Consider the following 57,671-nt stretch of genomic DNA (forward strand, 5'->3'; position numbering starts at 1 on the left):
CCGCCGCCGCTGCAACGTCATCTTCGCGATGCTCCGCGACGGCACGTACTACCAGTCACCCACACCAGTCCCGACCCCCGAGCCACCCACTCTCGCGGCTTGACTCGAAACATAGGGACACCCCCCCCGGCAAGAAGGGGAGTAGATCGTCAAATCGAGTCAGTAAGGCGCCCGCCACGGTGATGCGGTGGCGGTCAGGAGCAGTTGTCGCATTGCCCGGACATAGGGAGCACCGTCCCACACTCCGGGCACGTCGCCTTAGGTACTGGTGTCCACTTTGACGCGCTGCGCTCATCCCGATACAGAAGCGCGGCATACTCCCGTGTGGGTGTCGGTCGCGCCTCTGGCGGGACGTCGGCTCCGAAGTGCCGATAGCACTTGAGCCGTTCTTGGGCTGCGACCCATTCCAGGACTTTGGGCTCTTGTGTGGCGGGAAGGCCGATCCTGGGGAGCCAGGCGCTGAAGCCGGGGCCGACCATCCCGGTCTTCTTCTGCACGACCAGCGTTGGTAGCGCCGGCAGTCTCTTGGTGTCGCAGTAGTCCAGGACCATGCCCAGGACGTGCCTGATCCAGTAGTCCAACCGCTGATCTGTGCGAACGTTGGTCTGCTCGAAGAGATACTCCGCGAGCTCTCCGTAGGAGATGTAGTCGCCGCAGCGAGAGGCGACGTCCTCGAGCTTCGGCACCGTCGCCTCGGCCCAGGTACCCAGCTTCCACCGGTGCGGGGTGTGACCGCGCGGAAAGCGATACACCGACGACGTGCTGCCCATGTCCGGTTCCTCCTGTGCGTGCGAGGCGTCAAGGGCAACCTAACCAATCAAGAGGAATCATTTCTGCATCGGCACACCGGTGCAGTCCCAGAGTCAGTGCTGTGATCGGATGAGGATGTGCTGGAGCTTGTTGGACAGCTCCAGCAGCACGCGCTCCTCCACGGAGCTGTACGGCACCTCTCGTTGGAGTGCGTCGACGCGAACGACCCCGAGCAATTCGTGGCCCTCCTGTCCCCACCGCTTCTCTTGAACTCCGGGGTCCGGTCGGACGCCTCCCTCCCCCTCGAAAGCCGTAGATCCAGCGACAACCCCCGAGCTCGATGCATTGTCGGAGCGCAGTTGCCCTGCAACGATGCGCCGCGCCAGCACAGCGTTGACGTCGGCGAGCAACTGGGCATCGCCGAACCAGAACTCATGTTGCCTCGCCAGGTGCACGAGGATGAGCATCTTGGCCTGCAACACGTGGCATTCCTGGGCATCGAGGGCCTGATCGATCGCTCTGGCCAGTGCCCCCCACTGCTTTGAGCGCATCTCGCTGCGCCTCCTCAACATGTGAGTGCGCCAGAAAAAGCAGGTGGCTACTAACAGCGCGAGAGGGGTCCCAACCCACGCCAGAACATTGAGATAGTCCAGCCACCACTGCAGCTCAACGACGGCGGCCTCCATCCGAGGGCTCATACGATCAACCCCTTCCGCAGCGTTCACAGGCCGGGGCCCTCGAGGGCCGAAACCCTTCCGGATCGTGGAGATCGTCGAGCACGGACGCCAACCATGCCCGCTCATCCTTCGGCAGGCCCTTGGCCGTGGCGAGGTGGTGCAGCGATCGCCTGCCCAGTTCCTGCCTGACCACCGACGGGTTCATGACTGCCTCCATTGCGGACGAGACGCGCTTATCCCAGTGGTACAGCCGGTAGAAGCGGTAGACGAAGAAGGCGGCGACAGCCCAGGACAGGGCGGTGAGGAAGGACCAGATCCGCGGGTGTTCAGCCAAGCGGTCCACCCCTTCCCAGAACCCGTCCAATGCGACGACCACCCCCGGTACGCCGGCCATGTACAGCAAGGTCGGGAAAACGATCAGTCCGAGCGGCACAAGCAACCCCCTGTTGGACAAGAAGGAACGGGGCTTAGCGGGTGTGGTCATCGGTGGGTGCTCCATTCGGTCTAAGATCCGCTGCAGCGGCCGGTCGAAAAATACATCCGGTTCGTGCCGACGGTCGTATTCACTGTTCCATGTGTGCGGACACGGCCCGGAGAGGCCCCGCGCGCGCTTGATGAAGTACTACGAGCCCATCGCAAGACGCTTGTCCCAGCCTTGCCGCCCACGTTCGAACCCTCTTGCAGTGGTTCCAACGCGTTCCTCGGGAGAGCAGATCGAGCAGCCGCCGGAACGGACCCGATTGCGGACCGTTGTGCATTGGGTATGACCGTCCTTGCAGGTCCACCAGCGTTTCTTAGTGCCGGGTACGAGTTGGGTCGGATCGACGTCATTGCGTTCGTCGTCCCAGTCGGAGATGAGGTCGGGGTGCTTCGCGGAAAGGTCGTTGACTCCGGTCAGTAGGAGGCGGCCGGTGTCGACAGGGCATTGTTGCTGTGCTTGCTTGGTGCGGTAGTCGATTTTCTGCTGGAACTCGTGGCCGTCTGGACACACCCACCACACGCGCTTTTCGGAACCTGCCTTAACATCAGATGGTTTCAAGGGGCCGTTTTGGGATGGGTGCCACCAGGAAGCGACGTGAGGGTGCGTTGTGGCGAGGTCATTCAATCCTGCGGCAACAGTCCGTCCGTCGCAGACTGGGCAGAACGGACGCGACACCAGCTTGGCAGGGGTACGGATGAAGCGGTGCCCCGCTGGGCAGCGCAGTTGAATCTTTACCGTCGCATTGCCGGCGGAGACTTCGTGGGGTTGCTTCTGCTCCACGTCTGGGTCCCAGAACGCTGAGAGTCGCGGGTGCGTCGTTGCCAAGTCGTTGAAGCCCGACAGCACACCTTTCGCGCTGCAGTACGGGCATCTGGAGCCCCGCAGTGCACGATTTGCGACGGTGGCCTGCCAGGGATGGCCTTCTGCGCAACGCCACGAAACCATCGCGTTCGACCCCCGGAGCACCATGCCAGCAGTCAGGTCGCCATTGCGCTCCAGGTCCCACTGCTCGGCCAGCGCTGGGTCGGTGTCCGTCAGCGATGTGATGCCCTCGATGGGACGGGAACCTGCGCAGACGGTGCAGTGGAATTCCTTCTCCGGGTAGCGTCGAACCCTGGACGGGCTGTCGTGAAGACAGTGGCCTGCAGGACACAGCAGCATCCATCTGCTGCTGCCGATGGCAGCCCGGCCACTGCGCACCATGAAGCGGTCGTTCCACCAGGCGTCGTCGGCACGGGCGGTCTTCAGGTGCGTGAGCCACTCCCCCGGCACTACGTTCAGCGCCGTGCCGACCAGGTTGGCAGGTACTAGGACAACGGGGTCGATGGCGTCGACTGCGACATCTTGTCCTGAGGCCACCCGAGCCAAGACGGCCGTTGGGCGTATCAACAGCCAAGCCTGGTCTGTGAGCTCCACCAGTTGCGGCTCGATGACAGAGGGCAACTGCTTGGAAGAAGCCTCGGCAACTCGGATGCGGAGACGTTCGTATGCAACCGAGGTGTCGATGGCCCTGGCCAGTTCCTCCAGGGTGACAGGGTTCGACGCGGCCTCGAGCAGCACGGCGGCGGCGGGCAGATCCTCGGGCTCAGCGTCTTGGCGTTGGCCGCAGGAGCGCATTGATACAGCGCGACGGAGGCACTCCCCCACGAGCTTCGGACGCGTCCTGCTTCCCTCCTCCAGGATGGCCGCTGCGGTCACGACCGTCGAACCCACCGGGACTCCATGCAAAGGACCCGGAGAGGCGGGCTCCAAACGATCGTGCGGTTCCACGGTGACTGCCCCGGTCCACACTCCATGCTTGTCGCAGACCCAGTGCGCCCGGCGCGGGTCGAGCTCGACGAGGGGCCCGCACTGAGGACACGAGCACCAGGCGCGTGTCATGTCCCACAGCCCAGCCTCGAAGTGGTCGTCGGTCAAGCCGCAACGTTCCCGGAGGAGGTCGGCAAGCTGGTCATACTGTTGCGCCACCGTAGGATCCGTGACCCCGAGTCGGCGCAGCTCGGAGGAGGCCTTGCCGAAGTAGGTGCCGGGGCGGGCACCTAAGCGGGCCTCCAGCCGACGGGCGAAGCTTGCCAGGGTCTCCCCCGGCACCGGTTCAGGTACCAGGAGCGGGGCTAGGAGCGGCCTAGGCTCAGGCACTTTCTTTCCTCTTTCTGCTGTGGCGGGTCGCGCGTTTGATGCTTTTCTTCGCAGGAGATACTGAGGCTGAAGCCACCCGGGCCTGGTGTCGTTCGGCCTGCAAAGTCAGCGCGACGTGGTCAAGGTCGTCGGCGGTGATCCATTCGTTGTCGAGGTCGCCTGTCAAAATCTTGCGGCGGGCAATCTGGGTCAGCGCGGAGTTGAGCATCCCGACTGAGCCGTGGGTGAGGTCGAACAGCGGGTCTGCGAGCTTCACGGCTGACTTGGGGTCGGTCGCGTACAGGGGCAGGGCCGCGGCCATGCCGCCGACCAGATTCAGCCAGGACTTTCTCCAGTTGTCCTGCTTCTTGTCGGCATAGTTGTAGACCACCGCGCGGCGGTATCGGTTGGCGATCTGAGCGCCGCGGTGGCCCGTGGTGATCGAGGTGCGTTCCAGGTCGATACCGGCCAAGATTATGGTTGCGTCCACGTCGTCTCCCAGACGCCTAAGCGCGTCCGCGACAGAACCTGCGTTGGCCGCGTTGTCGAGATTCTGGACCTCGTCGATGGCCAGCAGCTCCATGCGAGACAGATTGATTCCGTTGCGGACCATGGTCGACAGTTCTGCCTCAGTAACACCAATCGTGTAATCGATACCGAGGTAGTCGGCCAGCACCTGGTAGATGGAGCGCGGAGTGCCCAGTGCGGGGATGCAGACGTACCCGATAGGCACCTCGCCCCGTTCGAGGATGTCGGGGTCGTCTTCTTGGAAGTCGGCCAGCACCGCACCTAGCACTCGATGGAGGGCCGTGGTCTTGCCGGCTCCGGATGGGGCCGAGAGGAAGACCCCGTGGCCACCGCCACGTTTGGCGTGGTTGGCATCCATCTGTTCTTCAACTGTGGCGTCGAGATCGTGCACGGTCCTTGTTGCGACGATCATGCCGCGGGACAGGTAGGTTTGACGGGCCTCGTCGTAAGCCTGCCGTTCCGGGCGTGTCATGGCGGCAACGGTTTCGATCGAGGGCATACGGACGGCTTCGCGCTGAGACTGGGCCCAGTCGAGGTAGCCGAGATAGTGGGAGAGCTCACCTCCGGCGCGCAGACGCTTGCGGTATTTCGCCACGATCAGTTCTCCTTCTCGATGCCGAAGGCCTCGTCCGGTTCCCAGTCGTCAAGGTCCCAGTCATTGCCATCTTCGGCAGTCGGATCCGCGCCCGGGCCATCCGATGACGGGGATTCGACGGCGCGCAGCGAAGCGCGGCCTTCGCGGGTAGTGCGGCCCTGTACCTCGTCAAGGTGCTCGGCCAGCTCAGCGCGTTCGTCCCTCGCCGCCTCCTTCTTCCACTGCTTGTGAGCGCGCTCGATCAGCGACATGGTTTCGATCAGCCCCTGATCGGGGTCCAGGGGTCGGAAGGTGTTGCGCACTTGGTCAGCTAGGTCCCACATGCGGCGTGAGTGTGGTGTGTCGACGCGCCGGTCGCGCCAGTCACAGGCGATGTATTCGTCGATCTGATCGATGTAGACCCAGATCCGGCTGGGATCGGTGGGCTGGTAGTGGATTTCGTACTTCTTCTGCCCCGGTGACTTTGAGGATCTGAGGCGGTACGGTGCCAGGGCCGGGGAGTCGTAGGTACGTCGGCCGAACTCCACCCCGTCCTTCTGGATCGTGCGGTGATCGATGGGCATGAGAGCGATGTAGTCCCGCTCACTCAGGGGCATCGGTACGTAGGCGACGAACGGGAACATCGCCGCGTACGCTGCATTGGGGCTCAACGGTGGCGCCATCGGGTGCCGAGGGTCCCGCAGGCCCTCCATCGGGCTGTTCTGCCAGACCTGGGCGACCCAGGCGTCGAAGAGCCAGATCAGCTCCTCGACGTCGAGCAGATCCTCCTGTTCAGGATGAGCACCTCGTGCCTCGACGGTTCCTCCCGTTTGGCCGGGCAGGAGCATCACGAACCTGGTTTTGATCGTGTGGAACGCCCGCTCGACGATGGCCTTGTCAGTCGGGGTGCGCACCGCCGAGCGGGTCAGGATGATACCGAGTTGCGCACATGCGGCTTCTACGACCGCAGAGCGGTAGTCCTTGCCGTTGTCAGTCACGAGCCTGTTGATCGCGATTGCAGGCCGGGCCGTATCAAGCTCGGCCTTCTGCTCATGGGTGAGATTCTTCGCCCACGGCAGCTCCATCCGACGCAGGCGCCACGTGTCGATGGCCGGTACGCCCGTCGGACGCAGCGGATGAGGCGTCATGGCGTCGGCAAGCATCGCGGCGACGTCGGTGCCGGTGTTTTTTGTCTTCACGCTGATGGCGATGATCGACCTGGTGGCCTTGTCGATCATGATGGTCAGCTCGACCTTTCCGGGCCTCCCGTTGGGCATCCGCACAATCACATCGAAGGGGCTTGAGTCGACCTGGACCTCGCCTCCGGGTAGGAGTGCCGGACGCTGGCTGAACACCCGCTTCGGCGAGTTCGCGGCGGTCTGTCTGTTCTTGGCGGAGCCTGTCGGGTCGAGGTCGGTGGAGAGCTCTTGGAGCACCTGGATGACCTTCTTTTTCCCCGGTAGCAGAGCGAGCTTGTCGGGCCACTGGTCCAGGAAGCGTTTGCGGACTTCTGCGGCGAGGTTGGTCCACGTCGTCGATGAGCTGCGGACACGTTCACGGACCAGTTGATCGCAGATTGCAATGACCTCATCGGCCACACCGTCCAGGGGAAGGTATGTCCGCGTAGACCGAGCATCGATCAGCGCGGCAGGCCCGATCTTCCGGTACGCAGCGATGTACCGGCGCAGCGTGCTATTGCCGACCAGGATCCCGAGGTGTTTGAGTTCGTCGAGTTTCCGGGCATTACGTTTGCCCTGAGGCAGGCTGAGGTCGTATTCGGGACGAGGCTCGAGCCCACCCGGTGCTGTACCGTCGACCAGCTCACGTACGTGTTCGGCCAGCAACAGGACTGCCTCATCGGCATGATGCAGCGCGCTCAGTGCGGACATGGAGGAATGGAGCAGGTCAGTCCGACCGATGGCGTGCACCAGTTCCGTCAAGGTGGTCGACAATGCCTCCCCCGACAGAACCTCCCGAAGACCGAAAACCGTGCCAGCGATCGTGGCGATCGTCCACTCTTGATCGTGGAACAGCACGATGTCGCCCAGCCGGAATCCGTTGATGTTGCTCACGCCGCCACCTCCGCGGCCATGATCAGCATGTCCTCGTACAACGGACCGTCCGAGACTGTGACCACCTCACGTGTCCACATCAGGTGGTAGAGAGCGGCTTTGCCCGCTTCCGGCGCTCGAAAGTCGATCAACCTGGCGGCATCATCGAAAGGCCGGGGGTTGGTGATGTATGGCATAAGGCGCTCGAGCACTGGGTCAGCGAGAGCGAATCGCGGGTGCCGGAACGCCGACAGCCACTCGAGATCCATGGCGGCCCAACTGGTCAACCCATGCATGACCTCGTACGCCCAACCGACCTCGCGACACAGGGCAGCGGTCAACTCGTACCGTGCACGCGTGCCCTCATCGATCCGGTCGGCGGCCCGGACGTCAACCACCACACCCGCACCGTCAAAACCACGACGGTAGAAGAAGTCCGGGTAGTGCCGGAAGCGGTCCGGACCGACCAAGCAGAACGGCTGGGTCGAGATCCCGGCGAGGTCCCCGGCATGCTCGAGTTGCATCAAGCACTGCAACTCAAGCATCGACTCGTACCAGACCACCTGTCCGGTCGAGATCACCGGGTACATGCCCTCGTAATGCCGACGATGCTGGTAACTGTGGCCCGCCCGCACCGGCTGGGTGTCCTCGAATTCCATGATCGACAGGCCAGGGCCCATCTGTTTCTGCTTGGTCACCTCCTCCTCTTGCCACAGCAAAAGGTAGCGATCCGTCGACACCACGTGCCGGTACGGGTCCGCCAGGTCAATCTTCATTGCGTTCCTTCCGCCCGTGACAGTCGCACGAGTCGATCTAGACATGACTTGGAGCGAAACGGCCTAGAACCGCAATCTAGTCATCCAGTATCCTATAGTATCTAGTGAGTAACTACAGCCTGGCTAGGAATGAGGTCACTAAGCGAGTCAATCCAGGTCAGCCGCCATGTGCGGCCGTAGGTTCGGGGTCATGAAAGACCCATCGAGCTCACCGCGACCCAAGGACTGGCTCGAGAACCCCCAGCTCTTCGGGCGGTCGACACGAGCCACTGTCCGCGACACCGAAGACGACGACGTCTCCTTGGTCCGGACTGCCTTGTTGCAGCATCATTACTGCCTGCGCATCCGCCGTCGCCTGGACGACGACGGCATGACCCTCAAGCAACTGTCGGACCAGGCAGGCATTGAGTATCAGTACTTGACCAAGCTTCTGCGAGGCGATCTCACGCTCCAGCTTCACCATCTCGCCGCGATAGAAAATGCCCTCCCCGGAGTGGTTTTCAGCCAGACTTCCTGAGCTGCATGGCCGCCGGCGCGTAGTTCCAGGCATTGAGGCACTCAGGCTGGAGCACTACGGAGGCTCAGCTGATCCCGTTAGGAGACACCACCGGTCTCACCGGCCGCAGCTGGGCAGGACCGTCAGCCCTAGCGGCTAGGCTGACGGCCGTGATTACTGGTGAACTGAAGTCCCAAGTCGACAGCGTCTGGAACGCCTTCTGGTCCGGAGGTATCTCCAACCCGCTGGAGGTGATCGAACAGATCACGTACCTTCTTTTTCTCAAACGACTGGACGACGCCCAGATCGCCGCCGAACGCAAAGCCGCCCGCACGGGCAAACGCGTTGAGCGCCCAATCTTCCCCGAGGGCAAGGACGAGTTCGGCCGCTCCTACCAGGACCTGCGCTGGTCGAAGTTCAAGAACTTCGGCAAGACCGAAATGTTCATGGTCTTCAACCAGAGCATCTTCCCCTTCCTGCGCGAGGAACTCACCCGCCAGTCCGATGGCAGCGACTCCTCCTACAGCCACCACATGAAGGATGCACGCTTCACCATCACCAAGGACCACCTGCTGCAGAAAGCGGTGGACCTGATCGATCGCCTCCCGATGGAGGACCGCGACACCAAGGGTGACCTCTACGAGTACATGCTCTCCAAGATCGCCACCGCCGGCACCAACGGCCAGTTCCGCACCCCGCGCCACATCATCAAACTCCTCGTGGAGATGCGCGACCCGAAGCCGATGGAGGCGATCTGCGACCCGGCCTCCGGGACCTGCGGCTTCCTCATGGCCGCCGGCGAACACCTCCGCGAACACAACCCGGACCTAATGTTCGACCCGACCCACAGCGCGTTCTTCAACAACGAGCAGTTCCACGGCTTCGACTTCGACTCCACCATGCTGCGCATCGGCGCCATGAACCTTCTGCTGCACGGCATCGAGAACCCGGTCATCGAAAACCGCGACTCCCTCGCCGACCTGCACTCAGCAGATGAGGAAAAATACGACGTCGTCCTGGCCAACCCACCCTTCGCCGGTAGCCTCGACTACGAGAACACGTCCAAGGAACTGCTCAAGGTCGTCAAAACCAAGAAAACCGAGCTGTTGTTCCTGGCCCTGTTCCTGCGCCTGCTCAAGCCCGGTGGCCGCGCCGCAGTCATTGTGCCCGACGGTGTGCTCTTCGGCTCCTCCAACGCGCACAAGCAGCTGCGCAAAGAACTCGTCGAGAACCAGCTGCTAGAAGCCGTGATCAAACTGCCGTCCGGGGTATTCAAGCCCTACGCGGGCGTGTCCACCGCGGTGCTGTTCTTCACCCGCACAAACTCAGGCGGCACCGAGAACGTCTGGTTTTACGACGTGGTTTCCGACGGCTTCAGCCTCGACGACAAGCGCACCCCACTGGACACCAGCGACCTGCCCGACGTGCTCGAGCGGTGGCGCGCCCTCCGCGGCGAGCTCGGTGAAGAGCGCGCCAGGTCGGAGCTCACCCGCGCACGTATCGACAGGTCTTTCGTGGTGCCGAAGGCGGAAATCGCGCAGAACGGGTACGACCTGTCGATTAACCGGTATAAGGAGATCGAATACGACGAGGTCGCGCACCGCCCCCCCGCGGACGTCATCGCCGACGTTGAAGAGCTCGATGAAGACATCGCCAGGTGTCTCGCAGAGCTGAAGGGCCTTCTCAAGTGAAGGAGGTGGCACTCGGCGAAATTCTCGAGCTGCGCTACGGAAAAGCTTTGAGCGCAAAGAACCGGTCCGGGAAAGGAAACCCGGTGTACGCCTCCGGGGGGCGTGTCGGCTACCACGACGATGCCGTGACGAATGGCGCAGCTGTAGTGATTGGACGCAAGGGGTCGATCGGTTCGGCCTACTTTTCGGAAACGAAATGCTGGCCCATTGATACCACCTACTATGTGGACGCCACATGCACCAACCAAAATCTCCGGTGGCTATTTCGATTACTGAGCAGCCTCCCGCTGCACACAATGAATAAGTCGGCGGCCGTGCCCGGACTCAACAGGGATGATGTCTACCGACTCCGAGTTAATTTGCCAAACAAGAACGAGCAACGCCGCATCGCTTGCATTCTCGACAAGGCCGAAACCCTGCGCACCAAGCGCCGCGCAGCCATCGCCCACCTCGACACCCTCAGCCAGGCCATCTTCCACGAGATGTTCGGGGATCCGCTCGAGGTAAACGCCGAAGAGGCCGTTCCATTTTCTAAAATGACTACGCGCATAACTTATGGTTTTACTTCTCCAATGAAGCACTTAAACGAAGGAATCCCGATCCTAACCGGTAAGAACGTTCAGCGAGGCGTTCTGGATGTCGAGAACGTCCACTACGCAGACCCAAAGGAGTTCGAGGCGCTCACAGATAAGTCGAAGCCTAAGATCGGGGATGTCTTGATTACTAAGGACGGCACAATTGGCCGATCGGCGGTGGTCGAGATCGAACCCATCTGCATAAATCAGTCGGTCGCTCTAATCCAGCTCGAGAAAAGTAGGGTCACTCCTAGATACGTTCAGGGTCTTATTTCCCACTCATCAGTACAGCGGAAATTTCAAGGCATGAAGAAAGGGAACTCAATCCCGCACCTTCAAATCACCGAGTTGGCAGCGATGCCCGTTCGCATGGCTCCCGTTCAGTTGCAGAACGAATTCACGAGCCGCGTTTCCTCCGTCGAACGTTTGAAGGTGACGCACCGCGCTCAGCTGACCGAACTGGATAACCTGTTCCGATCCCTGCAGGACAGCGCGTTCAAGGGTGAACTGTGATGGCCGGAGTTAACGCCGAGCCGTTGGAGTCTGAGGTGCCGATCTGGCCTGTCTTCGTGCGGCACGTGTTGGCGGTGTTGTCGGACGGGAGCACGCTGCATCGGCGCGACATCGTGGGTCGTGCCATCGACGCGGCTGACCTTTCGGAAGCGGCCCGGGCCGAGACGCTCAACTCCGGCGGGCTACGTTCGGAACAGCGGATCGGCTGGGCCATTAGCAACCTTTTCAAGGCCGGCTGGATCGAACGCCCCGTCCGGGCTAATTACCGAATCACCGAGGCGGGTCGGGCTTGGCTCGCTGAGCATCCCGAGGGCATCGGTAGCTTTTCCGAGGCGAACCGAATCTTCGCGCCCTACTGGCCGCATGTGCAGAAGGATGCCGCCGTCGTGCCGGAGGAGTCCCTGCCAGACTCGGCCGACCCAATTGAGCAGATCGAAGCCGGTATCAACCGCATCACGACTGACGTCGGTGACTCCCTACTGGGAAGGCTGAGAGACAGCCACCCGGATTTCTTCGAGGAGGCGGTCGTCCGGTTACTGCTGGCCATGGGTTATGGCGGTGCCGAGCAGCGCGGACGGCGCATCGGCGGCTCCGGCGATGGAGGCGTTGATGGAGTGATCGACCAGGACGCACTGGGCCTCGAACAGGTCTATGTACAGGCCAAGCGCTACGCCGAGGGCAACAGCATCGGCCGCGAGACGATCCAGGCGTTCATCGGCGCGCTGCACGGATTTGGAGCTGGTCGCGGCGTGTTCATCACCACCAGCACCTTCACCCAGAACGCCCGCGATTATGCGAAGAGCATTCAAACCAGGGTGATCCTCATCGATGGCAAGCGCCTGGTCACGTTGATGATTAAGTACCGCGTCGGCGTCCAGGTGAAGCAGAGCTACGACGTGGTGGACATCGACGAGGACTTCTTCGAGTAGACCAGTGCCAGCCTCGGCCGACTGTCATTTGTTCCTCGCGTGTGCTTACGCCCAGGGAAACCACCACCTGCAATGATTGAAGAGCGGGAGATCGGGTTGTTTAGCGCGGCTGAGGGGTAGGGAATGGAGCAGGACGCAAGCGGTGGTGGACGCGTATCCAATTATGGGTTCCTGTCCACTCAGTGGCCCGGCGTGTTCAGCGACGCTCGAGCCGCCGAAACCTACGCGTTGCGGGATCCACGGAGTTCACTGCTCTACGCTCGGCGGGCGCTGGAATCCATGGTCGATTGGCTATACACGGCCGACCCGACCTTGCGCGTGCCGCTGAAAGACGACCTGAACAATCGTCTGACCGAGCAACGGTTCCAAGCCTTGGTCCCGGCCATGGTCCGCGACAAGATGCACGCGATTCGCAGGGTCGGCAACAAAGGCATCCACGGAAACCAGCCGGTCAGCACGCAGATCTCCGGCCGCATCGTTTCCGAGCTGTTCCACGTGACCGTTTGGTTAGCCACACGTTACGCCACGGACCCTGCCGCCCGGCCCCTCTCGGGCGCCACCTTCGATCCCGCGTTGCTCGCGCCGAAGCCGGCCTCCGGCGTCGTGCAGCTGACGAGGGCCGAAGCGGAGGCCCTTGCCAGCAAGCTCGACGCGAAGGACGTCGCGCTGAAGGACGCGGCCCGCAAAGAGGCCGGCTACGAGGTCCGGATCAAGGCGCTACAGGCTGAAATCGAGGCCGCGAAAAAGGCCAACGAGAAGATCCCGGACGAGCACGACTACACCGAGGCCGGGACCCGCGAATACATCGACCTCTATCTGGCCGAGGCCGGCTGGGACGTCGCGGCGCCGAATGTGCGCGAGTTCCCGGTCCACACCATGCCGACGGCAGCCGGAACCCTGGACGGGCACGGCGCTGTGGATTACGTGCTGTGGGGTGCGAACGGGAAGCCGCTGGCCGTGCTGGAAGCCAAGCGGTCCTCCAAGGACTCCCACGCCGGCCAGCAGCAGGCCAAGTACTACGCCGACTGCCTCGAGCGCGCCTACGGGCAGCGCCCGGTGATCTACTACTCCAACGGGTACCGGCACTGGCTCTGGGAGGATACCGTCTACCCCGAGCGGGAGGTCCTGGGCTTCCACACCCGGGACGAGCTCCAGCTCATGGTCGACCGCAGATCTTCGCGTAAGCCTCTGGCCGAAGCACCCATTCCCGCCGACATCGCCGATCGCCCCTATCAGCAGGAAGCCATTCGCGCCGTGGCGGAGGTCTTCGACACCGACAAGCGCCGCAGAGCACTGCTGGTCATGGCCACCGGCACGGGAAAGACCCGCACCGTGGTGGCACTGGCCCAGCTGCTGAGCGAGAACCGGTGGGTCAAACGGGTACTGTTCCTCGCCGACCGGAACGCCTTGGTCACGCAGGCCTCCCGCGCCTTCAGAAACCTCATTCCCGGTTCCTCGCCAGCGATCCTGGGCACCGACGAGGGGTCGGGGAGCCGGATCCACCTCTCCACGTATCCGACGATGATGAACCTGATCAACGCCTCAACCGAGGGAAAGGTGACTGGTCCGGAGTGGCGAGGGGTCGGCTACTACGACCTTGTGGTCGTAGACGAAGCCCACCGCTCCGTCTATCAGAAGTACCGCCAAATCTTCGCCTACTTCGACGCGCTGGTGATCGGGCTGACCGCCACCCCGCACAGCGAGGTCGACCGCAACACATACGCCCTGTTCGAAATTGAGAACAACAATCCCACCAGCGCGTACGAGCTCAACGAGGCCGTCACCGAGGGCTACCTCGTGTCGCCCCGGGTGATCGACGTGCCAGTCGGTTTCATGCGCCAAGGCATCCGCTACGACGACCTCTCCCCCGAAGAGCAGGCGGAGTGGGACGAGAAAGAATGGGACGAGGACGGACTGGTTCCCGACGAGATCGCCGCCCCGGAACTGAACAGGTGGCTGTTCAACACCGACACCGTGGACAAGGTGCTCGAAGTCCTGATGGAACGCGGACACAAGGTCGCCGGCGGCGACAAGCTCGGCAAGACGATCGTGTTCGCCCGCAACCAGGACCACGCCAAGTTCATCGTCGAGCGCTTCGACGCCAACTATCCTGCCCAAGCAGGGAACCTGGCCCGGGTCATCACCCACAGCGTGAACTACGCCCAACGGCTCATCGACGACTTCTCCGACTCCGCCAAGAACCCGCAGGTCGCTGTCAGCGTCGACATGCTCGACACCGGCATCGACGTGCCCGACGTGGTGAACCTGGTCTTCTTCAAGCCCGTACGGTCCAAGGCAAAGTTCTGGCAAATGGTCGGCCGCGGAACCCGGCTTCAGCCGGACCTCTACGGCCCCGGCCAGCCCAAAACAGACTTCCTCATCCTCGATGTGTGCGGCAACGCCGAGTTCTTCAACGCCGGGCTCTCCGCACCTGACGCCGTGCTGGGACGATCGCTAGCCACACGGACCTTTGCAACCCGGGTCCAGCTGCTCCGGGCGGCCGCGGAGACCGGATACGACAGTGGCTTCCGCACGGATCTCGTGTCGCACTTAGGCTCGACCATGCGCGGACTACCCCGCCACAACTTTCTGGTCAGGCCCCATGTGGCGGCCGTGGAGCGCTTCGCCCAGGACTCGACATGGGAGAACCTGACCGACACCGACGCAGCCATCGCTGACCAGGAGATCGCCCCCTTGGCCGCCGTGGTGCCCGGCGAAGGCGAGGAAGAGTCCAGACGCTTCGATCTCCTCGTCCTGCAGACCGAGCTTGCGGCGTTGAACGGCGACACAGCCGGCCTGGCACGGCTCGGGGCGCAGCTGGTGAAGATCGCTTCGGCGCTCCAGGACCAGGGAAATATCCCAAGAATCGCGGCGCAGCTACACGTGATCGACGCCGTCGTGGAGATGAGTTCCGATGACGGTACGTGGACCGCCGTGGATCCTCTCTGGCTCGAAACGGTCAGGCGCAAGCTACGAGACCTCGTGCCCCTGATTGAGAGGCGCAAGCGCAACCTCGTCTACACCAATTTCGAGGACGTCCGCGGTGAACTCACCGAAATCGATCTGCAGGGCGTGAAGCAGACAACTTTCGACGTGTCCTACTACCGAGAGCGTGTGGCGCTCCATCTGCAAGGACACCTCGACCACATCGCCATGCAAAGACTGCGCCACGGACGAGCGCTGACGGCCCTCGACCTGGCAGCACTCGAGAAGATGCTCATGGAAAGCGGCGCAGGATCCCGCGAGGACCTGGAACGCGCCACCGCGGGCGACCTCGCTGGATTCATCCGCTCGCTGGTCGGCCTGGACCCGCAAGCTGTCCAGGAGGCGTTCGCCGAGTTTATCTCCGACAGCACATTGAACACGCGTCAGCTGAAACTGCTGCACATGCTCATCGCCCAGCTCACCCGCGGCGGCCGCATGGACGCCGCGACGCTCTACGAGCCTCCGTACACGGAGATCGCACCCCACGGGCCCGAGGACCTATTCGCCGAGGACACAGTCAACCGCATCTTCGCGGTCGTCGATCGATTCGGGGGCTCGGATTTCCCAGCACCCGGGGACGATATCGGAGAAACCGCGTAACTCAGATAATCAGTCACCCACCTGTCAGACACGCCTCCAAAGGCGAGCGTCAGTTAGAACATTCTAGTCCTGGGTCGCACTTCATATCTCTAGATTTATTTAGGTTTTTGTGCGGCTTCCCGAGTTAATCCTCATCTGAAAATTTGCACAGGAAATACCATTCGTGCATTGCGCGCAGATTAAGTTACTTTTAAAAATTGTCTAGACTCCACCAGCATCCCGGCTCGGCCCCTTAACTACCCGATCCCGGCGATCGGGTCACCAAATCGCCGGGATCGGGTAAGGCTAGGAGGTCAGTTGGACCGTGATATCACGACATCTGAGCAATGCTCAGATCGGGAGGCCGATCTGCTCACATAGGGCCGGATTGCTCAGATAGGTCGGGATCTCACAAACTATTAGAAGTCCCAGTCCTCGTCTTCCGTGTTCACGGCCTTGCCGATCACGTAGGAGGAACCGGAGCCGGAGAAGAAGTCGTGGTTCTCGTCCGCGTTCGGGGACAGAGACGACAGGATCGCCGGGGACACGTCGGTCATTTCCCGCGGGAACAACGCCTCGTAACCCAGGTTGTTCAGCGCCTTGTTGGCGTTGTAGTGCAAGAACTTCTTGACGTCCTCGGTCCACCCCACCGTGTCGTAGAGGGACTCGGTGTAGGCGATCTCGTTTTCGTAGAGCTCGTCCAGCAGGTCGTAGGTGTACGCCTTGAGCTCTTCCTGACGCTCAGGGGTCTCCTCGACCAGACCGCGCTGATACTTGTAACCGATGTAGTAACCGTGCACCGCCTCGTCGCGGATGATCAGACGAATCAGGTCCGCGGTGTTGGTCAGCTTGGCGTGCGAAGAGAAGTACATGGGCAGGTAAAAGCCCGAGTAGAACAGGAATGACTCCAACAGCGTGGAGGCAACCTTCTTCTTGAGGGGGTCATCACCCTTGTAGTACTTGATGATGATCTCGGCCTTGCGCTGCAGGTACGGGTTCTCGCGTGACCAGCGGAACGCTTCATCGATCTGCTTCATGGACGACAGCGTGGAGAAGATCGAGGAGTATGACTTGGCGTGCACCGACTCCATGAACGCGATGTTGGTGTACACCGCTTCCTCGTGCAGGGTCTTGGCGTCCGGGATCAGCGACACAGCGCCCACGGTGCCCTGAATGGTGTCCAGCAGGGTCAGACCGGTGAAGACCTTCATGGTCAGGTCCTGTTCCTGCTCGGTCAGGGTCTTCCAGGACTGGACGTCGTTGGACAGCGGCACCTTCTCGGGGAGCCAGAAGTTGGAGGTCAGGCGATCCCAGACTTCTAGGTCCTTGTCGTCCTGAATGCGGTTCCAGTTGATGGCTTCCGCCGGGTGGCGGAGCAGTTCAACCTTTTCAGGTGTCATGGCGCGCGCTGGCTCCTTCGCTTGGTATGAAAATCGGTCGAGTCCAAGGGGCTTCATCACAAATCTGTGAGAGGGAGTCGACCGAGCTTCAAGAGTAGCCCACCGAGCGGCTTAAACCACGGTGCAGATATCTAGGTCCTCGAATCCTACGCATCGATGGAGCGGCACAAGTGGGCAGGGTGACCGAGGGTCACTTTCTCACGAGTAACCCCGTCTGTCATTGGTTGTTTCCTCTCCGCGAAGTCGTCGCAGAAAGTGTTCCCAACTCTCTGGCTCACCAGTCATGATGATCACATCAGCGCCCCGAGCGGGGCGGCTCGATCTACCGAAAGGAGACCGTAATGGTGGACATCGGAGGACTTGGAGACAAGGCAAAGCAGTTCGCTGAGGACAACCCGGACAAGGTTGACCAGGGCATCGACAAGGCCGGAGACACCGTGGACGACCGCACCGGCGGTCAGCACGCGGAACACGTCGACAAGGGCCAGGATGCGCTGCGTGACAAGCTCGGCGGCGGCAACGAGCAGTAACAGCTGATAGAACGGCGCCCCTCGGAAGAAATTCCGAGGGGCGCCGTTTGCTATGCACACGTGCTTGAAGAGAGTCGTTGCGGAACCTAGGCCGCTTCCCCGCCTTCACGAGCGAGCGCGGTCAGACGGGACACGGCACGGTAGTACTTCTTCTGGTAGCCGCCGGCCATCATTTCTTCGGTGAAGACCTGGTCGAAGGGCACACCGGTCGACAGAATCGGCAGATCCTTGTCGTACAGTCGGTCTGCCAACACCACGAATCGCAGTGCCACGGCCTGCTGGTCGATGGTGCGCACCCCGCGCCACACAATGGCGTCCAGGCCGTCGATCAACGCACGGTAGCGGGAGGGGTGCACGCGGGACAGGTGAACGACCAGCGCGTCGAAATCGTCGATCGCAACGGTCCTACCCGAGAAGGCTTGCTCTGCAGCCGCTTCCAGAGCGGCGTCGTCGGCGAGGGGTTGAGGCGCCTCGGGAAGGCCGCGATGGCGGTAGTCCTCGCCGTCGATCCGCACGACGTCGAACTGGGAGGACAGCACCTGGATCTCGCGCTGGAAGTCCTGGGCCGCGAACCGGCCCTCGCCCAGCGAACCGGGCAGCGTGTTGGAGGTCGCCGCGAGCTTGACGCCCGCGTCCGCCAGTTCGCGCATGAGGCGGGACATCAGCACGGTGTCCCCGGGATCGTCGAGTTCGAACTCGTCGATGCACACGAGCTTGTAGTCCTTGAGCGCCTCCACGGTGTGGCGGAAGGTCAGCGCACCCACCAGGTTGGTGTACTCCACGAACGTGCCGAACGCCTTGGGCCCCGGAACCGCGTGCCACAGCGATGCCAGGAGGTGGGTCTTGCCCACACCAAAGCCACCGTCCAGGTAAATGCCCTGCGCGGGCGAACCCTTCTGGCCGCCGCCCCCACCGAACAGCTTGGAGAAGAACCCGTTGCCGGAGGCCTGGCCGCCACCCACGCCTGCAGCGAAGGCCTTGAGCTTCTCGACCGCCTCGGCCTGCGAGGGCTGGGAAGGATCGGGCCGGTACGTGTCGAAGGAGACCTCTCCGAAGCGCTCGGACGGACGGAAACCGTCCAGCAACTCGTGGCCGGATACGCGCGGATTACGCTCCACGAGGTGTTCAATGTGCATGTTCACGTAAAGGGCCTCCCTGCCCGCTGCGCCACTCCCCCGCGAATTCACGGGCACCGGGCACCGGACGGCATTGATCGGTACGAATTCTGAGCAGCCTAACTGCTCCTGCCCCGATGCTACCGGTCAGCCCGTGGTGAACACGCGCGCTGCAGCGCCCGGTTGCGGCTTTCTCGCATGCATTCGCCACCGCTGGCGCACTACGCTGGAAAACAAGTCCCGCGCGCCGTGACGCGCACGTCTAGACACGAGGAGTACTCCACATGCCCGTGGAAGCAGAGAACAACCAGGATTTCTCCCAGTACGCCCATCCCGAGCGGCTGGTCTCCACCCAGTGGGTGGCCGATAACGTGGGCAAGCCCGGTGTGGTGGTTGTCGAATCGGACGAGGACGTTCTGCTGTACGAAACCGGTCACATCCCCGGTTCCGTGAAGGTTGATTGGCACACGGATCTCAATGAGCCGGACACCCGTGACTACGTGGACGGCAAGCAGTTCGCGGAGCTCATGTCCCGCAAGGGCATTTCCCGCGACGACACCATCGTGGTCTACGGCGACAAGTCCAACTGGTGGGCCGCCTACGCTCTGTGGGTCTTCACCCTCTTCGGTCACCAGGACGTCCGATTGATGAACGGCGGTCGCGACAAGTGGGTAGCCGAGGGCCGCGAACTCACCACCGATGCCACCGAGGTCACTCCGACCGACTACCCCGTGGTCGAGCGCGATGACTCCGTGATCCGCGCCTACCGCGAGGACGTCCTGGAGAACCTGGGCACCACGCCGTTGATCGACGTGCGTTCCCCGCAGGAGTACACCGGCGAGCGCACCCACATGCCCGATTACCCCCAGGAGGGCACGCTGCGCGGCGGTCACATCCCCACCGCAGCGTCCGTTCCCTGGGCCCGTGCCGCCGCGGAGGACTCCACTTTCAAGTCCCGTGACGAGCTGGACGCGATCTACCGTGAAGAAGTTGGCCTGTCCGACGGTGACGACATCGTCGCCTACTGCCGCATCGGCGAGCGTTCCTCCCACACGTGGTTCGTGCTCACCCACTTGCTGGGCTTCGACAAGGTCCGCAACTACGACGGTTCCTGGACCGAGTGGGGCAACGCCGTGCGCGTGCCCGTGGCCCAGGGCGAGGCCCGCGGCGAAGCTCCGGAGGGTGTCCGGTGACCACTGACGCATTACCGAATCAGATTCAAGAGCTGATCGAGGATTTCGACGCCGTTCCGGAACCTGACAAGCTCCAGCTCCTTCTCGAGTTCTCCCGTTCGCTTCCCGAGCTTCCCGCCCGGTACGGCGAGCACCCGGAGGACCTCGAGCAGGTGGTCGAGTGCCAGTCCCCGCTGTTCCTGGCCGTTGAGCTCGAAGAGGGTACCCAGGATCCCGGCGTGAACATCTTCTTCTCCGCGCCGGCGGAGGCTCCGACCACCCGTGGATTCGCGTCCATTCTGTACGAAGGACTGGACGGTCTGCCCGCGTCCACCGTGCTGGACATCCCCGATGATCTGCCCGAGCGCTTCGGGCTGACCAAGCTGGTGTCCCCGCTGCGCATGCGCGGCATGTCCGCGATGCTGGGCCGGATCAAACGACAGGTTCGGGACCAGCAAGCGGCTCGCTCCGCCGGCTGATCGTGGCTCGTAACCGCCCCGGGGCTCGGGCATCACACGCTGCTACGGCGGCGCTTGCGATGCTCGACGCCGCCGGGGTTGCCTATACGGCGCTGCCCTACCAGCACGATCCACGCGCCGAATCGTTCGGGCTGGAAGCAGCTCATGCTCTGGGCAAGGATCCGGCGTGCGTGTTCAAAACCATCATGGTCGTCCACGACAAGAACTGGGCCACGGTCATGGTCCCGGTCAGCTCCACGGTGGATCTGAAGGCAGCCGCACGAGAACTGGGCTGGAAGAAGGCGAGTCTCGCGGCACCGTCGGCGGCTCAGACCCGGACCGGCTACGTGGTGGGCGGCATCTCGCCACTGGGCCAGAAGACTCCGTCACCCACGCTGCTGGATGAATCCGCGCGGAACCGGCCGACCGTTCTGGTCTCCGGTGGGCGGCGCGGACTGGACGTCGAGTTGTCCCCCGAGGACCTGCTCAGGCTGACGGACGGGCGGTACGCACCGCTGGCCGCTTGAGCTTGGTGGGTAGCCACTCGCGCACGGCACGCTCCCAGCGCTTGCGGTCGATGTTCCACTCCTTGGTGTGCCGGGCGCCGGCGAAACCCACGAAGTCCACGAACGGGCTGAGCTCGGCCAGGTGCACGGAGCCCTCGACCGGAACCACCTCGTCGTCGGTGGAGTGCAGGATGAGCGTGGGGGTGGTGATGTCCTCCCAGCGGGACAGCCAATCCAACGCATGCAGGTCGAGGGGTGCCGCGAGACCGGTGATCTTGGGACCGAGCCGATGCGAGATCAGGTCCGTGGCCATGCGACCGATCCGGCGCGGAATCCGGTGGATCTTGGCCTGGTGCGCCACCAGCTCGAACCAGTCCACGACCGGACCGTCCAACACCACCGCGCGAACCTTGTTGCGATACTGCGTGAGTTCCAGGGTGCGGAGCACGATCGCACCACCCATGGACCAACCGAACAGCACGATGTCCGTGGCACCTCGGGACAAGGCGTACTCAATGCCCGCCTCGACGTCTTCCCATTCGGTGAAACCCAGGCCGTAACGGTTGTCCTCGGTGGCGGGGGCCTCCCGATCGTTGCGGTAGGAGACGATCAGACTGTGCAGCCCGAGTTCCTGGGCCACACGGGCACCACGAATGCATTCCATGCGCTGTGCCCCGCGGCCGTGCACCATGACCGCCCACACTCCGTCGTGCAATGTCCGGTCAGTGTTTCCGTCCGCGGGGATGACCCATGCCGGAGCCGGACCGAGGTCCGTATCCACGTCCACCTTTTCGAACGCGAATCCGGCGTCGCCCGGGCGCGCGTAGACCGTCCCGGTCCACCAACCCTTCTTGCCCTCTTCCAACTCACCCCGGTAGACCCGCTCGACCAACCGGGTGACCGTGCTGTTGTTCTGCCGCACCACGAAACCGATGCGCGCCATGCTCTGGCCCTCGTCGAAGCGCAGGGCGTAGGTTCCGGCGGCGCGGGTGTCCGTGTTGGCGGGCAGAGTAATGAGCGGCTGACCGGAGTTTGGGTCGTTCTCGAGCTTCAGCACGGTGAGTTTTCCACCGACCTTGGGAGGCACCACCACTTGGCGTGCGATCAGTGCCGCCAGACCACTGGAGAGGGCGAACGTCGCGGACGCCGCACCGATGCTCGCCGTGGCACCCACGATGGCACCGTGTCGCCACGAACGGGCGGGGGCGTCTCCGGCGGGAGTCAGAAGCGAAGCCATGTCGTCATTCTGACATGTTCACCCTGGACGGCACCGGCGGGCATATTGGAGGACGGTGAAGTGTTGTACCCAGAGGCCTGCTCCATCACGGCCATCACGATCAAAGAACTCGAACTACGATACGGAGAAGCCATGTCTGAGAACTCCACCAACGAATCGGTCTCCGCACGGTCCGCCGCCCGCACCGACGCACAGTGGCGCGAGATGCTGTCGCCCACCGAGTACCAGGTTCTGCGCCAGGGCGGTACGGAACGCCCCTTCACCGGCGAATACGTGGACACCGAAACCACCGGTGTCTACGAATGTCGCGCCTGCGGGGCGGAATTGTTCCGTTCGACCACCAAGTTCCACTCGAACTGCGGCTGGCCCTCGTTCTTCGAACCGCTGGCCGAGGACCGGGTGCGCTACATCGAAGACACGACCATGGGCATGAAGCGCGTGGAGGTCCGTTGCGCGGCCTGCGACTCCCACATGGGGCACGTTTTCGAGGGCGAAGGCTTCGACACACCCACCGACCTGCGGTACTGCATCAATTCGGTTTCCATGCGGTTGGTGCCGGAGTCGCAGGGCGGCTAGCGGTCAACTAAGCTACCGCGCAGTCACCCTTGGCTCGGAGAAGTCGTAAGAGTCGCACACGGCGTGGCTCCCCTCACCCTCACCGACTCACTGGCTAATGTGAGCGTTGTGAGCGCGGTAAGCGAGCTGAACGGCACCCCGGAGGAATTTCGCACGGCAGTGCGATCTCTCGGTCGTGCACGCACCCGCCCTGAGGTTTCCCTGGCCCGCATCGCGCCGCCGAACGGACTGGCACCGCACGCAATCTCCATTGCCGCGGAAGTGGGCCGAATTCAACGGAGAACCCTCCGCGCAATGCGAAGTCCGGAGCAAACCCAGGCGCCCACCACCGGGCGATTCGTCATGTTGTACGACCCCACCCGGCCCGAGCCGTGGGGCGGGCCCTTCCGAATCGTCAGCTGGTTCCGGGCTCACATGGACCTGGATATCGGACGTGACGAATTACTGACCGATGTCAGCTGGTCCTGGCTCACCGACGCCCTGGACGGCAGCGGCGCCCGCTACATGGCCGAGGGCGGCACGGCCTCGCGCACCATGGAGAAGGGTTTCGGCTCTCTGCGCGAAAACACCGACAGCGTGGAAATCGAGGTCCGCGCGTCCTGGACTCCGCTCACCGAGTACGAACCGCAGAACTGGGCCGCCGCCCATGTGGAAGCCTGGTCAGAATTACTGTGCACCGCCACGGGACTTCCCCCGTACAGCGAAGGCGTGACGTATTTGTAGTGGATCACACCTACTGACGGGTTCAGTGGCAGTACGGTAGGTACAACAGTTATCGATCCATTTGTCAGGAATTCTCATAAACACCGTGAGTGATCAATCTGCCAGGCCGCCGCGCGAGCCCCAATCCACCGAAGTGGTGGTCGAGGGGTTCGAGGATTTCCATGTCCCCACAACGGTTCACCTGAACGGGCCCGCCGAGGGTATCCCCCGCGTGGTGGATACGGCACGCGGTCTTGCTCGCGCAGCAGAACAACTGGCAGAAGCCACCGGCCCCGTGGCGATCGACACGGAACGGGCATCCGGGTTCCGCTTCGGACAACGAGCGTTCCTGGTTCAGATCCGCCGTGAGGGCGCGGGCACCATTCTGATCGACCCCGAGGCCGTGGGATCACTGGCCAGCGTGAACGAGGCCCTGAGCGGCGTCGAATGGGTCCTCCACGCCGCCACGCAGGATATGCCCTGCCTGCGAGATCTGGACATGACTCCCGACATCTTGTTCGACACCGAATTGGGCGGTCGGTTGCTGGGACTACGCAAAGTGGGCCTGGCCTCGATGACCGAGGAGCTGCTCGGATTCACGCTGTCCAAGGAACACTCGGCCGTGGACTGGTCCAAGCGGCCACTCCCCCAGGATTGGCTCAATTACGCTGCTCTCGACGTCGAGGTCCTGGTTCAGCTGCGCTGGGCCACCGAGGAGCGGCTCGTCGAAGCCGGCAAACTCGACTGGGCCCGGCAAGAATTCGAGGCGGTGCGCACCGCGCCCACTCCCCCGCCGCGGAAGGATCCGTGGCGCCGCACTCACGGAATCGGAAACGTCCGTGGCCGTCGCAAGCTCACCGCCGTGCGCAACCTGTGGACCGCTCGCGAGAACCTGGCCAAGCACAAGGACCTCTCCCCCAGCAGGCTACTGCCCGACTCGGCCATCATTGCCGCCGCGAACGCCATGCCGCGCACGGTGCCGCAATTGCTCGCGACCCCCGGGTTCCACGGCCGCTCCGCTTCCCGTGAGGCCCCCCGCTGGTTGACGGCGGTCCAGGAGGCGCGGCTGACGGAAGATCCCGTACCCCACAACGTTCCCTCGGACGCACTTCCGCCGGTCAAGGGCTGGGACACCAAGCGACCGGAGGCCGCCGCGAGGCTCAAGGCCATCAAACCCGCCGTGGCGGAACACGCGGAAACCGTGGGCATGCCCACCGAAAACTTGGTCACGCCCGAGTTGCTCCGTCGGTTCTGCTGGCAGCCGCCCCGCTCCACCTCGGACGACGCCGTGGCGCAGCGCCTCACAGAGCTAGGCGTCCGGCAATGGCAGGTCGAGCAGGTCACTCCGGTCATCGGCCGCACGTGGCGTGAACTGCGAGCCCAGCGTCGCGCGGAGAAACACGCGGACGACTCCCCTTCGGGTACAGAGCCCGACACGAGTGCCGGCACATCCGAGCAGCAATAGACACCGCTGCGTTCGGGCCGAAACGGGTCGCGAACAAGGTCTGCACACCAGATCACCCGCAGATGACAGTGGCCGCACATCCCGGGGGATGCGCGGCCACTCGTCTGTGACGGACAGACATCAGTTCTTCATGTCGTCCTTGGTGGGAGCCGGCTCTGCGGCGTCCATGTCCACGTCCTTCTCGGTGGTCACGGGCTTGGGGAGATCAGCATCGGAAGAGTTGGAACCGACCTTGGCCTTCACCGATGCGGCACCACCCTGAGCCTTGTCCTTGACGGCCGAAGCGCCTTCCTGAGCCTTGGAGGACACAGTGCCGGCTGCCTTCTGCGCGGTCTCGGCGAGCTTACCGCCCACCACGGGAACCTCGGCCTTGACCCAGTCGGTACCTTCAGCGACCTTGTCCTGGACCTTGGGGTCGTTCCAGGTGTTGATGGCGCTCTCGCGCAGGGACTCGTAGCTCTTACGGCCCGAGGCGGAACCCACGACAAAACCAACACCGAAACCGGCGACAAAAGCGAGACGCTTGATCATCTTGATTCCTTTCATTCCTTCGAGGCAGCCATCATGGCGCCCCTTGACTAATACACATCCTACTGATCTTTGCCGTGGCCCTCAGGGTTGACGCACGGGCTCTCGGCCAGTCGCACCAAATTGCCAGGGTCGAAATCCTAGACTGATGGCAACCACACCGTAGAGAGGGTCCCCTTGAGCACCGAACGTCATCAACCGTCCGACACCGCAGATACCTCCGGCTTGCCCACGCGACGCCGCGTGATGGGTGCTGCGGGACTCGCTTCAGTTGCCGCGGTCGGACTGAGCGCTTGCGGTGGCTCCGATCAGGAATCCAGCGACCCGGCCACGCCCCAGGCACCCACCAGCCCCGTGGACGTAGCTGCGACCTCGGACGTTCCGGTAGGCCAGGGTCTCAAGGTTGAAAAAGACGGCCTGCAGGCCGTTGTGGGCCAGCCCACCGAGGGCACCTTCAAGGCCTTCTCCCCCGTGTGCCCCCATGAGGGTTGCGTGGTGAATCCCGCCAACAAGAGTTACGTGTGCCCGTGCCACAGCTCCACGTTCGACATGGCCACCGGTGATGTGCAGGGCGGTCCCGCGACCAGTGGACTCGTCGAATACCCGGTCACGGTTCAGGGCGACCGCATCATCGTGGGGTGACCGGTTCCAACGGCCCGGGCTTGACGCCCCCGGGCCGGAAGGCCCAGGCCCGCCTGCTTACGCGCCGTCCACCCGCCGCATCTGGCTCGTCTGGGTGGCGCGTACTTTTTCCTCGTCGGCGGGTCGAGCATAGGGAACCCGGGTGCCGAGCACGGAGGACAGTGTGTTCTGGGCGATGCGCTGCGCGGTGAGTCCGGTCCGCTCCAGGATCTGTTCACGGCTCGCGTGGGCCAGGAACTCAGTGGGCAGGCCCACCTCGTTGAGAGCGGTATCCACTCCGGCCGACCGCATTTCCTGACGGATAAGTGAGCCGATACCACCGGCCCGCACACCGTCCTCGATGACCACGACAATGCGGTGCTGCGCCGCAAGCTCGACCACGGACGTGGCCACCGGAAGCACCCAACGCGGGTCCACGACCGTGGAGGACACACCGTGGGCAGCCAGTCGCTCGGACACGTCCTGGCTGATGTCGCACATGGCACCCACGCTCACAATCAGCACGTCCCGGCGATCGGTGCCGGGCTCGGTCGGGTCGCCATTGCGCACCAGCACGTCCACGCCGTCCGGTAAGCGCTCCAACGCCGGCGACGGCGCTCCCACCGTTCCCTTGGGATAGCGCACCACGGTGGGTGCGTCCTCGACGGCCACGGCTTCGCGCAGTTCCTCCACCATGGTGGCCTCGTCGCGGGGCGCGGCCAAGTGCAGTCCGGGAATGATCTGCAACAGCGCGAGGTCCCACATGCCGTGGTGGCTGGGCCCGTCCGGACCGGTGACGCCGGCGCGGTCCAGCACCACGGTCACACCGGCCTTGTGCAACGCCACGTCCATGAGCAGTTGGTCAAAACCACGGTTCAGGAAGGTGGCGTAGAGCCCCACCACGGGATGCAGTCCGCCGAAGGCCATTCCCGCGGCCATGGTCAGGGCATGTTGCTCGGCAATTCCGACGTCCACCACGCGATCCGGGTGGGCCAACTGCATCTTCTGCAGTCCCATCGGAATGAGCATGGCGCCCGTAATACCCACGATGTCTTCGCGTTCGTCCGCGATGGCCGCAATCTCGTCACGGAACACGTGGGTCCAGGTCCGGGAGGACGACGTCGCGGTCGGTTTGCCCGTGGACGGATCAATGACCGGCACGGAGTGAAACTGGTCGTTCTCGTCGAGTCGGGCGGGCAGGTACCCGTGGCCCTTCTCGGTGATCGCGTGCACGATGACCGGGCCACCGAAGTTCTTGGCGTTACTCAGCGCCTGTTCCATGGCGTCCAGATCGTGGCCGTCGATCGGGCCCACGTACTTCATGCCGAGGTCCTCGAAGATCCCCTGCTGGACCACCACGTCCTTGATGCCCTGCTTCATCCCGTGCAGACCCCGGTACACGGCCGATCCCAAGTGACCGGATTCCTGGAGCAAACCCTTGACCTTGTCCATGGTCTGCTCGTAGCGGCGGTCGGTACGCACGGCGTCCACGCCCTGCTGCACGCTCGCCTGAAGTTCCTGCAGCCGGTTGGCGAAACCACCCACGGTGGGCGCGTAGGAACGGCCGTTGTCGTTGACGACGATCACGACCTTGCGGTTCTTGTCCGAGGCAATGTTGTTGACGGCTTCCCAGGCCATACCGCCGGTCAGGGCGCCGTCGCCGATCACGGCCACGGTGTGGCGATCGTGCTGGCCGGTCATCTGGTAACCGCGCGAGATACCGTCCGCCCATGACATAGACGACGACGCGTGTGAGGACTCCACGATGTCGTGTTCGGATTCGCCGCGGTCCGGGTAGCCTGCCAGGCCGCCCTGTTGGCGCAGCGTAGAGAAGTCTTGGCGCCCCGTCACGAGCTTGTGAACGTAGGACTGGTGACCGGTGTCGAACACGATGGAGTCACGCGGTGAATCGAAGACCCGATGCAGGGCAAGTGTCAGTTCGACCACACCCAGGTTGGGTCCCAGATGACCACCGGTCGCGGCCACGTGCGTGATCAGGAACGAGCGAATGTCCGCAGCCAGTTGCTCGAGAGCCGCGGCGTCCAGTCCTTTGAGGTCTGCCGGGCTCTTGATGGTCTCCAGAAGCGTCATTGCGTGCTCTCCGTGCCTTGAAAATTCGGGATCGGTCAGTGCGGTGTCGGTCGACAGCAGACTGTCGGTCTGCCCCGACGTACCGTTCGATCTTACTCGTCATCACCGACAGCACTGCACAGGCACCTGATGAAACAACCCGGCCGACGATCCTCGAGAGGACCGTCGGCCGGGTTGTCAGGCCGCGAATGCCTTACTTGGCAATCTGACGCAGCACGAACTGCAGGATGCCACCGTTGCGGTAGTAATCGGCTTCACCCGGGGTGTCGATGCGCAGATCGGCGTCGAACTCCACGGTGGAACCGTCTTCCTTGGTGGCGGTGACCTTCAGGGTCTTGGGGGTCTCGCCCTCGTTCAGAGCGGTCACACCCTCGATGTCGAAAGTCTCGGTGCCGTCCAGGCCCAACGAGTCAGCGGACTCGCCCTGGGGGAACTGCAGCGGCAGCACACCCATACCGATCAGGTTGGAACGGTGAATACGCTCGTAGGACTCGGTGATGACCGCGCGCACGCCCAACAGCGAGGTGCCCTTGGCGGCCCAGTCACGCGAGGAGCCGGAACCGTATTCCTTACCGCCCAGCACGACCAGCGGAACGCCGGCTTCCTGGTAGTTCACGGAAGCGTCGTACACCGTGGACTGCGGGCCGTCTGCCTGCGTGAAGTCGCGGGTGAAGCCACCCTCCACGCCGTCCAGCAACTGGTTCTTGATGCGGATGTTCGCGAACGTGCCGCGGATCATCACCTCGTGGTTACCACGACGGGAACCGTACGAGTTGAAGTCCTTGCGCTCCACACCGTTCTCGATCAGGTACTTACCGGCCGGGGTGTCCGACTTGAAGGAACCTGCCGGGGAGATGTGGTCGGTGGTGACCGAGTCGCCCAGCTTCAGGAGCACGCGAGCGCCCTTGATGTCCTCGACCGGGGTTGTCTCCATGGACATGCCGTCGAAGTACGGTGGCTTGCGCACGTAGGTGGAGTTGGGATCCCACTCGAACACGTCGCCGGTCGGGGTCTCAAGGTTCTGCCACCGCTCGTCACCGTCGAAGATGGTGCCGTATTCGGTGGTGAACATCTCGGTGTCGATCGAACGATCGATGATCTCCTGGACCTCGGTCGGGTTCGGCCAGATGTCCTTGAGGTAGATGTCGTTACCTTCGGAGTCCTGACCCAGGGCTTCGTTCTCGAAGTCGAAGTCCATGGTGCCGGCCAGGGCGTACGCGATGACCAGCGGCGGGGAGGCCAGGTAGTTCATCTTGACGTCCGGGTTGATGCGACCCTCGAAGTTACGGTTACCCGACAGCACCGAGGTGACCGCGAGATCGTTGTCCTGGATGGTCTGGGAGATCTCGGGCTCCAGCGGACCGGAGTTACCGATGCAGGTGGTGCAGCCGTAACCCACGATGTAGAAGCCGAGCTCCTGCAGATCCGGGACCAGGCCGGACTTCTCGTAGTAATCGGTGACGACCTTGGAACCCGGAGCAATGGAGGTCTTGACCCACGGCTTGGCCTTGAGACCCTTGGCCACGGCGTTGCGTGCCAGCACGGCAGCAGCCATCATGACCGACGGGTTGGAGGTGTTGGTGCACGAGGTGATCGAGGCGATCGAGACTGCACCGTGGTCCAACTCGAACTCGCGGCCGTCCTCCATGTTGACCTTGATCGGGTTGGACGCTCGGCCTTCGACATCCTGTACGTCGTGGTCGCGGGGGCGCTCGGAAGCGTCCTGCTCCTCGGTGGCGTCGTGGGACGGGGAGTCCGACGCGGGGAACGAGGTGCCGTTCTCGCTGCGGTCCTTGACGATTTCCTGGCCCTCAACGTAGTTGACCAGATCGTCACGGAACTGCGGCTTGGAACGGGTGAGCTCGATGCGGTCCTGCGGGCGCTTGGGGCCGGCGATCGAGGGAACCACGGTGGACAGGTCCAGCTCGAGGTACTCGGAGAACGCGATCTCCTCCGAGGGGTCGTGCCACATGCCCTGTTCCTTGGTGTACGCCTCGACCAGAGCGACCTGCTCCTCGGAGCGGCCGGTCAGACGCAGGTAGTCCATGGTGACCTCGTCGATCGGGAAGATCGCGGCGGTCGAACCGAACTCGGGCGACATGTTGCCGATGGTGGCGCGGTTGGCCAGGGGCACAGCTGCCACGCCCTCGCCGTAGAACTCCACGAACTTGCCCACCACACCGTGCTCACGCAGCATCTCGGTGATGGTCAACACCACGTCGGTCGCGGTAGCGCCGGAGGGGATCTCGCCGGTGAGCTTGAAGCCCACCACGCGCGGGATCAGCATGGAGATGGGCTGGCCCAGCATTGCGGCCTCTGCCTCGATACCGCCAACGCCCCAACCCAGCACGCCGATGCCGTTTTCCATGGTGGTGTGGGAGTCGGTACCCACGCAGGTGTCCGGGTAGGCACGAACGGTGCCATCGACCTCGCGGGTCATGACCACGCGGGCGAGGTTCTCGATGTTGACCTGGTGCACGATACCCATGCCCGGGGGAACGACCTTGAAGTCGTCGAATGCGGTCTGGCCCCAGCGCAGGAACTGGTACCGCTCACCGTTGCGCTGGTACTCGATGTCCATGTTGCGCTCAATGGCGTCCGTGGAACCGAAGGCATCGATCTGCACGGAGTGGTCAATGACCAGCTCGGCAGGAGCCAGGGGGTTCACGCGGGATGCATCGCCGCCGAGTTCCGCAACGGCCTCGCGCATCGTGGCAAGGTCCACGATGCAGGGAACGCCGGTGAAGTCCTGCATGATGACACGGGCAGGGGTGAACTGAATCTCCGTGTTGGGCTGGGCCTCGGGATCCCAGTTGGCCAGGGCTTCGATGTGCTTCTCGGTCACGTTGGCACCGTCTTCGGTGCGCAGCAGGTTCTCGAGCAGAACTTTCAAGCTGTAAGGGAGTTTCTTGGCCCCCTCGAGTGCATTGAGTCGGAAAATTTCATAGTCGGTGCCGCCGACGTTGAGTACGCCTTTGGCTCCAAAGCTGTCCACAGTCATGGTGTGGAACTCCTCTCGCCACCGTTTGAATGCGTTCGCAGCTGTCAACGGAGCGCGAGAAGCACCCCGGGCGCGCACGAACGGTCACCCCACAGTGTAGCCTGTGCCACTTCCCCTGACCGGGAGATTCGGCTCGGGATCATTCATTGCGCCGCAGCACCGCCACGGCCTCAACGTGATGGGTGTTGGGATACAGATCGAAGGCCCTGATGTTGACCACTTTCCACCCGCGCCGGGACAACCGGCCGAGATCGCGACCGAGCGCTGCGGGATCACACGCGACGTACACGATCGTGCGGGGTTCGGCGGCGTCGATGGCCGCGAGCACTTCCTTGGCCGCACCCGAGCGCGGTGGGTCCAGGATCACGATGTCCGGCTGCGGGGCGCGCACCGCGGGACGTTTGTGACCCCGGGAGGTCCCGTGGCGGCGTCGTGCGGGGATGCGGCCCGTGAGAATCCGAGCCACATCGCCGCGAGTGACCCGCACATGATCCAGCTCCGAGAGGTTCACGCGGGCATCCGCGGAGGTGACCGGGGAACCCTCCACCGCGAAGACCTGACCGTCCGGACCCACCGCGGGCGCCGCAGCGGCGGTGAACAGGCCAGCGCCGCTGTAGAGATCCCACACCGTGTCCCCGGACCCCATCTGCGCGGCCGCGAGCACGGCGTCAACCAGCGTGCGCGGGGCGCTGCGGTGGATCTGCCAGAACCCGGTGGGACTCACCCGCCACGTCAGCGGTTCACCGACGGGCATGTCGAGGGTCTCGCGGACAACCGGTTCACCGACCCAGGTCTGGATCGCCCGATCTTCCGGGGACTGCGCGGTCACCGAGACCTCGCGCTCACTCCCCCACGCGGCCAGGTGACGGCGCAGTTCGGCCAGTGCGTCGGGGTCCTGACGCGCACGCAGACTCACGTGCAGCAACGGGCGGCTCCCGTTGGCCGGCGCGGCGACATCCAACCGCGACGCGCCGGGTACGGACAGTTCCCACGGGGCCAGTGACTGAATGACCGGCGTGGCCAGTGGCATGTCGGTGATCAGAATCAGTTCGTTGGAACGGTGCGGGTACATGCCCGCGGTCCCGTCCTCGGCAACGTCCAGGTGCAGGCGGGTGCGCCAGCCGGTGCCATCCGAGGTTTCGTCCTCGACCGCGGCGACCTGTCCCCGCCAGTCGATTCCGGCAAGGTGATCAAGCTGCTCGGCGACCACGGAGCGCTTGAGTTCGCGCTGGGCCTCCAGGGTGAGGTGCCCGAATTCGGCCCCGCCCACGGGCAATCGCTCCTCCCGCGCCGCCGACACCGCGTCCGCCGCTGCCCACGGGTGCTCTCCCCGCCGGCCTTCGGAGGCCTCGAGAACCTCGACCACGTCACCGCGCCAGAACTTGGCGTCCTCACCTCGATCCGTGAGGCGGACCCGCACCAGCTCCCCCGGGGCACCGTGGCGAACGAACACCACGCGCCCCTCCGGCGAACGCGACACCATGTGCCCTCCGTGGGCTACCCCGGTGAGCCGGAGCGTCAACTGGTCGGCGGTGTCGGGTTGGTCTTCGGTCATCCTTGATTCTCCGTGAGTCGTAGTTCGCGCACCGATTCCAGGTGCCAGGGAACGGAGGCGATCATGACGCCTCGTTCGAAATGTAGTCGTGTCTTGAGCGGTCGGATAGCTTGGTTGTGCAGGAACCGTTCCCAACCGCGTCCCACAACATATTCGGGCAGGTAGACGATCACCAAGTCACGCGGTGATTTCTTGCGGATGCTGCGCACGTGGGAGATCACGGGGCCGATGCTGTCACGGTACGGGGACGCGAGGACCGTGATGGGGACCGGGAATTCCAGCCGCTGCCATTGCCGCAGGACATCTTCGGTGCGGGCGCGGTCGGTGTCCACGACCACGGCCTCCAGCGTGGACGGCCGGGAGGCCCGGGCGTAGGTCAGGGCGCGCACCACGGGCTTGCGGACCGATGTCACCACGATCAGCGCGTGCACGCGGGAGGGCAACGCGCGGACCGGTGATTCCGGATCGACCTCGAGTTCTCGGTCCACTTCCGAGTAGTGGTGGCCGATGGCCCGCATCCACAGCGTGAGCAGCGCAATGGCAACGATCGTCAACCAGGCTCCCTGCGAAAGTTTGGTTCCCAGCACCACCACGAATACGGCCGCGCAGAAGATCAGGGCCACCACGGCGACTCCCTGCCGCACGGTCAACTGCCGGGTCGTGGCTTTCGAGGTGCGAGTGCGCCGCACACGCGCCCAGTGCCGCACCATGCCGGCCTGGGTCAGGGTGAACGCGAAAAATGCGCCCACCACGTACAACTGGATCAGGCTGTTGACGTTCGCGTCGAAGATCACCGTGAACAGTGCCGCGACGATCGAGAGCAGCACAATGCCGTTCGTGAAGGCGAAGCGGTCTCCGCGTGACTGCAGTTGTCGCGGGAGCAGGGCCGCGCTGGCCAGTCGCGAGGCCAGCGTGGGGAAGCCGGAGAATGCGGTGTTGGCGGCCATGAACAGCACACCCACGGTGACGGCCACCAGCACGAAGAACCACACGGAGTCCTCACCCGCAATGGTCTGGGCGAGCTGACCGAGGATCGGCACCTGAAAGAACTCTTCGCCGGGACGCTGACCGTTGATCAGCAGTTGCTCGTCCGCGTTCATGACCACGACCGCGCGGGTTTCCCGCGTGAGATACAGCACGCCCAGCAGCAACACGGTGGACAATGCGCCCAGATAGGCCAGCGTGCGAGCGGCATTGAGGGCCTTGGGTTTGCGGAAATAGGGCACCGAATTGGTGATGGTTTCCACACCGGTCACGGCCACCGCGCCCGAGGAGAACGCTCGCAGCACCAGCACCGCACCGGCCAGTCCCACCAGGCCCGCGTCCATTCCCGCGGCGGGCAGAACCTCGTAGTCCGCCGACGGCGCTCGGTCCAAAGTTCCGGTTACGTTCTGTACCAGCCCGGCAACGATGAGCAGGAGCACCACTCCCACGAACGCGTACGTGGGCACGGTGGAGGCCCGTCCCATGAACTGGAGTCCGCGCAGGTTGAGGAGTCCGACGATTGCAATACCCGCCAGGGCCACCCACACCTGATGGCCCACGAACCACGGCACCGCGGAGGCGACGTACTGCGCCGCCGCTGACATGGACACCGCCACGACCAGCGTGTAATCCACCAGCAGGGCCGCGCCCACCATGGCACCGGAGGGCCGGCCCAGGTTCTTGGAGGCGATTTCGAAGTCCGCACCGCCGGACGGATAGGCTCGCACGTTCTGTCGGTAGGCGGTAATCAGAACGATCAGCACCACCAGCACCACGATTCCCACCCAGGGTGAAATGGCGATGGCCGCGGTGCCCGCGAGGGCCAGGGTCAGCACGATTTCGTCCGGTGCGTAGGCCACCGATGACAAGGCGTCGGAGGCGAAGACCGGAAGTGCCGCACGGTTGCGGAGCAGGGTTCCGCCGGCGCGCTCGTTGTGAAGTGGTTTACCTACGAGTACGCGGCGGGCAAGTTGGGACAGGTGCACGATTCAACACGCTAGTACCTCGCGGGGGTCTTGTCCCGAAGCCCGGAGAATTATGCTGTGCGACATGGCGCATTTTGTGATCATGGGTGTCGGCCGCGTGGGGATCTCCATTGCGCACGCCCTTGAGGATTCCGGCCACACAGTGGCGGTCATTGATCAGGACGATCGGGCCTTTCGAAAGCTCCGGCCGTCCTTCGGTGGCAAAAAGGTCACCGGCCACGGTTTCGACCGTGATGTTTTGCGCCGGGCGGGCATCGAGGACGCCTACGCGTTCGCGGCGGTGTCCAGCGGTGACAACTCGAACATCATTGCCGCCCGGGTGGCCCGTGAGACGTTCAAGGTCAAGCACGTCGTGGCTCGCATCTACGACCCCAGCCGCGCGGAGTTCTACCAGCGCATGGGGATTCCCACGGTGGCGTCCGTGCGGTGGAGTTCGGATCAAGTGTTGCGGCGCATCCTGCCGGAGCACGCGATCACGGGTGACTTCCGAGAGGCGTCGGGGCGGTTGCAGCTGGGAGAGTTGCCGCTGCACGAGTCGTGGTCCGGTCTGCACCTGGACCGCATTGAAGAAGCGGCCGGGGTGCGGGTGGCCTTTGTGACACGGTTCGGGGAGGGCATTCTTCCGGCGTCGGATTCCAGCTACCAGCAGGGAGATATCGTGCACGCCATGATGCGCGTGGAAGACGTCGAGAACGTGGCCAGAGTCCTGTCCCGCCCGCCCTCGGACGAGGTCATGGAAGCAGTGGCCCTGGCCGCCACCGAAGAACGCGGGCACGGACGGGAGCGGTCATGAGAGTCATTGTCGTGGGTGGTGGATCCGTGGGGTCCTCGATCGCCCGGGAACTGGTGTCCCACGGCCACGAGATCGTGGTGATCGATGCGACGTCGGAGGTGATTGGCCGGTCGAACCTGCGCGGCACCCAGTGGGTCGTGGGTGACGCATGTGACCTGGAGGTGCTGCAACGCGCCAAGACCGAGGAAGCGGACGTCGTCGTCGCGGCGACCGGTGACGACAAGGCCAATCTGGTGGTTTCGCTCCTGGCGCGCAGCGAGTTCGGGGTTCCCCGCACCGTGGGTCGGGTGAACAATCCCAAGAACGAGTGGTTGTTCGACGACGCGTGGGGCGTGGACGTTGCCGTGTCCACTCCGCGGCTCATGACGGCCCTCGTGGAAGAGGCCGTAGAAGTGGGTGACGTGGTGCGGCTGTTGAGTTTGCAAACCGGTGGTGCCACGCTGGCCGCCTACACGGTGCCGAGGGAGCACCCTGTGGTCGCGTCCATGGTGTCCCAGGTGCCGTGGCCACCGGAGGTCGCGCTCGTGGCCATTCTGCGAGATGGTGTGCCCATCACGCCCTCCGGCGATGACGTTCTGGAAGGTGCGGACGAACTGTTCTTCATCTCCACCGCTGAGGGTGAGGAACAGTTGCGGGCCATGTTCACCACGGCCCAGGACGTCCCGGAGGTTGAGGTTACCGAGGACCGTCCCGAAGAGGCCGAACGGGCCGGGTCATCATCCACCCGAGCCACAACACCAACGCGTACAGCGGAACGCCCATCACCAACCGAGTGACACCCAGCGCGGCCACGTTCTCCGCGAAGTACAACGGCACCTGCACGAGCAGCCGCGCCGCGAACATGCCGATCAGCAACAGGGTGGCGCGCTGGTAGGCCGTGCGGCGTCGTCGGTCCTTGCGCCACTCCATCCCTTCACCGCGCACGTAGCCGTAGAACACGCCCAGCAACGGCCAGCCCACCGCGGTGGAAATGGACAGCCCAATGAACCACGCGATGTTGATGAAGAATCCGGGTACGTAGTAATCAAGGGCCTGGCCACCGGCCCGGGCGAACAGCGCGCACACCGCCACACCGATCAGTCCGGTGATCGACTGCATCAAGGATTGCCGCTGCGCCAGGCGCAGAACCGCGAAGACCGCCGCGGTGGCCAGAGACGCAATCAGGGCGATGCCCAGTTGCTGGGTCAGGAGGAACACGACCAGGAAGATCAGGCCGGGCAGCACCGCCTCGATCAGCCCGCGCCAGCCGCCCACCGCGTGAAGCACGTCCAGCTGGCCGTGTTCATCGCGCCTCAGCCCGGCCCGCGCCGCATAGTCCCCCATGGCCTGTTCCATGGACTGCGCCCGCTCGGGCCCATCGTTGTCTTCCTGCTCACCGGAGTGCTCCGGGGGCGGGGGTGTTCCGTGGCTCACCGGTTGATCCTTTTGGGAGTGATGATCTCGTAACGAGGGTTGTACATGGTCGGCACCGAATCGGTGAAGGACACCACGGCCACGCACCGCAGTTTCGTGCCCGCCATGACGCCTGGGACGCTGCGCTGACCGTGCCAGAGCAGTTTGATGTAGGAATCGGCGCGGCCCAGTTCCTGCGGCGGTTGGTTCTGCACGTGGAGCACGGCTTGGTACCGCGGAGCCTCCGTAGCCGGGGAGAACGTCACCTCGGTGACCTCACCCTCAACCATGACCCGCCGCCGTTGCGACGACGCCGCCGGATCCAGATCCTGTGCGGCGGCGCCGCACTCGCTCACCACGTCGATGGCGCCGGTGGCTTGGGATGTCACCACGACAATCAGCCGATTTCGGTGATTTCAGGACCGCGGCGCGGTGCACTCACCGGCGGTTGCGGGTCCTCGACGGGTTGTTCGGGCGATGCGGTCCCCGGATTCTGGGGCGTGGCATTCTCCGGAACCTTGAACTGCAAGAGGTCACGCGGGGGCATCGGATCCTGTCCGCGCACGATCACCAACGACCGCACGACGTCGTCGAGGACCTCCGCGGTCGTGGACGGCATGGCGCCGCCACCCGTGTAGACCGCGCGCAGGAACCAACGGGGCCCGTCGATGCCGACGAACCGCGCCAATCGGTAGCCGGGACCGCCCGAGGCGGTGGTCGCGTTGAACTTCGCGTTGACCTGCAGGCCCAGCGGCCCTTCGGCCACCGTCGCCTGCCCGCCATCACGGCGCAGCCCCTCTGTGAGCTCGCGGCGAACGTCGTCCCACAGACCACTGCTCTTGGGAGCCGAGAATGCCTGCAGCTGGACCGAGCCGTCCTTGTAGTCGACGTTCAGCGCGCGCGGTCGTTGCGTTTGCTCATCCAGGTCCATGCGCACGGCCACCCCGGACACGGGCTTGATCAGGATGCAGCCGAGGTCCACATAGTCCTCACGCTCGCCCTTCATCTCGGACTCGTCCCACGGTCCCAGCGCGCGGGGGTCCGGCGACGACGCCGCTTCCGCCTCCTCGGGTGCGTCCTGCGGCTCGGTCTCGGCGACGGCGCCGCTGTCCGCCTGGGCGTCCTTGCCGCGCTTCTTACGTCCAAACATGTGTGCTCCGTTTACTGTCTGCGGGTCGTGGTGAATGGGTGGCCGGGGTCTAGTGGGTTCCCGAGGAGCCGAAGCCCCCCGCCCCTCGTTCGCTCTCGGGCAGCTCTGTCACTGCCTCGAAGTGTGCCGTCTCCACGCGCTGGATCACGAGCTGGGCAATTCGCTCCCCTCGGCTCACCGTGTAGGTTTCCGTGCGGTCGGTGTTGAGCAGGCACACCTTGATTTCGCCCCGGTAACCACTGTCCACCGTCCCGGGAGCGTTGACCACCGTCAATCCGTGCTTGGCCGCCAATCCCGATCTGGGGTGCACCAAGCCCACGTACCCGTGGGGAATCGCAAGGGCCACACCGGTGTCCACCAGTGCGCGCTGACCCGGCTCCAGCACGGTTTCTTGTCGGGCTCGCAAATCGGCCCCAGCGTCTCCAAGGGTCGCGTAGGACGGGGGTGCCAGCTCAGGATCCAACATCTTGAGGGCCACGGTCACGGTGTGGTTACCGGCTACATCAGTCACAATCCACCACTCTAACGCGGTGCACCATGGGGCGCCGTCTGCACGTGGAAGACTCCTAGCAAGCTGTGGGAAAGTGGAGCCATGACCTCTCACGATCCGCGCGCCACCACGGCCTCAGAGCCGGTAACCCCCGACCATCCTTCGACCGAGCCCGTGGTCGAATATCAGGAGCGACTCACCGTCGCGTGGTGGATGTGGCTCGTGGTCCTGTTCGTCGGAGCGGCGTCTTTCATAGCCCTGGCCCCCATCAACATGGCCGTGGGCATCATTGCGGCCGTCGTGATCATGGTCTTGATCACGTTGATCCTCCATCTCGGCTCGCCCAGGATCGTGGTCACGGATCAGGACGTTCGCGTGGGCCGCGCCTACATCGAACGCCGTTTCGTCGGCGAGGCAGAGCCGCTGCGCGGAGATGCCGTGCGAGTGGCTCGCGGGCCGGAACTGGATGGCCGCGCATTCATGAACTTCCGCGTGTCCATTCCTGACATGTGCCGGATCGAGATCGTGGACCCCGTGGACCCCACACCGTACTGGCTCACCGCAACCCGTCACCCCGAAGAATTAGCGCGAGCCATCAACGCCGGTCGCCCCACGGATTCGGCGTGAGACGACACGGTATGCGGAGCTGAAAAAGTCCGGGCGGTCACCATATGGTGACCGCCCGGACTATTTATTCAACGGCTGATTCAGAGACCGCGTGTCAGCCCATGCATTCGAAGCAGAACTTCACGCCGTCGCGTTCTTCGGCAAGCTGCGAACGGTGACGTACCAGGAAGCACGAACCGCACGTGAATTCGTCTTCCTGAGCGGGAAGAACCACTACGGACAGTTCTTCGTTGGACAGGTCTGCGCCGGGGAGCTCGAAGCTTTCGGCCGCTGCAGCTTCATCTTCGTCGACGCTGCCGGACTGCTGATCCGATCGACGAGACTGCAACTCCTCGATCGAGTCTTCTTTGAGGTCTTCGTCCTGCTTGCGCGGCGCGTCGTAATCTGTGGCCATGTGTGAATCCGCTCCAACCGGTCTTCGCGAGATCGCTGTGGGTGTCGAGACCCCGGCTTTCTGGGAAAAATGCCGGGTCCGTGTCGCGTAGATTGTTCACCATCAACCGCGAAAAATCCAGCCCGAATCTCCTACGGCGAAATGTGTGTCTTACAGCACGCGGATCCGCCCCCGAACGACTGCTCCCGGTATACCCCGCCCCGTCCCTCGAAAAATGCGGTGGCCCGGGCAGAAACCGGTTCGGGGCCCTTCATGAAAGCACTAGACTGGCACGACATGAGCGGCAGGAATTTCTCTGACAGCATTACTTCCCGCCGGTAAAGGAAGGACAGCATGGACCAGTTGCACCTGGTGGGCATACACGATGACGGGGAGCACCTCATCGTGGAAACCACCGATTCACAGCGTTACTCGCTGAAAATCGATCAGCAGTTACGACAAGCGGTGCAGCACGCGCGGAAGAAGACACCGGCGCGTGGCCGTGTGACGGGCCAGTTCGGCCCCCGCGATATCCAGGCTCGTTTCCGTGCCGGTGCCAGCGTGGAAGACATCGTGGCCGAGTCCGGATGGGAGCCGGAGCGCGTCAAGCGTTACGAATGGCCGATCCTCGCCGAGCGCGGTCACATGGTGCGGGAAGCCCTCAAGGTTAAAGTCACCGGCACGAGCCCTTCCCACGACGGCTACCGTTCCGTGTTCGAGGGCGAACCCCGCACTCTCGAGCAGACCGTGCGCCATCGTGCCCGGAACACCGGTGTTGCGGTGGATTCGTTGGACTGGGATGCGTGGCAGCGCGAGGACCAACTCTGGACACTGCAACTGTCTTTCACCGTGTCCGATCGCGACCAGGCACCCCATGACACCAATGGTCCCGCGGAGTGGACCTACAACCCCGCGAATCAGACGGTTCGACCGGCCAATGACTGGGCCACCGCGCTGGGTCAGGAACCGCACGAGTCAGGGCCGCTGGGCGTTCCCGCCCCCGCAGTGAGCCATGCTCCGGCCCCCAACGCCCAGGTGGAGCAACTCCAGCGAGAGGCCAGCCAGGCGGACGAGTTGCTGGACGTGCTGCAGTCACGCCGCGGACGGCGTCTGGGTTCGGACAGTGAAGAAGACGACCGCCTGGCCGAGATCCTCGGCCGCGGCATGGGGCACGTGGACAACCGTCCCCGACCCATCGGCGCGCCAGATGATTCTCCGCTGTTCGATCAGCCCATCCAGCCCGCTGCCGCCCGCGTCGCCGAGGACCGAGCCTTGGAAGAGGACGCAGACATCGAGATCGTGGATGATTCCACGAACGCTCCCCACGAGCACGAGACCTCGAGCGAGGAACCGGACCAGGCGGCGTCGCCGTCGCTGCCCGAGGCCGTCACCGCCGGTCGAGGCCCTCAGCTCACCGTGGCTACGGATTCCGAGGAGTCGATGGCCACCCTCGAATCGGAGGAGCCCGTCGCTCAAGACGACCGGGGCGAAGAGTCGGAGTCACCGGAATCGACGTCCGCCACGCTTCAGGAAACTCCGGAGACGGAGCCCGAAATCGAGCCGGCGCAACGCCACGAGGAACCACAGGAGCAACCGCAACGGGCTCCCGGTCCGCGCGGCCGTACTGGCAAGGCGAAACGCTCGTCGGTGCCGAGTTGGGACGAGATCGTCTTCGGTTCCAACTCGAACTAGTGTCCGGGAGCACCACGCGAGGGACTGCAGATTTCCCGTCGACACGCTAGAGTCATCAAGGCAGATTGGGCTCAGGGGAGAGAGCGGTCCATCTTTGCTCTGGCAATTCATGGATTCGAGGGACGCGTTGCATGGGTAATTCCATACAGGATGACTTGTTCGGTGCCGATGAACCGGCTGCGGAAGCAACCGGTGGTTCCACCGAACCCGAAGGTGACGGGGGTTTCCGCCGATTCATGGCACCCCTCGTGCTCGGATTGGCCGCGCTCCTGGTCCTCGTGGGGGTGGGCGCACTGGCTTTCACCGGACTGTCGAATTCCCAGGATGATGAGGAACCCGCAGACTTCGCCACGGAATCCGAATCGCCGTCCCCCACGCCCACGCGCAGCGCCACTCCGAGCCGCACGCCGTCCCCCACCCCGGTGGAAACCGCCCCGCCGGTCCAGGAGTACGTGCCGCCGCCACCTCCTCCTGTAGCGCCCCCGGTGGTTCCTCCGCCCCCGCCCGCACCGGTTCCGCCGCCTCCGGCACCACCGGTGACCCAGGCACCGGAGCCGACCAAGAAGCCCGAGCCGACCAAGAAGCCGACCCCGGCCCCGACGAAGCAACCGACGACGGCGCCCAAGCCGCCGAAGTCGACGCCGACACAGGCTCCCAAGCCGCCGTCGACCAAGGCTCCGGTAACCAAAGCGCCGCCCGCTCCCAAGCCGACGAAGGCGAAGCCGCCGGCCAACGACAAGCCGGCATCGACACCCAAGCCCAGCAATTAGTGCACAGAGGCCCGATTCGCACTCCAGCGAATCGGGCCTCTTCGTGTTCAGTTATCGGTCTCGGGACGACGCCACCGCGATGCGAACCTGGGCGCTCGTCGAATCGTCCCGTTCCCCCTGGCCGGTGATCAGACACCGGGTGGTTACCAGAGCAGCGCCGGAATCAGGCGTTCGGCATCCGTGAGGGAGCCGTGCTGACCCACCATGTTCAGGGGCTTGGCGCCCTGCCGTGAAACGTCATAAATGGCGACCGGTTCCTTGCTGAGTACCCATACATCACCGGCGCGTTCCAGGACGGCCTGATTCGGGTCACTGCCGAAGTAACCGCCCGAGGCCAGCTCGTCCCGCGTGGCCACCCATACGTCGTCGCCGAAGTGGTCCTGCCAGCGAGTGACGACCTTCTCAGGATCGGTATCCGCTTCCATGTGAAGTTGCACGGCCCGCGGTTCACCCGCGGTGTGTCGCACGCCGTCGAGCAGTCCGGGCACGGCGCTGGCGTCATAACGGTGTTCGGGAGCCACGTCCACCATGCCGTGATCGGCGGTGAGGATCACGCGGGTGTTGGCCGGTAGCTTCTGGACGAGCCGCTTGATTGCGGAATCCAGCTCTTCGAGGGCCTGCAGCCACGTATCGGATCGCCACCCCTTGGAGTGCCCGATCTTGTCCAGCTCGTCCCAATAGAAGTACATCAGGGCGCGCTTTCCCTCCCGGAGTTCCTCGAGGGCGGCGGCGGTGCGTGCGAACACGCCGTCGGCGCCCTTGAAGCGACCGCCGCGCAGCGACGCGCGGGTCAGTTCGGAGTTCTCGAACCGAGGCTTGCTGATGGTCACGGTGTCCACCGTGTCCTCCGCCCGATTGAACACCGTGCGATGCGGCTGCCATGATTCCGGGTCGATCTGCGGGCTCCACTGCCCCAACATATTGACCACCCGGTCCTGGGCCGGATCCAGCACGTCGTAGCCGAGCATGCCGTGTTGCCCGGGGGTCAGCCCGGTGCCCAGACTCGACAGCGATACGGACGTGGTGGTGGGGAACGCGGCGTCGAGCTCCCCCAAGGACTGCGCCTTCCGGAGCGTAGGCGCGTAACTCGCGTATTCGCTGAGCAATCTGGATCCCAGACCGTCCACGAGTACCACCACGTAGCGCTGGGCCTTGGGCAAACCCAGGGAGTTCGTGAGGTCTGGGACGCCCAGGGCTGCGGCGGCAGAGGACATCACGTCTGCCACGCTGCGCCGGCCGTAGCGCGGGGGCGCAGGAAAATCAGACGGCAGTGTCATTGGGATTTGCGCCCGGAATCTCGCCCCGTGAAGCGGTGTCCGAAACGAGGGCGCTGCACGGGCGCCTCGGAAGGCCTGCGGTCGGTCAGGGGCCGCTGATGCGGCGACTGGGCGATCTGCGCGCCCGAGTCCGTCACGGGTGCCAGGTTGGCGCGGCGCAGCGTGCGCGCGAATTCGCGGGCGCCCTCCACTGCGTCCTTGCCGTCCGCCTCGGAACTGATGCGCATGACGACGTCCTCGCTGGCGGCGGTTCCCGTGTAACCGTGGTCGGCCTGGCACTCGGGGTCCTCGCACATCGCGGGGTACAGCTCGAGCTGCTGGGTTCCGGTCCAGCTCACGGCCAGGGTCAGTTCCATGATGGGCGTGTCCGGGTGGTAGTTCTGCGGCTGGTGGTAGGCGTAACTCAGGGTCACGGAACGGATCTGGGAAATCCCGACCGTTTCCGTGGACACCCGGGCGACCACGTCACGCCCGCTGTCGTCGAACTGCTGATCGTCCACGTGGGTGATGTGCAGTACGTCCTCGGCGAGCACCAACACGGTGATGTGTCGGTGGAGTTCGGTGTTGTTGAAGTGGGTCTCCAATTGCACCAGGTGGGAGACGGGCTGTCGGCCGTCCAGGGAATCCTTGACCACGTCTTCCACCAATTGGGGATAGAACCCGGCCGTGCCGATGTCCTGAATCAGGAGCGAACCATCGGGAGCTGAATACGTCATGCGTCCATTGTCCTTCACTTGCCGCTTCTGTGCGCAATTATCACGGTCAGGGGGTGACCACGCACGACAGCGATCCGTCTTCTTGCTCGGTGCACACCGGTGTCACGTCCTGGCCGGGTTCTGGCGGTGGCGACGGCGTTGGGGTCACCTCGGGCGTTTGGCTCACGTCGGGTTCGCCACCGGTCGTATCCTCCAGCCACGAGCTGAGTGCCGGGCCGGCCACAAAGTATCCGGCGGTCAAGGCGATACCGGCCAGCACCAGAGCCAAGAGCACCCAGGGCATCCGAGATCGTTGGGGCCGTGTGTTTCGCCTGGCCGGAATGGACCGCGGTGTGGGCGTGGGTTCCTCGCTCGCCACGTGCGGCACAGCGGCAGTGCGCGGGGTCTCCTGGCGTGGCAGAGCTTCGGTGGTTTCCCCGGTGGCTGCCAGTCTGCCGAACGGGTTCAACGGGTCGTCGGAGATCGGTGGCACGGCTGCCGCCTGTGGGTGTTCCTCTCCCCTGCGGCGCACGGCGTGCCATTCGATGCGTGCCGTGGGAGCGTCCTCCGAGAGGGGCAACACCGCTGCATCGGGAACCACGGACAGCTCACGCTCCGTGGTGGGTGAGAGAACGTCGAAGATCTCGAAGGGTTCTCCCTCGGCCGTGAGGGATTCGCGGTCGGATCGGCTCGCTGCTCCTTCGCCCAAGTCGTGCAGGGCGATCTTCGCCGCGGCAATGCGCTGTTTCGGTTCCGTGCTCAGCAGACCCGCCACGTGACTACGCAACTGCGGAGAATCCGGGAAAAGTCCCTCCACCGCTGTCGGTTCCAACGGGTTGCTGAGATCCACGTGCGGGTCCACGAGCCGCACCGCCGTGACACCGGCCGCGTACAGATCCGAGGAGATCGACGGCTCCATGGGTCCGTAGGCCTCGTGCGGCAGGTATCCCGGTGTCCCGACCACGGTTCCCGTATGGGTCAACCGAGCGTCCTCCGCGCGAACGGCAATACCGAAATCCGCGAGTCGAGCCCATGGCCGCCCGGAACCGGTGGGTTCCATGAGCACGTTGCCCGGCTTCACATCCCGGTGGATCCAGCCTCGTGCGTGAACGAACTGCAGGGCCTGAAGCAGTTGGTAGACGATCTCCTCCGCCACGAAGTCCGCCACGGCACCGTTGTCCCCCAACGCTGCCTCGAGGGTCCCCCCGCTGACCAGGGGCATCGCAATGGCCACGTACTCGTCCTCGGCGGCCCAGCCGTAAGGTGCGACCACGTGCGGGTGATCCAACTTGACGGATTGCTCTCGCACGAAGCGCAGCAGATCGGCCGAATCGCGTTGGCGTAGCACCTTGGCCGCGCATTCCCGCTCCAGTTTGTGGTCCATGGCGCGCCACACTGCCCCGCTGCCACCCTTGGCAATGGGTTCGAGTAGCTCGAAACGCCCGGCTATCGTGTCCGACACGCGATAGGTGACCTAGCCCCGCATGGCCCGGCGAGCGCTGTCGGTGCGCTGGCCCGGGTCACCCAGCGTGACGGTTGCGGACAGCACCGTGACCACGGAGCCGGACAGCAGGACGGGATTGAGATCGATGGATGCCGTTTCCGGGAACTGGTCCTTGAGCAGCGCCACCCGGTTGACCAGGTCTTCCACGCCGTTCGTGTCCACGGCGGGGACACCCTGGTGTCCGAAGAGTTTTTTGGACGCCTTGGGGGCACGCACCATCCGGGAAATATCCTGATCGGTCAGCGGTGGCACGCGGTGGGCCCAGTCGTCGAGCAGATTCACGGCGTCACCGGCCATACCGAATGAGAGCACGGGTCCGATCAGGGGATCCTCGATCGCGCGCACAATCACGGTCTGTCCGGTCGCGGCCATCGACTGAACCTCGAAATCGGAGGTACCGAAGCTCGCCAGCGCGCGCTTCATGGTGGTGATGGCCGCTCGCAACTGCGATTCGTCCTCAATGTTGAGGGCCACGCCGCCCAGGTCCAAGCGGTGGCGCAGGTGCGGATCCGTGGTTTTCAGGGCCACCGGGTAGCCCAGCCGCCCGGCCGCTTGGACCCCTTCGTCCGGATCCTCGAATCGTACGGATTCCAGGACCGTGATCCCCGCGTGCCCCAGCAGCTCGGTCGTCTCGTTCGTGCTCAGTTCGTAGAGACCGTCCCCTGGAATCTGGGGCTTGAGCCTCTCGAGGAACTTTTCAATGGCATCGTGGTTGAAGTCTTCGGGGATCTCCACGTGCCCGTGGTCCTGATCGCGCCAGGTCGAGTAGGTGACCACACTGGACAGCGCGAGAAGCGCGGCACCCGGCGAATCGAAGCACGGGAGGGACGCGCCGTCGTCGGTGGTGTGCACCGTGGCCGTCTTGGCGTCACTGCCGAATTGGCCCGTGAACACGCCGATTGCGGTGCACTCCGCCGTGCGTGCCTCGCGGGCGATCTGGTCGACCAGCGCACGGTGATCGAGCCCCGGAACGGGCATGAGAACGACCACCAGGCTGGCGACGCCCTCGCGGGCGGCATTGTCCCGAACGGCCTGGATGATCGCGTCGTGAGCGTGCTGGGGGCCCTGGCTGGTGTCCACGTTGCCGTCAGAGACGACCGGTTCCATCCCCAGCCGGATCGCCGAGTCCTCAGCAAGTTGGGACAGCGCCAACGCATTGGACACCACGGCCACCCGATTGTTCTCGGGAACCGGCTGGCTTTCGGCCACGGACGCGATGTCCAACAACTGCTCGGCCGTCGCGGCACGGATCACGCCGGCTTGCCGGAACATCGCGTCCAACGCTCCGGGAGGAGCCTGGGTAGTGCGCCCCGTGTGTCCCGGGGGCAGCCGCAGACCGGTGACCTCGGACTTGGCCACGATGACCGGCTTGGACCGCGAGAGTCGCCGAGCGATACGGGAGAACTTGCGCGGATTACCCACGGACTGCAGGTACAGACCGCACACCGTGGTCGAGAGGTCGTCCTCCCAGTACTGCATCATGTCGTTACCGGAGACGTCCGCGCGGTTACCGGCGGACAAGTAGCTGGACAGCCCCACCCTGTGACGGCGTGCGGCACCGTAGACCATGGTGCCAATCGCCCCGGACTGGGAGAACAGGCCCAGTCCCCCGTGTTTGGGCATGCGCGGCAGGACCGAGGCATTGAGGCTGACCTCTTCCGAGGTGTTGATGAACCCCAGGCTGGCCGGTCCGACCACGCGCATCCCTGAAGCGCGGGCAATACGTACCAAGCGGCGCTGCTGCGCGGCGCCATCCGCACCGGCCTCCGCGTAACCGCCGGTCATGATAACCACGGCCTTGGCACCGGCTCGTCCGCACTCGGCAATGGTGGATTCCACGGCGTCCCGGGGGACCGCGATGATCGCGACATCGATCTTGTCGGTAATTTCCTGCACGCTCGCCACGAACGTGAGCCCTTCGCGCTCGTACGGTGTGTTCCCCACCCCGTAGAGCGTGCCGGTGTAGCTGCCGTTCAGGATGCCTTCGACCGCGTGGTATCCCGCGTGGTCAGGATCCGACGACGCTCCGACCACCGCCACGACCTCGGGAGTGAGTAGGTCCTGGATCGAACGGGCCTCGGCGCGGTGTTCGCGGGACTCCATGACGGCCAGTGACTTCTCGGTGGGGTCGATGTCGAAATCAACCACCACCACGCCGTCCTCGAACTGGCGGGATACGTCGTAACCCGCTTCCACGAACACGTGGAGCATCTTGCGGTTCTCCGGCAGGACTTCAGCGGTGAACCGGTCGATGCCGTTCTCTCGGGCCGCGGCGGCCAGATGCTCCAGCAGGATGGAGCCGATGCCACGCCCCTGGTGATGGTCGGAAATCATGAAGGCGACTTCCGCCACGCGGTCCGAGGTGCGGTCGTAGCGACCCACTCCGATCATCTTGCCGTCGAGCAACAGAATGAAGCAGACGCGGTCCACATGGTCCACGGTGGTGAACCGGGCCAGTTCTTTCTCCGACAGTGCCGGCTTGTAGGAGAAGAAGCGCAAGTAGATGCTGTCCTCGGACTGTTTTCCGTGGAACTCGGTGAGCAAGTCCCGGTCATCCGGACTGATGGGGCGCAGATGCGCGGTCGCACCGTCGCGCATAATGACGTCTGCTTCCCAGTATTCGGGGTAGGACGGTGACTGCGAACCTTCATCGTGAGAACCCATAGACTTCAGGGTAGCCAACCGCGTGACCTCTCGACAGGTACACGCCGATTATTCGAGGAGTTGCCGCTAGATGGCCCGACGTCGTTCAACCACCCGCTCCGAGCAGGACGAGCTGCCCGAAGATTTTACCGAGCACATTGTTGACATTGATGTCACGCAGGAAATGGAAACCAGTTTCCTGGAGTACTCCTATTCGGTGATCTACTCGCGCGCCCTGCCCGACGCACGGGACGGCCTCAAGCCGGTGCAGCGGCGCATCCTGTTCATGATGGACCAGATGGGTCTGCGCCCGGATCGCGGTCACGTCAAGAGCGCGCGCGTGGTGGGCGAGGTCATGGGTAAGCTCCATCCGCACGGTGACTCGGCCATTTATGACGCCATGGTGCGCATGGCCCAGGCGTTCGCCATGCGGCTTCCCCTGGTGGACGGCCACGGCAACTTCGGTTCCCTCGACGACGGGCCGGCGGCACCGCGGTACACCGAGGCACGCATGGCCCCGGCCGCCCAGGCGCTCACGGGTGACCTCGACGAGGACGTTGTGGATTTCGTCCCCAACTACGACAACCAGTTCCAGCAACCCGGTGTACTCCCGGCGGCCTACCCCGCCCTGCTGGTCAACGGCGCCACCGGTATTGCCGTGGGTATGGCCACCAACATGGCACCGCACAACCTGCGCGAGGTGGTCGCCGGTGCGCGGCACCTGATCCTCAACCCCGAGGCCACGCTCGAAGACCTCATGAAGTTCGTTCCCGGCCCGGATTTGCCCTCGGGTGGTCGGATCGTGGGCCTGGAGGGTATCCGCGATGCCTATCGCACCGGTCGCGGCTCGTTCAAGACCCGGGCCAAGGTCTCCATCGAGCAGGTTTCGCCCCGTAAACAGGGCATCGTGATCACGGAATTGCCGTACATGGTGGGCCCGGAGAAGGTCACCGAGAAGATCAAAGATGCCGTTCAGTCGAAGAAGCTGGCCGGTATCTCGGACGTCGTGGACCTCACCGACCGCACCAACGGGTTGCGCCTGGTCATCGAATTGAAGAACGGTTTCAACCCCCAGGCGGTGCTGGCTCAGCTGTACAAGCACACGCCCATGGAGGATTCCTTCGGTATGAACAACGTGGCGCTCGTGGACGGGCAACCCCGCACCCTGGGCCTGCTGGACATGCTGCGGGTCTACACGGAGCACCGGCTGTCGGTGGTGCGCCGCCGCACCGCCTTCCGTCTGGACAAGCGCCAGAACCGTCTGCACCTGGTGGAAGGTCTGTTGATCGCGATCGTCGATATCGACGAGGTCATCCAGATCATTCGCTCCTCAGAGCAGACCGCGGAAGCCCGCGACCGGTTGATGAAGGTCTTCGACCTCTCCCGCGCCCAGGCCGAGCACATCCTGGAACTGCGCCTGCGTCAGCTCACCAAGTTCTCGCGCATCGAGCTCGAGGCCGAGCGGGATCAGCTGCTCAAGGAAATCGCCGAGCTCGAGGCGATCCTCGGTTCCGATCAGAAGCTGCGTCAGGTTGTGGCGGACGAGCTCGAAGAGGTCGCAGAGAAGCACGGCGACGACCGCCGCACCGTGCTGCTCGAAGCCGAAGACCTGCCGGCCGTGACCTCGGCGGCGGACGCGAGCGGCAAACGTAAGCAGGCGGCGTCGTCGGTGACACTCGAGATCAGCGACGATCCGTGTTGGGCGTTCGTCTCCACGACCGGTCGTTTGGCGCGCACCAACGCCCGCACTCCGCTGGCGGATGCCTCCCGCCGCTTCAAGCACGACGCCCTGGCCAGCGTGCTCCCGACCACCGCGCGCGGCGAGATCGGGGCGGTCACGTCCACGGGTCGTATGCTGCGCGTGTCGTGTATCGACATTCCCGTGCTGCAGGATTTCGACGGCGTTCCACGCCTCGCGGACGGTGTTCTCGCCTCGGATTTCCTGGGCCTGGACAAGAACGAGCATCTGGTGGGTCTGGTGCCCCTCACTCAGGTCTTCGCGGTCGGTACCGAGCAGGGCATCGTCAAGCGCGTGAACCCGGATTACCCGCTCAACCTCGATCAGTGGCCGGCCATCAAGCTCAAGGACGGCGACCGCGTGATCGGCGTGGCCGCGTGCCCGGACACCGCCGAGCTGGTGTTCGTGTCCTCGGACGCCAAGCTGCTGCACTTCGCGGCGGACCTGGTGCGCCCCCAGGGTCGCAATGCCGGAGGTGTCGCCGGTATGAAGCTGGCGTCCGGTGAGCGCGCCATCTTCTTCGGCGCGGTCAAGGAGGACGACGCCACGGTGGTCGTCACCCAAGCCAAGTCCCAGGATCAGCTGCCGGACATGGGCGAGGCCTCCATCAAGGTGACCCCGCTGTCCGAGTACCCGGCCAAGGGTCGCGCAACCGCCGGTGTGCGGGCTCAGCGCCTGCTCACGGGTGAATCCGAGCTGAATCTGGCGTGGGTGGGCCACGGGCCGGGTAAGGCCGTTTCGGCGGCCGGTGTGGCACGTAACCTACCCAACGAGTACGGCCGCAGGGACGGCTCCGGAGTGAGCGTGGACCGCGCCGTGCACGCCGTGGGGCCGGCTCTAGGCGGACTCCCAGTGCCCGGTCTGGAGGTCGCGGAGGATTCCTCGTCCGGGGGCGCCCCGGCTGCGCAGGTCACGCTGCCCCTGGACGACTGAATAACCGCTTCATGAACGACGGCGCCCCGAACCTTCCGTGTGAAAGGTTCGGGGCGCCGTTCGTGGAGCCAACGGGTCCATCGCTCGCCGGTCGCGATGCGTCGGCTCATTCCTGACCGTGCGAGGACCGCTGCTGTCCGGTCAGGCGTCGATGCGGTCCTGATCCAGCTGCGCGGCACCGGCCACGATGAAGTCCTTGCGCGGCGCGACCTGGGAGCCCATGAGCAACGAGAACGCGTGCTCAGCGGCCTCAGCGTCCGCCACCCGCACGCGACGCAGCACGCGGTGGCGGATGTCCATGGTGGTCTCTGCCAGCTGATCCGCGTCCATCTCGCCCAGACCCTTGTAGCGCTGGATGGGCTCCTTGTAGCGGCGGTCCTGCTCTTCCAGGCTGCCCAGGAGCGTTTCCAGTTCACGCTCCGAGTAGGTGTACACCATCTCGTTGGCCTTGGAACCGGGATTCACGATCTCCACGCGGTGCAGTGGCGGCACAGCGGCGTAAACCCGCCCGGCCTCCACCAGCGGACGCATGTAACGGTAGAACAGCGTGAGCAGCAGGGTGCGGATGTGGGCCCCGTCCACGTCGGCGTCGGTCATCATGATGACCTTGCCGTAGCGAGCGGCGTCCACGTCGAAGCTGCGACCCGAACCAGCCCCGATCACCTGGATCAACGCGGCGCACTCGGTGTTGGCGAGCATGTCGGTGATCGACGCCTTCTGGACGTTGAGAATCTTGCCGCGGATCGGGAGCAGCGCCTGATAATTGGAGTTACGTGCCAGACGCGCGGTGCCCAACGCGGAGTCACCCTCCACGATGAACAGTTCGGAACGGCCGACGTCCGAGGAGCGGCACTCGACCAGCTTGGTGGGCATGGACGAGGTTTCCAGCGCGTTCTTCCGCCGCTGGGTCTCCTTGTGCACCCGGGCGGAAATCCGGGACTTCATCTCCGCGACCACCTTGTCCAGCACCTGGCTGGCCTGGGCCTTGTCGTCGCGCTTCTTGGACGTGAACTGCTTGGTCAGCTGCGATTCGACCACCTTGGTGACGATCTGACGCACCGCCGGGGTACCGAGCACTTCCTTGGTCTGGCCCTCGAACTGCGGTTCTGCCAGACGGACCGTGAGTACCGCGGTGAGTCCCGCCAGGACGTCGTCCTTCTCGAGCTTGTCGTTGCCCACCTTGAGCTTGCGGGCGTTGGCCTCCACCTGCTTGCGGATGGTTTTCAACAGTGCGGCCTCGAACCCGGACAGGTGCGTTCCGCCCTTGGGCGTGGAAATGATGTTCACGAACGAGCGCACGGTGGTGTCGTAGCCGACGCCCCAGCGCAGGGCCACGTCCACCTCGCACACGCGCTCCACGTCCTGCAGATTGGCCCGTCCGGTGTCGTCCAGGACCGGGACGCGCTCGGTGAAGCTGCCCTGGCCCTGCAAGCGCCAGACGTCAGTGACCGGCGCGTCAATAGCCAGGAATTCGGCGAACTCGGAGATGCCGCCGTCGTACTGGAAGATCTCGGTGTGCGATCCGGTCTCCCCCGGTGTGCCCGCCAGCAGGCGTTCGTCGCGCACGGTGATCTGCAGCCCCGGGATCAGGAACGCGGTCTGCCGTGCCCGGCGCACCAGCTCGTCCGTGGAGAACTTGGCGTCCGGGGTGAAGATCTGTTCGTCCGCCCAGTAGCGGATCCGCGTGCCGGTGACCCCGCGCTTGGCCTTGCCCACGATCTGCAGTTCGGAGTTGTCCGTGAACGCCTCGAACGGGGCGTGCGGCGAGGGTGCGCCCTTGTCGGTGAAGATTCCGGGCTCACCGCGCTTGAAGGACATCTGGTAGGTCTTACCGCCTCGGTCCACCTGCACGTCCAGGCGCGAGGACAGAGCGTTGACCACGGACGCGCCCACGCCGTGCAGACCGCCGGAGGCCGTGTAGGAACCGCCGCCGAACTTACCGCCGGCGTGCAGTTTGGTGAACACCACTTCCACACCGGTGAGCCCGGTGCGAGGTTCCTGATCGATGGGAATACCGCGGCCGTCGTCGTGGACTTCCACGCAGCCGTCCTTGTGCAGGATCACGGTGATGTTTTGCCCGTAGCCGGCCAGCGCCTCGTCCACGGAGTTGTCGATGATTTCCCACATGCAGTGCATGAGGCCGCGGGAGTCCGTGGAACCGATGTACATGCCCGGGCGCTTGCGCACCGCTTCGAGGCCCTCCAGGACGGAAAGGTGCCGGGCGTTGTATTCGGAACGAGTGGGTGTCACGGTGATAAATCTCCCGAGAGTCTGGCCCGGAGGCGCGAGTGGGACTCCCCCACTTTAGTCCGCAGCGCCGACATTGTGCGCGGTGGGCGAAACCACTGTCCCGGGGGAAGGAATCAGGTCTACCTTTGGTTCTATTGATACGTGCTGCAGTGTTCATTCTCGAAACCAACTGCGCACCGTAATTGCACCGCGAGGTGGGATTACAGACCCTGTATCCGTAAGGAGGATCCAATGAACGCGACACTCGAGACGCGTGAACTCAACGCGACCGACCGCTGTGACGCCTGTGGCGCCCAGGCATATGTCCGCGTGGTCCTCGAAAGCACCGGCGGTCAGCTCCTCTTCTGCGCGCATCACGCGCGCAAGAACGAGGACAAGCTGCGCCCGCTGGCTGCCACTTGGCAGGACGAAACGGAGCACCTGGGAGCCTCCTGAGGCACCCACGGCCAATGCAAAGACCGGGGCACGCACCACACGGTGCGTGCCCCGGTCTCTCGCTATCCCCCGGGTGCTGACGGGATCAGGGTTTGTGACCCCACATGATGACATTGGTGCCGAAGTACTTGGTGGCCCAGTCGACGTCTCGGAACCCTACGCGCTCCATGACCGCCGCGACCTCAGCGGGTGACATGAAGCCCAGCGTGGAGCTCTTCAAATAGGTGTACGCCTCGCGATCCTTGGCGATGATCTGTCCGAGCAGCGGCAGGACCACGCTCATACCGACCGAGAGCACCAGCTTGAGCACTCCGCGCGGCGGTGATGTCTCCAGCACGACCACTCGACCGCCCGGCTTGAGCACGCGGTGTTGCTCCCGGAGAACCCGCTCCACGTCGCTGACGTTACGGAGCAGGTACCCGTGAGTCACAGCGTCGAAGGATTGGTCCTCGAAACGCAATTGATGCGCGTCCGCGAATTCCCATTCGATGCTGTCCGCACCGGGTTTCTCACGGGCCTCGGCCAGCATGTTCTCGGAGAAGTCCACACCGAAGATCTCAGCGCCCGGGTAACGACGCCGCGCGGCCAAGGCGATCTCGCCCGTGCCGGTCGCGATGTCCAGGAGTCGCCCACTCGCGGTCAGATCCGCGCGCCGGGCAACCTCCCGACACCACTGCGCGTGACGACCCATGGTCATCAGCGAGTTGATTTTGTCGTAACTACGCGTGACCCGGTTGAACATGCTCTGGACACGGCTGTCCTGGGACGTCATGGAGTAATCCTCACTCACCGTGGCGATCCGGATCAGTCCAAGTAGTCCCGCAGCACCTGCGAGCGCGACGGGTGACGGAGCTTGGACATGGTCTTGGACTCTATCTGGCGAATGCGCTCACGAGTGACCCCGTAGACCTTGCCGATCTCGTCCAGGGTCTTGGGCTGACCGTCGGTCAGACCGAAGCGCATGGCCACCACACCGGCTTCCCGTTCGGAGAGGGTGTCCAGCACGGAGTGCAGCTGTTCCTGGAGCAGGGTGAAGGACACGGCGTCCGCGGGAACCACGGCCTCGGAGTCCTCGATGAGGTCACCGAATTCGGAGTCGCCGTCCTCGCCCAGCGGGGTGTGCAGTGAAATGGGCTCGCGGCCGTACTTCTGAACTTCCACGACCTTTTCGGGGGTCATATCGAGTTCGTTGGCGAGCTCCTCCGGGGTGGGTTCGCGGCCCAGGTCCTGGAGCATTTGACGCTGCACGCGTGCCAATTTGTTGATGACCTCGACCATGTGCACCGGGATACGAATGGTGCGGGCCTGGTCGGCCATGGCGCGGGTGATGGCCTGACGGATCCACCATGTGGCGTACGTGGAGAACTTGAAGCCCTTGGTGTAGTCGAACTTCTCGACGGCGCGGATCAGACCCAGGTTGCCTTCCTGGATGAGGTCCAGGAACAACATGCCTCGGCCGGTGTAGCGCTTGGCCAGGGACACCACCAGTCGGAGGTTTGCCTCGAGCAGGTGGTTCTTGGCGCGGCGTCCGTCGTGGATCACCCAGCGGTAGGCCCGGCGGGTCTCTGCGTCCATCGAGTCCTGCTCGTCCGCGAATTTGTGTTCAGCGAACAGGCCGGCCTCGATGCGCAGCGCAAGATCGACCTCTTGCTCGGCGTTCAGCAGCGCGACCTTACCGATCTGCTTGAGGTAGTCCTTGACGGGGTCCGCAGTGGCACCGGCGGCGATGACCTGCTGCGCCGGGGCGTCGTCCTCGTCGTTGGTGGTGAGCACGAACCCGCGAGCGGTCTTGTCCTCACGGCCCTTCATGCGAGGAGCGGCTTCCTCCGGGCTGGCCTGAGTCGATTCCTCGCCGTCAGAGTCGCGTTCGTCCTCGATGGCCTCATCGTGGTTGGCCAGCAACTCGTCATCCGCGTCCGCGGTGTCCGCGGAATCGGAAGCCTTCTTGCGGCCACGACCTGTGCCCGTTGCCGTGGCGGTCTTCGACTTGCGTGCGGCACCCGCGGTCTTGCGGACGCGAGTGGTCTTGGCGGGAGTTGCCTCCGTGTCCTCGACCTCTGTGGTGTCATCGCCTTCGGCCTGGGCTGCTTTGGCGGCAGCGGCCTTGGTCGCGGATGCCTTGGAAGCCGCAGCCTTGGTGGCCGCGCTCTTGGCCGCGGTCGACTTGGTCGCCGGGGTCTTGGAAGCGGTGGGCTTTGCTGTGGTGGTCTTCTTGGCCGCGGTCGTCTTCTTCGCCGCCGTGGTCTTTTTAGCGGCGGTTTTCTTGGCCGCCGTGGTCTTCTTTGCCGCACCGCTGGTACTCGCCCGGCCGGTGCTGGCCTGAGTGGTCTTCTGTGCGGAGTCCTGTGACTCCTCAGAGACCGTGGACTCGTTCGCGGTCTTGCTTGCAGCAGGTGACACTGAGAACCTTTCGTTGAACCGGTCGCGAGGTGCATTGCCACCATGTGTGGTCAACACGCCTATGACCCTGTCAAGCCCGGATTGCTGGCATTTCTGCCTCCTGAGACTTGAAGGGTCCTAGTTGAGCCAACATACATGCCCCAAGTTTTGTTCCCGGTTCATCACAAATATTTTTCGTGAGCGTGGCGAGGGTCATTGCGTTTCGCCCACCAACGGTCTCCGGGCCACGCCGTACGGGGGTCGGTGCTCCACCACGGTATGTCCTGGATGTCCAGACGACGCCGCACGGTTCGGGCTCCCTCGCGACCCTCCGCGATCTCGTTGCTGCGCTCCAGGAGCCCCATGGCAGTGAAGGCTCGTCCCCTGAACACCTCCAATTGAGCGCGCGCGGATACGACGTCCGCGTGGACCATGGAGCACCGACGTTCCCGCCCTCGGAAGGCCTCCGCGGATTCCAATCCGTGGCTCAGCAACAAGTCCAATCCCTCCAGGATTCGATAGGCCGCTTCTACCGTGGCCCAGTCCGGAATGGACTCCCACTGGCCTAGCACCGCGTGCGCGCAACACAGCCCCTCAGCGACGTCCTCGCGCGTGGCGCAATACTCGATTGCGGGTGCTGGGAGGGACAAGACTTCTCGCAGGGACGCTTGCAGCCCCTTGTGCGCCCGCGCTGCTCGGTCCTGGTCACCGGTCAACCACGAGTAGAAGATCGCATCCCGGGTGATGTTGTGGGTCAACGCCATGACCAACCGAGCGAGATGCTGATCCGTGAGACTCAACAACGCGGAGGGCCAGTCGGCTCCTCCGGAGTTCATCACGGCGATGGCATCATGCCAGCGCCGCAGGTCTCGTTCGTAGCAGGCCGGCGCCTGGAAGTGACAGTGCCACTGCTCGTCCACCCACTCGTGATGGGTGCCCTCGTACGCGAAACCGTGGTCCTCGGGCACTTCGTCCTCGGTGTGCCAAACGCCCGGTCCCTCTGTTAAGTGGTCCAGGGCGTCGAGGAATCCGGACGACCGGTGCCTTAGCGCATCCGGCACCTGGCCAGGTTGTTCCGGGGTCAACTCGTTGAAACAGCTTCCGAGCGCCACCATGTGCGCGTTCAGCTGGCTGTCGGAGATCCCACTCACCGGCTGCGGTTCATCGACACGCTGGAGGTTCCACCAGTGCTCCGGGCCCACGACGAAACCACCGGTGGCGCGCATTCCGGAGTCCTCAACGGCCAGCCCCAGCCACGCCGCGCGGAAGAAGTCCTCCTCGGGTTGGGAAAGCACCGCCGTATCCGAGTACACCACCACCGTCGCCTGATGCACGTGACCGGTGGTCGCTGTCACCTCAGTCAGTTGTTGGGCGTATTCCGCAAGATCCTCCGTCCCGCTGGGGGTGGGCAGCTTCAAACACAGTGCTCCCCCGCTGGAGACCGGGATGAACAGGACGGCGCAATTGCGCGGTTCATATCCCAGTTGGTGCGGAATCAGCGCCAGGAGGTCTTCGTCGCAGCGGATCTTGACGGGTTCTTGGGGATCATTGAGGAGTGTCATGCCCCCACGATCCGCGAGGCGAGCTCACCACGTCTCGCGGCGGCGTCGAACTGTGCATGCCGGGCAAGAAGGAAACCCGAGAGACCGCACTGTGGAGTGTGAGTGCCGCGACTTAGGGGACCAACAGGTTCTCGGACGCGATCACACGGAGCGGGGCCCGTGCACCTTGCGCACTTTCTTAGTGCAGATGAGCACCGCAATGATGCCCACCGCGGCCACGAGACCCTGGGCGGCAATGGCGGGACGGAACGCCTCGGCATCGTAGAGGGTCGGTGAAACCCCCGCCGCGAATTGGAGGTCCAGCACCAGACCGGTGAG

49 protein-coding genes (1 of these 49 running past the window's edge) are annotated in these 57,671 nt (G+C 64.2%); 20 read left to right on the plus strand and 29 right to left on the minus strand.

What is annotated here, in order from left to right; genetic code table 11:
- Window positions 1-194: 194 nt before the first annotated feature.
- The 7 genes from CKW39_RS14695 to CKW39_RS14725 all read right to left on the minus strand — a co-directional run bounded on the left by CKW39_RS14695 (window position 195) and on the right by CKW39_RS14725 (window position 7,955).
- Window positions 195-770, minus strand: coding sequence for a hypothetical protein (locus tag CKW39_RS14695; protein WP_095798872.1), 576 nt, complete (start codon window positions 768-770; stop codon window positions 195-197).
- A 93-nt stretch (window positions 771-863) separates the two neighbouring features.
- A complete protein-coding gene (locus tag CKW39_RS14700; RefSeq protein WP_143470018.1) occupies window positions 864-1,301 on the minus strand; it encodes a hypothetical protein in 438 nt (145 codons plus the stop codon).
- Window positions 1,302-1,452: 151 nt separating this feature from the next.
- The gene (locus CKW39_RS14705) at window positions 1,453-1,911 is read right to left on the minus strand and encodes a hypothetical protein (protein ID WP_095798874.1); all 459 of its coding nucleotides are present in this window, start codon (window positions 1,909-1,911) and stop codon (window positions 1,453-1,455) included.
- 138 nt (window positions 1,912-2,049) lie between these two features.
- Window positions 2,050-3,525, minus strand: coding sequence for a zinc-ribbon domain-containing protein (locus tag CKW39_RS14710; protein ID WP_158222965.1), 1,476 nt, complete (start codon window positions 3,523-3,525; stop codon window positions 2,050-2,052).
- A 514-nt stretch (window positions 3,526-4,039) separates the two neighbouring features.
- A complete protein-coding gene (locus tag CKW39_RS14715) occupies window positions 4,040-5,149 on the minus strand; it encodes an ATP-binding protein (protein WP_095798876.1) in 1,110 nt (369 codons plus the stop codon).
- Window positions 5,150-5,151: 2 nt separating this feature from the next.
- Window positions 5,152-7,200 carry a Mu transposase C-terminal domain-containing protein gene (locus tag CKW39_RS14720; RefSeq protein WP_095798877.1) on the minus strand — a complete coding sequence of 683 codons (2,049 nt, stop codon included), beginning with the start codon at window positions 7,198-7,200 and terminating at the stop codon, window positions 5,152-5,154.
- Window positions 7,197-7,955, minus strand: a complete 759-nt coding sequence (locus CKW39_RS14725) for a TnsA-like heteromeric transposase endonuclease subunit (RefSeq protein ID WP_158222966.1) — start codon at window positions 7,953-7,955, stop codon at window positions 7,197-7,199. Before CKW39_RS14725 ends, CKW39_RS14720 begins: the two co-directional genes overlap by 4 nt.
- A gap of 190 nt (window positions 7,956-8,145) precedes the next feature.
- Between CKW39_RS14725 and CKW39_RS14730 the strand changes: the two genes are divergently transcribed.
- The 5 genes from CKW39_RS14730 to CKW39_RS14750 all read left to right on the plus strand — a co-directional run bounded on the left by CKW39_RS14730 (window position 8,146) and on the right by CKW39_RS14750 (window position 15,744).
- The gene (locus CKW39_RS14730; protein ID WP_158222967.1) at window positions 8,146-8,472 is read left to right on the plus strand and encodes a helix-turn-helix transcriptional regulator; all 327 of its coding nucleotides are present in this window, start codon (window positions 8,146-8,148) and stop codon (window positions 8,470-8,472) included.
- Between the two features lie 149 nt (window positions 8,473-8,621).
- Entirely contained in the window at window positions 8,622-10,142 is a 1,521-nt protein-coding gene (locus CKW39_RS14735) for a class I SAM-dependent DNA methyltransferase (RefSeq protein WP_095798880.1), read from the plus strand.
- 5 nt (window positions 10,143-10,147) lie between these two features.
- Entirely contained in the window at window positions 10,148-11,230 is a 1,083-nt protein-coding gene (locus CKW39_RS14740) for a restriction endonuclease subunit S (protein WP_158222968.1), read from the plus strand.
- On the plus strand, window positions 11,230-12,159 hold the full coding sequence (locus tag CKW39_RS14745; RefSeq protein ID WP_095798881.1) for a restriction endonuclease: 930 nt from the start codon (window positions 11,230-11,232) through the stop codon (window positions 12,157-12,159). The genes CKW39_RS14740 and CKW39_RS14745 overlap by 1 nt, the downstream gene beginning before the upstream one ends.
- A 123-nt stretch (window positions 12,160-12,282) precedes the next feature.
- Window positions 12,283-15,744, plus strand: a complete 3,462-nt coding sequence (locus CKW39_RS14750) for a DEAD/DEAH box helicase family protein (RefSeq protein ID WP_095798882.1) — start codon at window positions 12,283-12,285, stop codon at window positions 15,742-15,744.
- 398 nt (window positions 15,745-16,142) lie between these two features.
- On the opposite strand, the gene nrdF is transcribed toward CKW39_RS14750, so the two are convergent.
- Window positions 16,143-17,123: a class 1b ribonucleoside-diphosphate reductase subunit beta gene (gene nrdF / locus CKW39_RS14755; protein WP_016996405.1), complete on the minus strand. Its 981-nt coding sequence runs from the start codon at window positions 17,121-17,123 to the stop codon at window positions 16,143-16,145.
- A gap of 341 nt (window positions 17,124-17,464) precedes the next feature.
- On the opposite strand from nrdF, the gene CKW39_RS14760 reads away from it, so the two are divergent.
- The gene (locus CKW39_RS14760) at window positions 17,465-17,653 is read left to right on the plus strand and encodes an antitoxin (protein WP_095798883.1); all 189 of its coding nucleotides are present in this window, start codon (window positions 17,465-17,467) and stop codon (window positions 17,651-17,653) included.
- An 86-nt stretch (window positions 17,654-17,739) separates the two neighbouring features.
- Here CKW39_RS14760 and zapE read toward each other — a convergent pair whose 3' ends face one another.
- Window positions 17,740-18,789 carry a cell division protein ZapE gene (zapE, locus tag CKW39_RS14765; RefSeq protein WP_095798918.1) on the minus strand — a complete coding sequence of 350 codons (1,050 nt, stop codon included), beginning with the start codon at window positions 18,787-18,789 and terminating at the stop codon, window positions 17,740-17,742.
- 263 nt (window positions 18,790-19,052) lie between these two features.
- Here zapE and CKW39_RS14770 point away from each other — a divergent pair, with 263 nt between their 5' ends.
- From CKW39_RS14770 to ybaK, 3 genes are read left to right on the plus strand one after another with little or no spacing between them, the layout of a single operon-like run.
- Window positions 19,053-19,961 (plus strand): sulfurtransferase, encoded by a 909-nt coding sequence (locus CKW39_RS14770; RefSeq protein ID WP_095798884.1) that lies wholly within the window; start codon window positions 19,053-19,055, stop codon window positions 19,959-19,961.
- Window positions 19,958-20,419 (plus strand): SufE family protein, encoded by a 462-nt coding sequence (locus CKW39_RS14775; RefSeq protein WP_095798885.1) that lies wholly within the window; start codon window positions 19,958-19,960, stop codon window positions 20,417-20,419. The genes CKW39_RS14770 and CKW39_RS14775 overlap by 4 nt, the downstream gene beginning before the upstream one ends.
- A gap of 59 nt (window positions 20,420-20,478) precedes the next feature.
- Window positions 20,479-20,925 carry a Cys-tRNA(Pro) deacylase gene (gene ybaK / locus CKW39_RS14780; protein WP_173674348.1) on the plus strand — a complete coding sequence of 149 codons (447 nt, stop codon included), beginning with the start codon at window positions 20,479-20,481 and terminating at the stop codon, window positions 20,923-20,925.
- Here the strand turns inward: ybaK and CKW39_RS14785 are convergent.
- On the minus strand, window positions 20,885-22,141 hold the full coding sequence (locus CKW39_RS14785) for a S9 family peptidase (protein ID WP_095798887.1): 1,257 nt from the start codon (window positions 22,139-22,141) through the stop codon (window positions 20,885-20,887). The two genes, ybaK and CKW39_RS14785, sit on opposite strands and share 41 nt — an antisense overlap.
- Before the next feature lie 132 nt (window positions 22,142-22,273).
- Here CKW39_RS14785 and msrB point away from each other — a divergent pair, with 132 nt between their 5' ends.
- From msrB to CKW39_RS14800, 3 genes are all read left to right on the plus strand, one after another.
- Entirely contained in the window at window positions 22,274-22,717 is a 444-nt protein-coding gene (gene msrB, locus CKW39_RS14790; RefSeq protein WP_095798919.1) for a peptide-methionine (R)-S-oxide reductase MsrB, read from the plus strand.
- Between the two features lie 108 nt (window positions 22,718-22,825).
- Window positions 22,826-23,440 (plus strand): DUF3000 domain-containing protein, encoded by a 615-nt coding sequence (locus CKW39_RS14795; protein WP_095798920.1) that lies wholly within the window; start codon window positions 22,826-22,828, stop codon window positions 23,438-23,440.
- Between the two features lie 136 nt (window positions 23,441-23,576).
- Window positions 23,577-24,884: a ribonuclease D gene (locus CKW39_RS14800; protein ID WP_095798921.1), complete on the plus strand. Its 1,308-nt coding sequence runs from the start codon at window positions 23,577-23,579 to the stop codon at window positions 24,882-24,884.
- A 120-nt stretch (window positions 24,885-25,004) separates the two neighbouring features.
- Here the strand turns inward: CKW39_RS14800 and CKW39_RS14805 are convergent, their stop codons facing one another.
- On the minus strand, window positions 25,005-25,415 hold the full coding sequence (locus CKW39_RS14805; RefSeq protein WP_095798888.1) for a hypothetical protein: 411 nt from the start codon (window positions 25,413-25,415) through the stop codon (window positions 25,005-25,007).
- A gap of 174 nt (window positions 25,416-25,589) precedes the next feature.
- Here CKW39_RS14805 and CKW39_RS14810 point away from each other — a divergent pair, with 174 nt between their 5' ends.
- Window positions 25,590-26,054 carry a ubiquinol-cytochrome c reductase iron-sulfur subunit gene (locus tag CKW39_RS14810; protein ID WP_238663228.1) on the plus strand — a complete coding sequence of 155 codons (465 nt, stop codon included), beginning with the start codon at window positions 25,590-25,592 and terminating at the stop codon, window positions 26,052-26,054.
- Between the two features lie 57 nt (window positions 26,055-26,111).
- On the opposite strand, the gene dxs is transcribed toward CKW39_RS14810, so the two are convergent.
- The 4 genes from dxs to CKW39_RS14830 form a co-directional block, all read right to left on the minus strand.
- Window positions 26,112-28,124, minus strand: a complete 2,013-nt coding sequence (gene dxs, locus CKW39_RS14815; protein WP_095798889.1) for a 1-deoxy-D-xylulose-5-phosphate synthase — start codon at window positions 28,122-28,124, stop codon at window positions 26,112-26,114.
- A gap of 193 nt (window positions 28,125-28,317) precedes the next feature.
- Window positions 28,318-31,125 (minus strand): aconitate hydratase AcnA, encoded by a 2,808-nt coding sequence (gene acnA / locus CKW39_RS14820; protein ID WP_095798890.1) that lies wholly within the window; start codon window positions 31,123-31,125, stop codon window positions 28,318-28,320.
- Window positions 31,126-31,264: 139 nt separating this feature from the next.
- Window positions 31,265-32,680, minus strand: coding sequence for a class I SAM-dependent RNA methyltransferase (locus CKW39_RS14825; protein WP_095798891.1), 1,416 nt, complete (start codon window positions 32,678-32,680; stop codon window positions 31,265-31,267).
- Complete coding sequence (locus CKW39_RS14830; protein WP_095798892.1) at window positions 32,677-34,650, minus strand: APC family permease; 1,974 nt, start codon at window positions 34,648-34,650, stop codon at window positions 32,677-32,679. The genes CKW39_RS14825 and CKW39_RS14830 overlap by 4 nt, the downstream gene beginning before the upstream one ends.
- A gap of 64 nt (window positions 34,651-34,714) precedes the next feature.
- Between CKW39_RS14830 and CKW39_RS14835 the strand changes: the two genes are divergently transcribed.
- Both CKW39_RS14835 and CKW39_RS14840 read left to right on the plus strand, forming a co-directional pair.
- Window positions 34,715-35,443 (plus strand): TrkA family potassium uptake protein, encoded by a 729-nt coding sequence (locus CKW39_RS14835; protein WP_095798923.1) that lies wholly within the window; start codon window positions 34,715-34,717, stop codon window positions 35,441-35,443.
- Window positions 35,440-36,219 (plus strand): TrkA family potassium uptake protein, encoded by a 780-nt coding sequence (locus CKW39_RS14840; protein WP_095798893.1) that lies wholly within the window; start codon window positions 35,440-35,442, stop codon window positions 36,217-36,219. The genes CKW39_RS14835 and CKW39_RS14840 overlap by 4 nt, the downstream gene beginning before the upstream one ends.
- Here the strand turns inward: CKW39_RS14840 and CKW39_RS14845 are convergent.
- The 4 genes from CKW39_RS14845 to dut are packed head-to-tail and all read right to left on the minus strand — an operon-like array spanning window position 36,119 to window position 38,496.
- A complete protein-coding gene (locus CKW39_RS14845) occupies window positions 36,119-36,856 on the minus strand; it encodes a DUF3159 domain-containing protein (RefSeq protein WP_254049460.1) in 738 nt (245 codons plus the stop codon). The two genes, CKW39_RS14840 and CKW39_RS14845, sit on opposite strands and share 101 nt — an antisense overlap.
- On the minus strand, window positions 36,853-37,227 hold the full coding sequence (locus CKW39_RS14850; protein ID WP_095798894.1) for a hypothetical protein: 375 nt from the start codon (window positions 37,225-37,227) through the stop codon (window positions 36,853-36,855). Before CKW39_RS14850 ends, CKW39_RS14845 begins: the two co-directional genes overlap by 4 nt.
- Window positions 37,228-37,232: 5 nt before the next feature.
- The gene (locus tag CKW39_RS14855; RefSeq protein ID WP_095798895.1) at window positions 37,233-37,985 is read right to left on the minus strand and encodes a DUF3710 domain-containing protein; all 753 of its coding nucleotides are present in this window, start codon (window positions 37,983-37,985) and stop codon (window positions 37,233-37,235) included.
- 49 nt (window positions 37,986-38,034) lie between these two features.
- Window positions 38,035-38,496, minus strand: a complete 462-nt coding sequence (dut, locus tag CKW39_RS14860) for a dUTP diphosphatase (protein ID WP_095798896.1) — start codon at window positions 38,494-38,496, stop codon at window positions 38,035-38,037.
- Between the two features lie 81 nt (window positions 38,497-38,577).
- On the opposite strand from dut, the gene CKW39_RS14865 reads away from it, so the two are divergent.
- Window positions 38,578-39,102 carry a DUF3093 domain-containing protein gene (locus CKW39_RS14865; protein WP_095798897.1) on the plus strand — a complete coding sequence of 175 codons (525 nt, stop codon included), beginning with the start codon at window positions 38,578-38,580 and terminating at the stop codon, window positions 39,100-39,102.
- A gap of 94 nt (window positions 39,103-39,196) precedes the next feature.
- On the opposite strand, the gene CKW39_RS14870 is transcribed toward CKW39_RS14865, so the two are convergent.
- Window positions 39,197-39,496 carry a DUF4193 domain-containing protein gene (locus tag CKW39_RS14870; RefSeq protein ID WP_095798898.1) on the minus strand — a complete coding sequence of 100 codons (300 nt, stop codon included), beginning with the start codon at window positions 39,494-39,496 and terminating at the stop codon, window positions 39,197-39,199.
- A gap of 333 nt (window positions 39,497-39,829) precedes the next feature.
- Between CKW39_RS14870 and sepH the strand changes: the two genes are divergently transcribed.
- Together sepH and CKW39_RS15490 are read left to right on the plus strand one after the other, a co-directional pair.
- Window positions 39,830-41,167: a septation protein SepH gene (gene sepH, locus CKW39_RS14880; protein ID WP_095798900.1), complete on the plus strand. Its 1,338-nt coding sequence runs from the start codon at window positions 39,830-39,832 to the stop codon at window positions 41,165-41,167.
- A 131-nt stretch (window positions 41,168-41,298) separates the two neighbouring features.
- Window positions 41,299-41,937, plus strand: a complete 639-nt coding sequence (locus CKW39_RS15490) for a hypothetical protein (RefSeq protein ID WP_158222969.1) — start codon at window positions 41,299-41,301, stop codon at window positions 41,935-41,937.
- A 143-nt stretch (window positions 41,938-42,080) separates the two neighbouring features.
- Here the strand turns inward: CKW39_RS15490 and CKW39_RS14890 are convergent, their stop codons facing one another.
- Genes CKW39_RS14890 through CKW39_RS14905 form a run of 4 tightly spaced genes read right to left on the minus strand, consistent with a single transcriptional unit; the run spans window position 42,081 to window position 48,077 of the window.
- On the minus strand, window positions 42,081-43,151 hold the full coding sequence (locus tag CKW39_RS14890; RefSeq protein ID WP_254049464.1) for an alkaline phosphatase family protein: 1,071 nt from the start codon (window positions 43,149-43,151) through the stop codon (window positions 42,081-42,083).
- Window positions 43,152-43,210: 59 nt separating this feature from the next.
- Window positions 43,211-43,930: a DUF5998 family protein gene (locus tag CKW39_RS14895; protein WP_095798903.1), complete on the minus strand. Its 720-nt coding sequence runs from the start codon at window positions 43,928-43,930 to the stop codon at window positions 43,211-43,213.
- 46 nt (window positions 43,931-43,976) lie between these two features.
- On the minus strand, window positions 43,977-45,371 hold the full coding sequence (locus tag CKW39_RS14900; RefSeq protein ID WP_095798904.1) for a serine/threonine-protein kinase: 1,395 nt from the start codon (window positions 45,369-45,371) through the stop codon (window positions 43,977-43,979).
- A 12-nt stretch (window positions 45,372-45,383) separates the two neighbouring features.
- On the minus strand, window positions 45,384-48,077 hold the full coding sequence (locus tag CKW39_RS14905; RefSeq protein ID WP_095798905.1) for a GNAT family N-acetyltransferase: 2,694 nt from the start codon (window positions 48,075-48,077) through the stop codon (window positions 45,384-45,386).
- A 70-nt stretch (window positions 48,078-48,147) separates the two neighbouring features.
- Between CKW39_RS14905 and CKW39_RS14910 the strand changes: the two genes are divergently transcribed.
- A complete protein-coding gene (locus CKW39_RS14910) occupies window positions 48,148-50,727 on the plus strand; it encodes a DNA topoisomerase (ATP-hydrolyzing) subunit A (RefSeq protein WP_095798906.1) in 2,580 nt (859 codons plus the stop codon).
- A gap of 141 nt (window positions 50,728-50,868) precedes the next feature.
- Here CKW39_RS14910 and CKW39_RS14915 read toward each other — a convergent pair whose 3' ends face one another.
- Complete coding sequence (locus tag CKW39_RS14915; RefSeq protein WP_095798907.1) at window positions 50,869-52,977, minus strand: type IIA DNA topoisomerase subunit B; 2,109 nt, start codon at window positions 52,975-52,977, stop codon at window positions 50,869-50,871.
- Between the two features lie 231 nt (window positions 52,978-53,208).
- Between CKW39_RS14915 and CKW39_RS14920 the strand changes: the two genes are divergently transcribed.
- Complete coding sequence (locus CKW39_RS14920; RefSeq protein ID WP_016996488.1) at window positions 53,209-53,412, plus strand: hypothetical protein; 204 nt, start codon at window positions 53,209-53,211, stop codon at window positions 53,410-53,412.
- An 85-nt stretch (window positions 53,413-53,497) separates the two neighbouring features.
- Here the strand turns inward: CKW39_RS14920 and CKW39_RS14925 are convergent, their stop codons facing one another.
- From CKW39_RS14925 to CKW39_RS14940, 4 genes are all read right to left on the minus strand, one after another.
- Window positions 53,498-54,202, minus strand: coding sequence for a ubiquinone/menaquinone biosynthesis methyltransferase (locus CKW39_RS14925; protein ID WP_254049461.1), 705 nt, complete (start codon window positions 54,200-54,202; stop codon window positions 53,498-53,500).
- A 14-nt stretch (window positions 54,203-54,216) separates the two neighbouring features.
- Window positions 54,217-55,812: an RNA polymerase sigma factor gene (locus tag CKW39_RS14930; protein ID WP_095798909.1), complete on the minus strand. Its 1,596-nt coding sequence runs from the start codon at window positions 55,810-55,812 to the stop codon at window positions 54,217-54,219.
- A gap of 161 nt (window positions 55,813-55,973) precedes the next feature.
- Complete coding sequence (locus tag CKW39_RS14935; protein ID WP_095798910.1) at window positions 55,974-57,353, minus strand: DUF4192 family protein; 1,380 nt, start codon at window positions 57,351-57,353, stop codon at window positions 55,974-55,976.
- A 141-nt stretch (window positions 57,354-57,494) separates the two neighbouring features.
- Window positions 57,495-57,671 carry the 3' portion of a nitrate/nitrite transporter gene (locus tag CKW39_RS14940; RefSeq protein ID WP_095798911.1) on the minus strand. The gene runs 1,122 nt beyond the window's last position, so the window shows 177 of its 1,299 coding nt (coding positions 1,123-1,299); its start codon lies off the right edge, out of view; the stop codon is at window positions 57,495-57,497.

The organism is Kocuria sp. WRN011 (assembly GCF_002295155.1).
Taxonomy (GTDB): domain Bacteria; phylum Actinomycetota; class Actinomycetes; order Actinomycetales; family Micrococcaceae; genus Kocuria; species Kocuria carniphila.

Excerpts from the sequence above, each read along its gene's own strand:
- CKW39_RS14695 (WP_095798872.1), bottom strand. The coding sequence starts at position 770 with ATGGGCAGCACGTCGTCGGTGTATCGCTTTCCGCGCGGTCACACCCCG.
- CKW39_RS14700 (WP_143470018.1), bottom strand. The coding sequence starts at position 1,301 with ATGCGCTCAAAGCAGTGGGGGGCACTGGCCAGAGCGATCGATCAGGCC.
- CKW39_RS14705 (WP_095798874.1), bottom strand. The coding sequence starts at position 1,911 with ATGACCACACCCGCTAAGCCCCGTTCCTTCTTGTCCAACAGGGGGTTG.
- CKW39_RS14710 (WP_158222965.1), bottom strand. The coding sequence starts at position 3,525 with ATGCGCTCCTGCGGCCAACGCCAAGACGCTGAGCCCGAGGATCTGCCC.
- CKW39_RS14725 (WP_158222966.1), bottom strand. The coding sequence starts at position 7,955 with ATGAAGATTGACCTGGCGGACCCGTACCGGCACGTGGTGTCGACGGAT.
- CKW39_RS14730 (WP_158222967.1), top strand. The coding sequence starts at position 8,146 with ATGAAAGACCCATCGAGCTCACCGCGACCCAAGGACTGGCTCGAGAAC.
- CKW39_RS14745 (WP_095798881.1), top strand. The coding sequence starts at position 11,230 with ATGGCCGGAGTTAACGCCGAGCCGTTGGAGTCTGAGGTGCCGATCTGG.
- CKW39_RS14750 (WP_095798882.1), top strand. The coding sequence starts at position 12,283 with ATGGAGCAGGACGCAAGCGGTGGTGGACGCGTATCCAATTATGGGTTC.
- nrdF (WP_016996405.1), bottom strand. The coding sequence starts at position 17,123 with ATGACACCTGAAAAGGTTGAACTGCTCCGCCACCCGGCGGAAGCCATC.
- CKW39_RS14760 (WP_095798883.1), top strand. The coding sequence starts at position 17,465 with ATGGTGGACATCGGAGGACTTGGAGACAAGGCAAAGCAGTTCGCTGAG.
- zapE (WP_095798918.1), bottom strand. The coding sequence starts at position 18,789 with ATGCACATTGAACACCTCGTGGAGCGTAATCCGCGCGTATCCGGCCAC.
- CKW39_RS14770 (WP_095798884.1), top strand. The coding sequence starts at position 19,053 with ATGCCCGTGGAAGCAGAGAACAACCAGGATTTCTCCCAGTACGCCCAT.
- ybaK (WP_173674348.1), top strand. The coding sequence starts at position 20,479 with ATGCTCGACGCCGCCGGGGTTGCCTATACGGCGCTGCCCTACCAGCAC.
- CKW39_RS14785 (WP_095798887.1), bottom strand. The coding sequence starts at position 22,141 with ATGGCTTCGCTTCTGACTCCCGCCGGAGACGCCCCCGCCCGTTCGTGG.
- msrB (WP_095798919.1), top strand. The coding sequence starts at position 22,274 with ATGTCTGAGAACTCCACCAACGAATCGGTCTCCGCACGGTCCGCCGCC.
- CKW39_RS14805 (WP_095798888.1), bottom strand. The coding sequence starts at position 25,415 with ATGATCAAGCGTCTCGCTTTTGTCGCCGGTTTCGGTGTTGGTTTTGTC.
- dxs (WP_095798889.1), bottom strand. The coding sequence starts at position 28,124 with ATGACGCTTCTGGAGACCATCAAGAGCCCGGCAGACCTCAAAGGACTG.
- acnA (WP_095798890.1), bottom strand. The coding sequence starts at position 31,125 with ATGACTGTGGACAGCTTTGGAGCCAAAGGCGTACTCAACGTCGGCGGC.
- CKW39_RS14825 (WP_095798891.1), bottom strand. The coding sequence starts at position 32,680 with ATGACCGAAGACCAACCCGACACCGCCGACCAGTTGACGCTCCGGCTC.
- CKW39_RS14835 (WP_095798923.1), top strand. The coding sequence starts at position 34,715 with ATGGCGCATTTTGTGATCATGGGTGTCGGCCGCGTGGGGATCTCCATT.
- CKW39_RS14840 (WP_095798893.1), top strand. The coding sequence starts at position 35,440 with ATGAGAGTCATTGTCGTGGGTGGTGGATCCGTGGGGTCCTCGATCGCC.
- CKW39_RS14855 (WP_095798895.1), bottom strand. The coding sequence starts at position 37,985 with ATGTTTGGACGTAAGAAGCGCGGCAAGGACGCCCAGGCGGACAGCGGC.
- CKW39_RS14865 (WP_095798897.1), top strand. The coding sequence starts at position 38,578 with ATGACCTCTCACGATCCGCGCGCCACCACGGCCTCAGAGCCGGTAACC.
- CKW39_RS14870 (WP_095798898.1), bottom strand. The coding sequence starts at position 39,496 with ATGGCCACAGATTACGACGCGCCGCGCAAGCAGGACGAAGACCTCAAA.
- sepH (WP_095798900.1), top strand. The coding sequence starts at position 39,830 with ATGGACCAGTTGCACCTGGTGGGCATACACGATGACGGGGAGCACCTC.
- CKW39_RS15490 (WP_158222969.1), top strand. The coding sequence starts at position 41,299 with ATGGGTAATTCCATACAGGATGACTTGTTCGGTGCCGATGAACCGGCT.
- CKW39_RS14890 (WP_254049464.1), bottom strand. The coding sequence starts at position 43,151 with ATGTCCTCTGCCGCCGCAGCCCTGGGCGTCCCAGACCTCACGAACTCC.
- CKW39_RS14895 (WP_095798903.1), bottom strand. The coding sequence starts at position 43,930 with ATGACGTATTCAGCTCCCGATGGTTCGCTCCTGATTCAGGACATCGGC.
- CKW39_RS14905 (WP_095798905.1), bottom strand. The coding sequence starts at position 48,077 with ATGGGTTCTCACGATGAAGGTTCGCAGTCACCGTCCTACCCCGAATAC.
- CKW39_RS14910 (WP_095798906.1), top strand. The coding sequence starts at position 48,148 with ATGGCCCGACGTCGTTCAACCACCCGCTCCGAGCAGGACGAGCTGCCC.
- CKW39_RS14920 (WP_016996488.1), top strand. The coding sequence starts at position 53,209 with ATGAACGCGACACTCGAGACGCGTGAACTCAACGCGACCGACCGCTGT.
- CKW39_RS14935 (WP_095798910.1), bottom strand. The coding sequence starts at position 57,353 with ATGACACTCCTCAATGATCCCCAAGAACCCGTCAAGATCCGCTGCGAC.